This is a genomic window from Enterococcus sp. LJL128 (assembly GCF_056924295.1).
Window position 1 is genome coordinate 515,852 of record NZ_JBXPBP010000001.1, and the last position, 45,515, is coordinate 561,366.

49 protein-coding genes, 1 pseudogene and 1 other annotated feature (1 of these 51 cut by a window edge) are annotated in these 45,515 nt (G+C 39.2%); of the genes and pseudogenes, 9 read left to right on the forward strand and 41 right to left on the reverse strand.

Going from position 1 to position 45,515, the window contains the following annotated elements; all coding sequences use genetic code 11:
* Nucleotides 1–332, forward strand: partial view of an enhanced serine sensitivity protein SseB gene (locus AC1Z3K_RS02575; protein ID WP_461731751.1) — the 3' portion only. The gene continues 496 nt to the left of window position 1, outside the view; 332 of the gene's 828 nt are visible here — the last part of the coding sequence; the start codon falls outside the window, past its left edge; it ends in the stop codon at nucleotides 330–332.
* 311 nt (nucleotides 333–643) lie between these two features.
* Here the strand turns inward: AC1Z3K_RS02575 and AC1Z3K_RS02580 are convergent, their stop codons facing one another.
* The 14 genes and pseudogenes from AC1Z3K_RS02580 to AC1Z3K_RS02645 form a co-directional block, all read right to left on the reverse strand.
* A complete protein-coding gene (locus AC1Z3K_RS02580; RefSeq protein WP_461731752.1) occupies nucleotides 644–1,129 on the reverse strand; it encodes a hypothetical protein in 486 nt (161 codons plus the stop codon).
* Nucleotides 1,130–1,133: 4 nt separating this feature from the next.
* Nucleotides 1,134–1,385, reverse strand: a pseudogene (locus tag AC1Z3K_RS02585) (CdiA C-terminal domain-containing protein); the annotation flags it as partial.
* Between the two features lie 23 nt (nucleotides 1,386–1,408).
* On the reverse strand, nucleotides 1,409–1,600 hold the full coding sequence (locus AC1Z3K_RS02590; RefSeq protein WP_461731753.1) for a hypothetical protein: 192 nt from the start codon (nucleotides 1,598–1,600) through the stop codon (nucleotides 1,409–1,411).
* Between the two features lie 412 nt (nucleotides 1,601–2,012).
* Nucleotides 2,013–3,311: a phosphopyruvate hydratase gene (eno, locus tag AC1Z3K_RS02595; RefSeq protein WP_461731754.1), complete on the reverse strand. Its 1,299-nt coding sequence runs from the start codon at nucleotides 3,309–3,311 to the stop codon at nucleotides 2,013–2,015.
* A gap of 148 nt (nucleotides 3,312–3,459) precedes the next feature.
* Nucleotides 3,460–4,215, reverse strand: a complete 756-nt coding sequence (gene tpiA / locus AC1Z3K_RS02600; protein ID WP_461731755.1) for a triose-phosphate isomerase — start codon at nucleotides 4,213–4,215, stop codon at nucleotides 3,460–3,462.
* 160 nt (nucleotides 4,216–4,375) lie between these two features.
* On the reverse strand, nucleotides 4,376–5,569 hold the full coding sequence (locus tag AC1Z3K_RS02605) for a phosphoglycerate kinase (RefSeq protein WP_426082265.1): 1,194 nt from the start codon (nucleotides 5,567–5,569) through the stop codon (nucleotides 4,376–4,378).
* 424 nt (nucleotides 5,570–5,993) lie between these two features.
* Nucleotides 5,994–6,995 carry a type I glyceraldehyde-3-phosphate dehydrogenase gene (gene gap / locus AC1Z3K_RS02610; protein WP_426082266.1) on the reverse strand — a complete coding sequence of 334 codons (1,002 nt, stop codon included), beginning with the start codon at nucleotides 6,993–6,995 and terminating at the stop codon, nucleotides 5,994–5,996.
* Between the two features lie 38 nt (nucleotides 6,996–7,033).
* Nucleotides 7,034–8,071 carry a sugar-binding transcriptional regulator gene (locus tag AC1Z3K_RS02615; RefSeq protein WP_426082267.1) on the reverse strand — a complete coding sequence of 346 codons (1,038 nt, stop codon included), beginning with the start codon at nucleotides 8,069–8,071 and terminating at the stop codon, nucleotides 7,034–7,036.
* Between the two features lie 377 nt (nucleotides 8,072–8,448).
* The gene (locus AC1Z3K_RS02620; RefSeq protein WP_426082268.1) at nucleotides 8,449–9,324 is read right to left on the reverse strand and encodes a YitT family protein; all 876 of its coding nucleotides are present in this window, start codon (nucleotides 9,322–9,324) and stop codon (nucleotides 8,449–8,451) included.
* A gap of 524 nt (nucleotides 9,325–9,848) precedes the next feature.
* Complete coding sequence (aspS, locus tag AC1Z3K_RS02625) at nucleotides 9,849–11,618, reverse strand: aspartate--tRNA ligase (RefSeq protein WP_426082269.1); 1,770 nt, start codon at nucleotides 11,616–11,618, stop codon at nucleotides 9,849–9,851.
* A 72-nt stretch (nucleotides 11,619–11,690) separates the two neighbouring features.
* Entirely contained in the window at nucleotides 11,691–12,989 is a 1,299-nt protein-coding gene (hisS, locus tag AC1Z3K_RS02630) for a histidine--tRNA ligase (RefSeq protein ID WP_426082270.1), read from the reverse strand.
* A 147-nt stretch (nucleotides 12,990–13,136) separates the two neighbouring features.
* Nucleotides 13,137–13,346, reverse strand: a binding site (T-box leader).
* Nucleotides 13,347–13,460: 114 nt separating this feature from the next.
* Nucleotides 13,461–14,771 carry a PTS sugar transporter subunit IIC gene (locus AC1Z3K_RS02635; RefSeq protein ID WP_426082271.1) on the reverse strand — a complete coding sequence of 437 codons (1,311 nt, stop codon included), beginning with the start codon at nucleotides 14,769–14,771 and terminating at the stop codon, nucleotides 13,461–13,463.
* Nucleotides 14,772–14,774: 3 nt separating this feature from the next.
* Nucleotides 14,775–17,162 (reverse strand): glycoside hydrolase family 9 protein, encoded by a 2,388-nt coding sequence (locus AC1Z3K_RS02640; RefSeq protein ID WP_461731756.1) that lies wholly within the window; start codon nucleotides 17,160–17,162, stop codon nucleotides 14,775–14,777.
* Nucleotides 17,155–18,123, reverse strand: a complete 969-nt coding sequence (locus AC1Z3K_RS02645; protein WP_461731757.1) for an ROK family protein — start codon at nucleotides 18,121–18,123, stop codon at nucleotides 17,155–17,157. Before AC1Z3K_RS02645 ends, AC1Z3K_RS02640 begins: the two co-directional genes overlap by 8 nt.
* A 186-nt stretch (nucleotides 18,124–18,309) precedes the next feature.
* Here AC1Z3K_RS02645 and AC1Z3K_RS02650 point away from each other — a divergent pair, with 186 nt between their 5' ends.
* From AC1Z3K_RS02650 to AC1Z3K_RS02660, 3 genes are all read left to right on the forward strand, one after another.
* Nucleotides 18,310–19,371 (forward strand): LacI family DNA-binding transcriptional regulator, encoded by a 1,062-nt coding sequence (locus AC1Z3K_RS02650; RefSeq protein ID WP_461731758.1) that lies wholly within the window; start codon nucleotides 18,310–18,312, stop codon nucleotides 19,369–19,371.
* Complete coding sequence (locus AC1Z3K_RS02655; protein ID WP_426082275.1) at nucleotides 19,371–20,177, forward strand: HAD family hydrolase; 807 nt, start codon at nucleotides 19,371–19,373, stop codon at nucleotides 20,175–20,177. The genes AC1Z3K_RS02650 and AC1Z3K_RS02655 overlap by 1 nt, the downstream gene beginning before the upstream one ends.
* A 66-nt stretch (nucleotides 20,178–20,243) precedes the next feature.
* Nucleotides 20,244–21,344 carry an SIS domain-containing protein gene (locus AC1Z3K_RS02660; RefSeq protein WP_426082277.1) on the forward strand — a complete coding sequence of 367 codons (1,101 nt, stop codon included), beginning with the start codon at nucleotides 20,244–20,246 and terminating at the stop codon, nucleotides 21,342–21,344.
* Between the two features lie 269 nt (nucleotides 21,345–21,613).
* Here the strand turns inward: AC1Z3K_RS02660 and AC1Z3K_RS02665 are convergent, their stop codons facing one another.
* The 21 genes from AC1Z3K_RS02665 to AC1Z3K_RS02765 all read right to left on the reverse strand — a co-directional run bounded on the left by AC1Z3K_RS02665 (nucleotide 21,614) and on the right by AC1Z3K_RS02765 (nucleotide 36,001).
* Nucleotides 21,614–22,027, reverse strand: a complete 414-nt coding sequence (locus tag AC1Z3K_RS02665; protein ID WP_461731759.1) for a restriction endonuclease fold toxin — start codon at nucleotides 22,025–22,027, stop codon at nucleotides 21,614–21,616.
* A 300-nt stretch (nucleotides 22,028–22,327) separates the two neighbouring features.
* Entirely contained in the window at nucleotides 22,328–22,819 is a 492-nt protein-coding gene (locus tag AC1Z3K_RS02670) for a hypothetical protein (RefSeq protein WP_461731760.1), read from the reverse strand.
* 176 nt (nucleotides 22,820–22,995) lie between these two features.
* Complete coding sequence (locus AC1Z3K_RS02675; RefSeq protein WP_426082292.1) at nucleotides 22,996–23,316, reverse strand: hypothetical protein; 321 nt, start codon at nucleotides 23,314–23,316, stop codon at nucleotides 22,996–22,998.
* 162 nt (nucleotides 23,317–23,478) lie between these two features.
* Complete coding sequence (locus AC1Z3K_RS02680; protein ID WP_461731761.1) at nucleotides 23,479–23,826, reverse strand: hypothetical protein; 348 nt, start codon at nucleotides 23,824–23,826, stop codon at nucleotides 23,479–23,481.
* Nucleotides 23,827–23,899: 73 nt separating this feature from the next.
* Nucleotides 23,900–24,142, reverse strand: a complete 243-nt coding sequence (locus AC1Z3K_RS02685; RefSeq protein ID WP_461731762.1) for a hypothetical protein — start codon at nucleotides 24,140–24,142, stop codon at nucleotides 23,900–23,902.
* Nucleotides 24,126–24,674 (reverse strand): hypothetical protein, encoded by a 549-nt coding sequence (locus AC1Z3K_RS02690; protein ID WP_461731763.1) that lies wholly within the window; start codon nucleotides 24,672–24,674, stop codon nucleotides 24,126–24,128. The genes AC1Z3K_RS02685 and AC1Z3K_RS02690 overlap by 17 nt, the downstream gene beginning before the upstream one ends.
* A gap of 309 nt (nucleotides 24,675–24,983) precedes the next feature.
* The gene (locus AC1Z3K_RS02695; RefSeq protein WP_461731764.1) at nucleotides 24,984–25,367 is read right to left on the reverse strand and encodes a hypothetical protein; all 384 of its coding nucleotides are present in this window, start codon (nucleotides 25,365–25,367) and stop codon (nucleotides 24,984–24,986) included.
* A 395-nt stretch (nucleotides 25,368–25,762) separates the two neighbouring features.
* Entirely contained in the window at nucleotides 25,763–26,086 is a 324-nt protein-coding gene (locus AC1Z3K_RS02700; protein WP_461731765.1) for a hypothetical protein, read from the reverse strand.
* A 163-nt stretch (nucleotides 26,087–26,249) separates the two neighbouring features.
* Nucleotides 26,250–26,501, reverse strand: a complete 252-nt coding sequence (locus tag AC1Z3K_RS02705; RefSeq protein WP_461731766.1) for a hypothetical protein — start codon at nucleotides 26,499–26,501, stop codon at nucleotides 26,250–26,252.
* A gap of 31 nt (nucleotides 26,502–26,532) precedes the next feature.
* Nucleotides 26,533–26,796, reverse strand: coding sequence for a hypothetical protein (locus AC1Z3K_RS02710; RefSeq protein WP_461731767.1), 264 nt, complete (start codon nucleotides 26,794–26,796; stop codon nucleotides 26,533–26,535).
* Between the two features lie 18 nt (nucleotides 26,797–26,814).
* Nucleotides 26,815–27,114, reverse strand: a complete 300-nt coding sequence (locus AC1Z3K_RS02715) for a hypothetical protein (protein ID WP_461731768.1) — start codon at nucleotides 27,112–27,114, stop codon at nucleotides 26,815–26,817.
* A gap of 337 nt (nucleotides 27,115–27,451) precedes the next feature.
* Nucleotides 27,452–27,793, reverse strand: a complete 342-nt coding sequence (locus tag AC1Z3K_RS02720) for a hypothetical protein (RefSeq protein ID WP_461731769.1) — start codon at nucleotides 27,791–27,793, stop codon at nucleotides 27,452–27,454.
* A gap of 15 nt (nucleotides 27,794–27,808) precedes the next feature.
* Complete coding sequence (locus AC1Z3K_RS02725) at nucleotides 27,809–29,569, reverse strand: polymorphic toxin-type HINT domain-containing protein (RefSeq protein ID WP_461731770.1); 1,761 nt, start codon at nucleotides 29,567–29,569, stop codon at nucleotides 27,809–27,811.
* Complete coding sequence (locus tag AC1Z3K_RS02730) at nucleotides 29,566–29,931, reverse strand: DUF3958 family protein (protein ID WP_426084320.1); 366 nt, start codon at nucleotides 29,929–29,931, stop codon at nucleotides 29,566–29,568. The genes AC1Z3K_RS02725 and AC1Z3K_RS02730 overlap by 4 nt, the downstream gene beginning before the upstream one ends.
* Nucleotides 29,932–29,942: 11 nt before the next feature.
* A complete protein-coding gene (locus tag AC1Z3K_RS02735) occupies nucleotides 29,943–30,218 on the reverse strand; it encodes a TIGR04197 family type VII secretion effector (protein ID WP_461731771.1) in 276 nt (91 codons plus the stop codon).
* Nucleotides 30,219–30,504: 286 nt separating this feature from the next.
* Nucleotides 30,505–31,836: a PTS sugar transporter subunit IIC gene (locus tag AC1Z3K_RS02740; protein ID WP_426084322.1), complete on the reverse strand. Its 1,332-nt coding sequence runs from the start codon at nucleotides 31,834–31,836 to the stop codon at nucleotides 30,505–30,507.
* Between the two features lie 13 nt (nucleotides 31,837–31,849).
* Nucleotides 31,850–33,265 carry a glycoside hydrolase family 1 protein gene (locus tag AC1Z3K_RS02745; RefSeq protein WP_461731772.1) on the reverse strand — a complete coding sequence of 472 codons (1,416 nt, stop codon included), beginning with the start codon at nucleotides 33,263–33,265 and terminating at the stop codon, nucleotides 31,850–31,852.
* 176 nt (nucleotides 33,266–33,441) lie between these two features.
* Nucleotides 33,442–33,981: a UTRA domain-containing protein gene (locus AC1Z3K_RS02750; protein WP_461731773.1), complete on the reverse strand. Its 540-nt coding sequence runs from the start codon at nucleotides 33,979–33,981 to the stop codon at nucleotides 33,442–33,444.
* Nucleotides 33,974–34,177, reverse strand: coding sequence for a GntR family transcriptional regulator (locus tag AC1Z3K_RS02755; protein ID WP_461731774.1), 204 nt, complete (start codon nucleotides 34,175–34,177; stop codon nucleotides 33,974–33,976). Before AC1Z3K_RS02755 ends, AC1Z3K_RS02750 begins: the two co-directional genes overlap by 8 nt.
* A gap of 440 nt (nucleotides 34,178–34,617) precedes the next feature.
* Entirely contained in the window at nucleotides 34,618–34,998 is a 381-nt protein-coding gene (locus tag AC1Z3K_RS02760; RefSeq protein WP_426084325.1) for a VOC family protein, read from the reverse strand.
* A 55-nt stretch (nucleotides 34,999–35,053) separates the two neighbouring features.
* The gene (locus AC1Z3K_RS02765; protein ID WP_461731775.1) at nucleotides 35,054–36,001 is read right to left on the reverse strand and encodes a LacI family DNA-binding transcriptional regulator; all 948 of its coding nucleotides are present in this window, start codon (nucleotides 35,999–36,001) and stop codon (nucleotides 35,054–35,056) included.
* A gap of 577 nt (nucleotides 36,002–36,578) precedes the next feature.
* Between AC1Z3K_RS02765 and AC1Z3K_RS02770 the strand changes: the two genes are divergently transcribed.
* Nucleotides 36,579–37,409: a CPBP family intramembrane glutamic endopeptidase gene (locus AC1Z3K_RS02770; RefSeq protein WP_461731776.1), complete on the forward strand. Its 831-nt coding sequence runs from the start codon at nucleotides 36,579–36,581 to the stop codon at nucleotides 37,407–37,409.
* Between the two features lie 65 nt (nucleotides 37,410–37,474).
* On the opposite strand, the gene AC1Z3K_RS02775 is transcribed toward AC1Z3K_RS02770, so the two are convergent.
* From AC1Z3K_RS02775 to AC1Z3K_RS02795, 5 genes are read right to left on the reverse strand one after another with little or no spacing between them, the layout of a single operon-like run.
* Nucleotides 37,475–38,548 (reverse strand): ABC transporter substrate-binding protein, encoded by a 1,074-nt coding sequence (locus tag AC1Z3K_RS02775; protein WP_461731777.1) that lies wholly within the window; start codon nucleotides 38,546–38,548, stop codon nucleotides 37,475–37,477.
* On the reverse strand, nucleotides 38,545–39,381 hold the full coding sequence (locus AC1Z3K_RS02780) for an ABC transporter permease (RefSeq protein WP_426084329.1): 837 nt from the start codon (nucleotides 39,379–39,381) through the stop codon (nucleotides 38,545–38,547). Before AC1Z3K_RS02780 ends, AC1Z3K_RS02775 begins: the two co-directional genes overlap by 4 nt.
* Nucleotides 39,378–40,187, reverse strand: coding sequence for an ABC transporter permease (locus AC1Z3K_RS02785; RefSeq protein ID WP_426084330.1), 810 nt, complete (start codon nucleotides 40,185–40,187; stop codon nucleotides 39,378–39,380). The genes AC1Z3K_RS02780 and AC1Z3K_RS02785 overlap by 4 nt, the downstream gene beginning before the upstream one ends.
* Nucleotides 40,188–40,198: 11 nt before the next feature.
* On the reverse strand, nucleotides 40,199–41,287 hold the full coding sequence (locus tag AC1Z3K_RS02790; protein ID WP_461731778.1) for an ABC transporter ATP-binding protein: 1,089 nt from the start codon (nucleotides 41,285–41,287) through the stop codon (nucleotides 40,199–40,201).
* A gap of 17 nt (nucleotides 41,288–41,304) precedes the next feature.
* Entirely contained in the window at nucleotides 41,305–41,847 is a 543-nt protein-coding gene (locus AC1Z3K_RS02795; RefSeq protein ID WP_426084332.1) for a helix-turn-helix domain-containing protein, read from the reverse strand.
* A gap of 245 nt (nucleotides 41,848–42,092) precedes the next feature.
* Between AC1Z3K_RS02795 and AC1Z3K_RS02800 the strand changes: the two genes are divergently transcribed.
* The 4 genes from AC1Z3K_RS02800 to AC1Z3K_RS02815 are packed head-to-tail and all read left to right on the forward strand — an operon-like array spanning nucleotide 42,093 to nucleotide 45,059.
* Nucleotides 42,093–43,085: a YhdH/YhfP family quinone oxidoreductase gene (locus AC1Z3K_RS02800; protein WP_461731779.1), complete on the forward strand. Its 993-nt coding sequence runs from the start codon at nucleotides 42,093–42,095 to the stop codon at nucleotides 43,083–43,085.
* A 13-nt stretch (nucleotides 43,086–43,098) separates the two neighbouring features.
* Nucleotides 43,099–43,869 carry a phosphopantothenate--cysteine ligase gene (gene coaB / locus AC1Z3K_RS02805; protein ID WP_426084334.1) on the forward strand — a complete coding sequence of 257 codons (771 nt, stop codon included), beginning with the start codon at nucleotides 43,099–43,101 and terminating at the stop codon, nucleotides 43,867–43,869.
* Complete coding sequence (gene coaC / locus AC1Z3K_RS02810; RefSeq protein ID WP_461731780.1) at nucleotides 43,866–44,414, forward strand: phosphopantothenoylcysteine decarboxylase; 549 nt, start codon at nucleotides 43,866–43,868, stop codon at nucleotides 44,412–44,414. Before coaB ends, coaC begins: the two co-directional genes overlap by 4 nt.
* Nucleotides 44,415–44,426: 12 nt before the next feature.
* Nucleotides 44,427–45,059 (forward strand): ECF transporter S component, encoded by a 633-nt coding sequence (locus AC1Z3K_RS02815; protein ID WP_426084336.1) that lies wholly within the window; start codon nucleotides 44,427–44,429, stop codon nucleotides 45,057–45,059.
* Here the strand turns inward: AC1Z3K_RS02815 and AC1Z3K_RS02820 are convergent.
* Nucleotides 45,054–45,515 (reverse strand): transposase (locus tag AC1Z3K_RS02820; RefSeq protein WP_461731781.1); only part of this gene is annotated, 462 nt, incomplete at its 5' end. The two genes, AC1Z3K_RS02815 and AC1Z3K_RS02820, sit on opposite strands and share 6 nt — an antisense overlap.

Consider the following 45,515-nt stretch of genomic DNA (forward strand, 5'->3'; position numbering starts at 1 on the left):
CGGAAATAAAAGTAACCGAAGATACTGCCGTTCAGTTGGGGCAGCCGGAGCCTTATCCAACTGAATTAGTCCGTCAATTAGACAACTTCTTTAACAAGCAGACAACGGTGAACCGTGCTTGGATTCAATTAATGAAGAAAGAAGCTGAAACCAGCTATCTATTAATTGTTGACTTCGAAGGAGATAAAAACAAGCTATTTCCTGTCATTGCAGAAATCGCAACGCCTTATCTTAATGGCTTGTATATCGATATGATTCCCTATACTTCTGAGGAAGGCTTTGTAAAAAATGCCACTCTGAATCTGGCTCCTTTCTATTCACGAAATAACTAGTCTGCAATTTTATCGAAAATCAAAGAAGCCTTCGGAAAACTAAGAATATTTCCAAAGGCTTCTTCAATTAAAACATCTGACTTTTTTAGCTTATTAGGAATTTGATTAATGATTTCTCACTTATTAGTCAAACCTCTAATATTTCACTTCAATACAATGAAAAATATCTGTCCTGTTTATTATTTTATACTCCGCTTTCAACTTCATTTCAATTTAAAATAATTAATATTTTCTTTATCTTAATCAAATTACTATTTGAGAATCTGTGGATTTAACAATTAAATAAAGTCTTTTTAACATTCAAAAAGTATTTACTCACCTTTAGAATTGTCACTCAGGTTCTTTTTAGTATAAGGAATATCTAGCTTTGAGAATAAATCATCTGTGTAGTAATTCACCTGATACTCATCATACATGTTGTTAATGATTACTTTATCTTGTTTTTTCCGAAATACTTGATACTCACCATTTTCAATAAACAACATATTTCTTCCAATTCTCTTAGCAATTTTTCCAAAAATTTCAATCAAAAACGCTAGTCCTTCATAAAACGTTTTATGAAATAGTTGAATAGAGATACGATTATCTAACATAAGCCCATATTCATCTTCATAAAATTCAATATTGGATTGATCATCTTTCTTTATCACCATTGAAAAGTAACTACAGGATAAGTAAATACCATCTTCATCTTCTGAGCTTTTTACACTTTGCATTTGCTCTTTAAAAATTTTTTTCAGTTCATCAGTTAATTTATAAACATCTAAGTAAGCTAATAAATACAATTCGCTATCCATTTTTTCACCTCACAAAAACTTTTTTAGTACTTCCATTTCTCACAATAATTAATTCTTTCAATCTTCTTAAATCTCCCTCGTTCTTGCTAATAACTGTTTTTACAACTTCATCAAATTTATCCTCAGAAAAACCATCCAAATTTACGACAATTCTTTCTGCCTGCTGTTTTGTTTTATCTGCTATAGTTTTCACTATATTCTTTACAGGAGACGAATTTTTAGGAGCATAACAATCAAACACATTATTTTCTATTAAAAAATCTGGATTTGAGGAACTTTTTACTCCATAACCATTTCCCCATCGACTTCATCCAGCATTCTTATATCATAACCGTTATCAGCAAGTAAATCAGCAGTTTCATTTTGTTTAATTAATCCATGTGAATCATTTTTCGCATAATTTCCTTTAGGTTTGCTTCCTTTTTTAAGCGAAGGAACTGTCCCATTTTTTCCCTCCCCATACTCCTTCAAATACTTTGCTGTATAATATGCTCCAGCGACATCGGAGGCACTACCGGCGGTTGCTTGCCCAAGGATACTGCAGGCGCTCTGCCTGTGTCAACGGCAAGCCAGTATGAGGATGCGTATGGATTTCGCAGCTTTACAACTTCAAACTGCGAATCATGATTCGCAACGGCAACACTTTGCTTGTAAACTAAAAAAGTTCAAGAGAATTATTTCCTCTTGATCTCCAATAGTTCTAAGACTTCTCTTCACCAACATTAGTTGACAAAGAGCCGATTACTATTCTTCTAACAATTCACTTAACAGCACAAAAAAACACTACCTCTCCTCTAAAGTTTATAGAGAAAAGATAGTGTTTTATGTTTGTAATTCATTTAATTAAACCAAACTACAAACATCCCTTTTATATCAAGGATTCTTATTTGTTTTTAAGGTTGTAGAAAGATTTCAACCCTTTGTATTCAGCTACATCGCCTAATTGGTCTTCGATACGTAATAATTGGTTGTATTTTGCAATACGGTCAGTACGTGAAAGAGAACCAGTTTTGATTTGTCCAGCGTTTGTTGCAACTGCGATATCAGAGATTGTAGAATCTTCAGTTTCACCTGAACGGTGAGATACAACAGCAGTATAGCCAGCTTCTTTAGCCATTTCGATTGCTTCAAATGTTTCTGTTAAAGTACCGATTTGGTTAACTTTGATTAGGATTGAGTTAGCAATACCTTTTTCGATACCTTCAGCCAATTTAGTAGTGTTTGTTACGAATAAATCGTCACCAACTAATTGAACTTTATCACCAAGTACTTCAGTCAATTTCTTGAAGCCATCCCAGTCATTTTCATCCAAACCATCTTCGATAGAGATAATTGGGTATTTCGCGCATAATTCTTCATAGAATTTAACCATTTCTTCAGTTGTTTTTTCGCCTTCGCCTGAATCAGCTAAAACGTAAACACCTTTTTCTTTATCATAGAATTCTGAAGAAGCAGCATCCATAGCAAGAACGATATCTTTACCAGGTACATAGCCAGCTTTTTCAATTGCTTCAATGATTACTTCAAAGCCTTCTTCGTTAGAACCTAAGTTAGGAGCGAAGCCACCTTCGTCACCTACAGAAGTAGCTAAACCACGAGCTTTTAAGATTCCAGCCAATGCGTGGAATACTTCAGCACCATAGCGCAATGCTTCTTTAAATGTAGGAGCTCCTACAGGCATAATCATGAATTCTTGGAAGTCGATACTGTTGTCAGCATGCGAACCGCCATTGATGATGTTCATCATTGGAGTTGGCAATACTTTAGTATTGAATCCGCCCAAGTAGTGATATAAAGGAATTTCCAGGTAATCAGCAGCAGCACGAGCTACAGCGATTGAAACACCAAGAATAGCGTTAGCGCCCAATTTACCTTTATTAGGAGTTCCATCTAATTCGATCATTGCTTTATCGATAGCCATTTGGTCACGTACATCGTAGCCAATAATTGCTTCAGCGATGATGTTATTAACGTTGTCAACTGCTTTAACAACCCCTTTACCTAAGTAACGAGATTTGTCGCCATCACGTAATTCAACTGCTTCGTATTCACCAGTTGAAGCTCCAGATGGAACCATTCCACGACCAAAAGCTCCGCTTTCAGTGTATACTTCTACTTCGATTGTTGGGTTACCACGTGAGTCTAAGACTTCGCGTGCATAAACATCAGTAATAATTGACATGTTTTGTCTCTCCTTTGAGTTGTTTTTTATACTAAGGGGATTCCCTTAATTACGATTGTAGTTAATTTTTGCCAAAGACGCAATGATATCTTTTTCATTTTAGAAATAAATATCGATTACTTCACAGTTTCAGCAAATTTAGACACTTTTATTTCACAGCATCCAATAAAGCTAAGAATGAATCAGCTTCAAGGCTAGCTCCGCCGACTAATGCTCCATCAACGTTTTCTTTTGCCATATATTCAGCAATATTTTCAGGTTTTACTGAACCGCCGTATTGGATACGTACGCTTTCAGAAACTTCTTTACCGTAAAGTTTTTCTACAGTTTTACGAACAACGCCACAGATTTCATCAGCAATTTGTGCATCCGCAGATTTACCAGTACCGATTGCCCAAATTGGTTCATAAGCAATAACTAAATTACTAACTTGTCCATCTGTTAAGCCTTCCAAGCCAGCAGTGATTTGACCTTCAATCCACTCAGCAGTTTTTCCTGCTTCATAGGTTTCCAGAGATTCGCCGCAACAGAAAATTGGAATCATGCCGTTAACAAAGATTGCTTTGGCTTTTTTATTGATTTCTGCATCAGTTTCATGGAAATACTCACGACGTTCTGAATGGCCGATAATTACATAGTCAACACCTAAATCAGCCAATGCCGCAGGAGAAGTTTCTCCTGTGAAAGCACCTGATGTTTCCCAGTAGCAGTTTTGAGCTGAAATTTTCAAATCAGTTCCTTTTGCCGCTTCAACTAACTCTTGTAAAAATAATGCAGGAGATCCAATGACAGAATCTACTTTATCATTTGCAGGAATCTTCGTTTTTACTGCTTCAGCAAAGTCTTTTGCTTCTTTAGCGTTCTTATTCATTTTCCAGTTACCAGCGATAATTGGTTTACGCATCTAAAGACACTTCCTTTTCTTTTAATATCCAGCTTTTATTATTATCCAGCTTCTCGATTCAACCGCCTCGGCAAATAGATAAAATTAAACTAAACACTTACTTTGACTTTAGTTAATTTTCCTAATTTGCTCTGAGTTTAAACGAATCTTTCAGCTTTTATTATTTATCGTTAATAGCTGCAAGTCCTGGTAAAGTTTTACCTTCAAGCAATTCCAAGCTTGCGCCGCCGCCAGTTGAAATATGTGTGAATTTATCAGCAAAGCCTAATTGGATTGCAGCCGCCGCTGAATCGCCGCCGCCGATGATTGTTGTTGCATCTTCAAGATTAGCGATTGCTTCACAAACACCAATTGTTCCTTTAGCAAAGTTGCTCATTTCAAATACGCCCATAGGTCCGTTCCAGACAACTGTTTTCGCACCAGCTAATTCTTTTGTGAACAGCTCGATTGATTTAGGTCCGATATCTAAGCCCATGTAGCCCTCTGGAACAGCTTCTCCATCAGTTACAACAGTTTCAACATCATTGCTGAATTCATTTGCGCATACAGAATCGATTGGCAATACTAGTTTGTCGCCAGCTTTTTCAATCAATTCTTTAGCCAAAGTCACTTTATCTTCTTCTACTAGTGAGTTTCCGATTTCAATGCCTTTTGCTTTGTAGAATGTATACGTCATTCCACCGCCGATAAGGATTTTATCTGCTTTAGAAATTAGATTTTCGATTACGCCGATTTTATCCGATACTTTCGCACCGCCTAGGATAGCTATGAATGGACGTTTTGGTGCTTCTACTGCTTCACCGATGAATTTGATTTCTTTCTCCATCAGGAAACCAGCTACAGTTGGAATACCAGTTGATGCAATTCCAACATTTGAAGCATGTGCACGGTGAGCCGTACCAAATGCATCGTTGACAAATACATCGCCTAATGAAGCCCAGTATTTACCTAATTCAGCATCATTTCCGCTTTCTTTCTTACCATCAATATCTTCAAAACGAGTGTTTTCAAATACTAAAACATCGCCGTCTTTCATGTTATTTACTGCAGCTTCCAGTTCAGCTCCGCGTGTTTCAGGAACAAATGTTACTGGTTTGCCTAATAACTCACCTAAACGTTCAGCAACTGGTTTTAATGATTTACCAGCTTTATCTTCTTCCGTTTTCACACGACCTAAATGAGAGAAAAGAATTGCTTTTCCGCCGTTTTCAATCACATATTTAATTGTCGGCAGTGCTGCTACAATACGGTTGTCATTCGTAATCACACCATCTTTCAATGGTACATTGAAGTCCACACGAACTAATACTTTTTTGTCCTTTAAATCTACATCTTTGATTGTCTTTTTAGCCATTCGTAAATTTCCCTCCTGTTTGTATATAAACCCTATTACAGAAGCAAGCAATATATGTGTACCTGCAATCTACTACCGCAGAAAAGGCTGCTCTTCATACATAGTAGCTTCTAAAGAATTTATATAGTTAGTATGTTTACGGCAGAAAACGCCCAAAGGTTTTCTCTGTCGCCGTCTATTTTACCACTATTTATGATTTTCATAAAAAGAAAAGCGGAACGTATAGAGCTAGACTACATGGCTAGCTCATTTTTCAGAAATCATTTTTCTGTAAAAACGATTTAAAAATGAGTCCTACTCTCGTACGCATATTATTCTACTAGAAGCTCCTGCACCAGTAGAACTAACAAAAAGCGGAGAAGCGCGTTGCTTCCCCGCTTAATATTCTCTGCATTTCTGTTAAGACAAATGTCGAAACCAGAAATTATAAGTTAGCGAAGTACTCTAAAGTACGAACTAATTGTGCAGTGTAAGACATTTCGTTATCGTACCAAGCAACAGTTTTCACTAATTGTTGGTCGCCAACTGTCATTACTTTTGTTTGAGTAGCATCGAATAATGAACCGAAAGTCATACCTACGATATCAGAAGATACGATTTGGTCTTCGTTATATCCGTAAGATTCGTTAGCAGCTTTAGCCATTACTTCGTTTACTTCTTCAACAGTAACTTTTTTGTCAAGAATAGAAACTAATTCAGTTAATGAACCAGTAGCTACAGGAACACGTTGAGCAGCTCCATCTAATTTACCGTTCAATTCTGGAATAACCAAACCGATTGCTTTAGCAGCACCAGTTGTATTAGGAACGATGTTTTCAGCAGCGGCACGCGCACGACGGAAGTCTCCGCCTGGGTGTGGTCCGTCAAGAGTCATTTGGTCACCAGTGTAAGCGTGAATTGTAGTCATTAGACCTTCAACAACACCAAAGTTATCTTGTAAAGCTTTAGCCATAGGAGCTAAACAGTTAGTAGTACATGAAGCACCTGAAATAACTGTTTCTTTACCAGTTAAGATATCATGGTTAGTGTTGTAAACGATTGTTGGTACGTCATTTCCACCAGGAGCAGAGATAACAACACGTTTAGCACCAGCTTTTAAGTGCAATTCAGCTTTTTCTTTTGAAGTGAAGAATCCAGTACATTCAAGAACGATGTCTACACCTAATTCGCCCCATGGTAATTCTTCTGGGTTACGGTTAGCAAGAACTTTAACTTCTTTACCGTTAACGTTGAAAGATCCATCATGAACTTCAACAGTTCCGTTGAAACGTCCTTGAGTTGTGTCATATTTTAACAAGTGAGCCAACATTTTAGCATCTGTTAAATCATTGATTGCTACTACTTCGATTCCTGCTACATCTTGGATACGACGGAATGCTAAGCGTCCGATACGTCCAAATCCATTAATACCTACTTTAACTGTCATTAAAGATTTCCTCCTTATGAAAATCAAAAATTTTTATTTTAAAGGGTTGCCCCTTTTAAAATCTCATTTGCTGCGGCTTCATCTGTGATAAGCCACGTTTGTTCTGGCGCATTTTTCATATATGCCCGAATGGCCTTTGCCTTCAATTTTCCTCCGGCAATTGCTACAACATAAGGAATACTTTGTACATCCTTCAGCTGCAGACCAATTCTTGGAATCTTATACACTACTTCTCCTTCTTCGTTAAAGAAATAGCCAAAGGATTCTGCTACAGCATTTTTTTGTTTCAGCATAATCATTTCTTCATCGGACATTTTTCTCCGGGCTGCCATATGCAGCGCCCTTCCAATACCGTGAACAACTCCATTGGAGCGGCTGATTAGCTCTAAAACTTCTTGAATAGAAGGTTCCTGAAGCAAAGAATCATACGTCTCTTTACTCAGCTGCTCGGGGATATACAACGCCCGATGCTGACCCCCAGTGTTATGAGCCATTACTGCACTCACTGAGTTGGCTTGAACGGTCAGTGCTTCTCCGATGCCTCCTCTTGCAGGAACAAACAGATTGTGTCTTGTCTCAGTTTCAAGAAGACCCATGTGCTCAGCGGCCTGAGCCATTGTTGTTCCGCCCATGACGGCAATCACGTTGTTGCCCTCAGGTAAAAGCATGTCTAGCGAATGCGTCAGTACTTCGCCAAATTCATCTAATACCTTGCGCTGATTATCACTGTTTCCGGCAATTACGATACAGCGCTGAATACCAAAAAGCTGAGCAATTTCGATTTCAATCTGTTGAATACCGAATAGGAGATTCATCATCTTTTCAAGTCCCTGATAAACGTCCATCCCTTTTTCAGTCAAGGTCATACCGCTTTTAGATGACTGAATTAATTGGAGCTGCTTTAGCATATCCGTTTCTGTACGTAAAACACGTTCAGTCAATCCCATACTTTCAGAAAGACTTTTTCTGCCGATTGGCTGCATCCAGTAAATGTTTCGCAGAATATGGTATCTTTCCTGCATTACATCAAGCATATCTGGAGCAACTGCCTCAATCATTTTCAATTCTTCCAGCATGATGGATTCCTCCGTTGGTCAAAAAATGTCCAAGTAAGACTAAAAACGACCTATGAACATTAAAAAAATAATCTAGCTACTCAACTTCTTTCAGTTAAATAGACTTTTTTTAACCTCACAAAGTAATTCTAGCAGTTTTCATAGTTCTTTTCAAGGAAAAGAACTCACTTTTTTTTGCTTTCATACATTTTCTTTCAGAGTGAAATTTTTCTGAATATTTTTACATTTTCAACGCATTCTTAATAATAGATAAAAGCAGATAAAACGGAGATAGCCGCCACTGCTATTATGTTTCAAACCTCCAAATTTAAGCCGGCTCATTTCATTCTATTTCTCTGAGCCGGGTCCTTTAATCCCACGTTCACTCCAAAACGCTGTTATAACTCTTCCTCATAAAACCGTCCTAAAATTTTGACGTTATCTGAAATACTAACGAAGGCTGAAGGATCTGCCTTTTTCATCGCTGATTCTAATGCCGGTAGTTCAAAGCGTGTCACAACTGTTAATAAAACCGTCTGTTTGTCGTGCTTATAAGCACCCTCTGCCTCGTGGATGATTGTAATTCCACGACGCATTTTCCCTTGAATTTCATTAATTACCGCATCTGGATTTTTAGTGATGACCATTACCTGCATTTTCTTTTGCTTAGTATACACAGCATCAGTTACTTTACCACTGACAAAAATGGATAATGCGCTGTAAAACATATACTGCCAGCCAAATAGATAACCGGCTACAAAGACAATCAATGCATTAAAGTAAATTGAAATTGAGCCGACAGAACGACCTGTTTTTTTACGAATTGTAATACTGAAAATATCTAATCCGCCAGACGATAGACCATTTTTCAATGCAAACCCGATTCCTGCTCCCATCACACCGCCGCCAAAAATAGCGCAGATGATTGGATCCGTAGACAGCACGGTCTGGGGAACAATTTGCATGAAAATTGACGTCAGAGCTACAGTGATAAACGTAAAAATAGTAAATTTCTTGCCTATTTTCAGCCATGCCAGAAAGAACAGCGGCAGATTTAAAGCAAATAATGTAACAGAAACCGGTACATTAAATCCAATCAGCTTGGTTGAAAGTGTGGTCAGAATTTGTGCTAATCCGGTAATCCCGCTGGAATAAATATTTCCCGGCTGATAAAAAAAGTTCATAGCTACAGAAGCTAAAATTGCATACACAATCGATACAGACAGCTTTGTTGTGTAGTCGTTAACTGGTATATCAGCAATTGTTTTTTTCATAATATTATCTGCCTCTCATCTTATTGTATTTTCTCCAAAGAAAATAGGACATAGTCTTCTCCCCTGAGAAATAAGGCGAGTACAACGAAATTGTCACGAAAGACTAGGTGGGAATCGAGGAGCTGTTGATTGATACCTGTCTAAAGCGTTCTTTCATTTTCAGTATGATTCGACTTATTTTTTTTGAGGAAGTAGCCCCTGAAACGCTGTTTATTCGATTTTAGGTAATGGGAGTATGGTACTGTCTCCCCCTAATCTTGGTCCATTAAAAATCATTTGTCTCCAAAAATCAGATATTTGTGTAATTTCCACACACGCTCTAAATAGGATTATATATATTATACGAAATTTTCTTAATAATGAAAGAAGATTATCTGCGTCTATAAAAAACTTAAAGAGTAGTCCAGTAACTGTTTCGATTAATACCCGTTGCCTCCTTTTTTACATTCATCCCTGCGGCAGTTAGCTTATTTATATAAAAAACAAGAGACATCCCGCGAACGGCGTGATGTCTCTTGGTCTATTTACTCATCCACTGCTGTTACGTCAAGATTCAGTTCGAATAACTGAAGCGGAGATACTGTACTTGGCGCGTTATTCATTGGATCAGCCGCTTTACCATTTTTAGGGAAGGCAATCACTTCACGGATATTTTCCTCACCAGCAAGCAACATGACCAAACGATCCAATCCTAAAGCAATTCCCCCATGAGGCGGGAAACCGTAGGAAAGTGCATCCAGCAAGTAGCCAAATTGCTCTTGGACAACTTCAGGCTCAAGTCCTAGCGTTTCAAACATTTTCTCCTGCAGCTCACGCTGATAGATACGAAGAGAACCTCCGCCCAGCTCATAACCGTTCAATACAACGTCGTACGCTTGTGCGTAAACCTTCTCCGGTGCTGTAGCAAGCAACTCAATATGCTCCTCACGCGGCAACGTAAATGGATGGTGCGCAGAGACATAGCGTTCCGCATCTTCATCATATTCAAATAGCGGCCAGTCGACAACCCACAGGAAGTTGAATTTAGATTCATCAATCAAATTCAGCTCTTTCCCCATACGTGTACGGATAGCTCCTAAAGAGGCGGCAACGATTCCCGGAGTATCTGCCGCGAACATCAGCAAATCACCCACCTCAGCGTTAGTCACTTTAATCAGCTCATCAGTAATTTCTGTTAAGAATTTGGCAATTGGCCCTTTCAGACCGTCTTCTTCTACCTTCAGCCAAGCCAAGCCTTTAGCGCCAAACTGACTCACATACTGCCCTAAATTATCCATATCTTTACGAGAGTATTTGTCTGCAGCTCCTTTAGCATTCAGTGCTTTTACCTGTCCGCCGCTTTGCAGCGCCATTTGGAACACTTTAAACTCAACATCCTTAACAACTGGCGCAATATCAATCAGCTCCATATCAAAGCGGGTATCCGGCTTGTCACTACCGTAGCGTGCCATCGCTTCATCATAGCTAATACGAGGAAACGGCAGCGGCAGCTCTACACCTTTAGCTTCTTTCATTACCTTAGCCAGCATCTCTTCTGTCATTGTCTGAATTTCTTCAGCAGTCAGAAAGGTTGTCTCAATATCCACCTGGGTAAATTCCGGCTGACGGTCACCACGCAAGTCCTCATCACGGAAACAACGAACGATTTGATAATAACGGTCGAAGCCAGCACCCATTAATAACTGTTTAAAGATTTGCGGCGACTGCGGCAATGCATAAAAATGCCCTGCATGTACTCTTGAAGGAACTAAGTAGTCCCGTGCCCCTTCAGGAGATGATTTGCCTAGATAAGGTGTTTCTATATCCATAAAAGAACTGTCATCTAAATAATGACGAATTGATTTAGTCACTTGATGGCGAAGCTTGAAGTTCTCAGTCATCGCCGGACGGCGTAGATCAAGGTAGCGGTACTTCATCCGCAGCTCGTCGTTGACATTATTGTCATCTTCAATCAGAAACGGCGGTGTTTTTGCCTTATTAAGAATGGTAATAGCTGTTGCCATAACTTCAAACTCACCTGTCGGCATTTTAGGGTTAATCGCATCTGCATCCCGATAGCGGACTTTCCCGGTAATTTCGATAACGTACTCACTGCGGCATTTGTCTGCAATTTCCCATGCTTCTTTTGAATGTTCAGGGTTAAATACAATCTGAACAATCCCTTCTCTATCTCTAAGGTCGATAAAAATGACGCCGCCAAGATCCCGGCGTTTCTGAACCCAGCCCTTCAATACGACTTCTTTATCAACTAATTCCTTCGTTACATTTCCACAATATACTGTTCGTTGTACCATCATCATTCTCCTTTTCATTTGAGTTGAACCTGCACAAATGGTTTTCAAACCTGTGCTTTCAAAAATATCAGTTTAATCAAACATCACAGTTGTCATCTCATCATAAACTTCACCGAAATTTTCATAGATATCAGTCAGCTTGAACGGCTTTTCTTCCCGGCTTGCCATTCCTTTAACATTCACGATTCCTTCTGCAAGCTCGCTTTCACCGATTGTCAGAACCAGTTTGGCATTTAGCTTCGCTGCCGACTTAAATTGAGCCTTTGGTTTACGATTCATAAAGTCACGGTCAGCTGAAAATCCGAAATTCCTCACAGCCTGAACCAGTTTTAATGAAGCAATATTGGTTTCTGCTCCAATGCCCACAACATAGACATCTAATTCATCAATTTCCGGTAGTAGGATTTCCTCAGCTTTCAAGGTTAATAAAATCCGTTCAATTCCCATCGCAAAACCAAAACCAGGTGTTTCCGGTCCGCCCAGCTCTTCCACCAGACCATCATAACGTCCGCCCGCACAGACAGTTGACTGTGCACCCATACCAGGGGCTTCACTCATAATTTCAAAAATTGTCTGTGTATAGTAGTCCAGACCGCGAACCATATTTTTATCAATTGTATAAGAAATTCCCAACTCATCAAGCATATCTGTCACTGTTTCAAAATGTGTCTTTGATTTCTCATTCAGATAGTCCAATATTGAGGGTGCATCTTTAACGATTGCTTTATCTTTTCTATCTTTACTATCCAGCACTCTTAGTGGGTTTTCATGAAGGCGGCGCTTAGAATCTTCACTCAATTCATCTGCTTTCGGCTCAAGATAATCGATTAATGCCTGACGGTAAGCTGCACGGCTTTCTTTATCTCCTAAAGAATTGATAACCAATTTGATTTGATTGACACCAAGCTGTTTGAAGAAATCCATAGCCATAGCCATTGTTTCCACATCAACTGCAGGATTTTCACTGCCAAAGGCTTCTACCCCAATCTGGTGAAACTGACGCATACGTCCAGCCTGAGGCTGTTCATAACGAAACATTGGTCCGATATAATATGCCTTATACGGCTTCGCATATTCAGGTCCAAATAGCTTGTTTTCAACAAATGCCCGAACAATTGGCGCGGTCCCCTCCGGCCGTAAGGTAATGTGGCGGTCCCCTTTATCATAAAAATCATACATCTCTTTTGAGACAATATCTGTTGTATCACCTACACTGCGTGAAATCACTTCATAATGTTCAAAAATTGGTGTGCGAATTTCCTGATATTGGTAATCCCGGAAAAGGAGACGGGCTGTCTCTTCAATAAATTGCCATTGCTCTGTTGTTCCCGGCAATAAATCACTTGTGCCCTTCGGCTTTTGATAGTTCATTGATTGTTCCTCCATTCATTCTTTTCCTCATTAAATCTAACTATCGGTTTTATCATTTATCAGCATATTAGGATTTATTCAGTGCTGACTTCTTCTGATGCAGCTGAAAGCTGTCTTACAGAATAAAAAAATCCGTCCTTGTATCACTACAAGGACGGATGAATAATCATACGTGGTACCACCTAATTTTGAAAGATTGCTCTTTCATCTCAACGATTAACGCTCGCAACGGAATGGCTTTTCCTCCATTCATCTCCGGAATGTCTTTCAATCGTCTCCTTGAAGCTGCTTTCAGCCAGCGGCAGCCTTCTCTTGTACATAGGATTCAAGATTTACTCGTTCCTTCTTTGACTTTCAATATTATATATAAACTACTAGAGATTTTCATGAAAGTCAAGAAGAAATTCTCTGAATTTTATGAACCGAATACTCGCTACTTCATCAGTATACTATCTGATTCTTCCAGCTGGATTATGCCTTTTCTTCCATTTTATTGGAAAACATAACAAACGGCATGTAAATGAATGTACCTGCGACAATGATTACAATCTGTAAAATAGCTGCCCGGAAATCTCCTGCTGTTGCTAGATATCCGGATAAAACTGGAGGTGTAACCCAAGGAATAAGAATATAGGTCGGATTTACCAGCTGCAGACTTGTTGCAATATAAGCTAGTAAGGTAGATACCATTGGTACGATACAAAATGGAATTGCATAAACTGGATTAAACACGATTGGCAGACCAAACATCATGGGTTCGCTGATATTAAATAGACTAGATACACCGCCCAGCTTAGCAATCATCCGTTGATCTTCTCTTTTAGAAAACAACAGCACCGCGATAACCAGACAAATCATAGTTCCACCGCCGCCCATATAAACATACGCATCAAGGAATGGTTGTGTAACAATATTCGGTGCTGCCGAACCAGCATTGATTGCTTCCACATTCTGCTGTAGTGATGTCAGTAGGATTGGACCAGAAATAGCACCAAAAACAAAAGCACCATGAATACCAAAAATGAATACAAAGGTTGAAAGAAATACATATAATAAAATTCCTGGAAGCGTCTGGAAGCCGCCTACTAGTGGTGCCTGTAAAATATTGACAATGATTTCCGGTATAGTCAGACCAGTCACCGTGCGCAGTACAACCTCACCGATAGCAAAAACACTTATTGTCAGAACAGCTGGGATTAAGCTGTTAAAGGATTTTGCGATTGCTGGCGGTACGCTTTCAGGCATCTTTATTTTCAAACGGTTATTTGCCGATAATTTTGTGACCATTGGCACACTGATTAAGGCAGCCAGAATACCTAGCAACATCGCAGAAGCACTTGTAAAGGTTTGCGTTAATGCGCCGGATGTCTGAATCTCTGTTCCATCAAAGCCAGTAATATTAATTACGTTTGGCACAAGTGAAACATAGCATGCTAAGGCGATGATTCCTTCTAACGCACCATCTGAATGATAAGAACGAGCTAAACGAACACCAATTAGAAACGTTACCATTAAGCCTAAAATTCCAAGTGTGCCATTGTACGCTTGCAGACAAATTTCTGAAATTATTTCTCTGCCGGGAATCCCGCGCAGAAGTCCTGTATTCTCTGTCAAGAGTACATTATTCACCAGAAGGAAAAATGCTGCTGTAATAGTAATTGGAATCGTTGTAGCAAAGGCATCACGAATAGCTCCGATAAAACGATTGCTTGCGACTTTATTTGCATATAAAGCAATTTTTTCCCCTAAAGCTTCTTTGTTAAAAGCGCCGTCTTTCATCATGTGTTATTCCCCTTTTCTATTTTCAAATTTGATTAACTCTGCTGTCAATGATAGCCATTTCCCCGCTATACCAACCCAGACTTCCTTATAGGTGGCATTGTTAAACTGGGGCCAGTACGGCTGGTCCTCATCGCCAAAGGTCTGCATCCCAACCGGCATCTCTCCTGTCAATTCTCCTGAAGAAACAGAATACTGCTGTGGATAGTTATAACCTTCACCATATATCATCGATTGCCCAAATGGATTCTTACCTACCATCCATTGAAGCTGCTGATGCCCCATATCTACCAATTGCTGCTTTTCCAAAAGACGTCCCATCACTGCTGCACTTTTTCCCATTGAGAGCAGAATGCCATTGTTGCCGCGGAAGGAGAACCAGACAGGAAAGCGTTTTACATATAACCCTTCACCAATTTTTATTCCCTGCTGCAGCTGCTTTTGATAGCTGTCTTCTGCTTCTACGTCCACAAGTAAATGCTGTTTGTAAAAGCTTTCTTTTTCCTGCCACTCGTTCTCTTTATAGACACCGCTGGCATACATTGGATACGGATCAGTAAACTGACCAAGATATGCTAAATATCCTGCATACTCTTCTGCCCGCTCCCGCCATTCAGCAGAGTGTTGGTTGCCTACGACAGCTAGTACCTCTTCAAACGCCTGAGCATAGAGGTGCTCTCTCGCCTGATGATTGAAATGCTGAAAAACCTGATGACGTTCATCTCGATAAAACATTCCTTTCAAAATAGTGCCGTCATCTAACTGGATTCCCTCATGCTCCTGACATTCCAGAAGCTCTTCAAACCAGCCCGTCATTTGTTTGTAATAACTGCTGTCCGCTGTCAACTGATACATCAGCGCTGCAGTCCAAGACATCGTTGCTAAAAATCCGCTTTTAGACGTGCTGTAGGTATGCTCCCAAAAGACAGGTTCATGCTTAAAGCCTGTTTGTTCAAATCCAGACAGTGCATGAAGATAATCTTCCTTCACCACCTGAAGCAGCTTTTCCCTCAATACATATTCTACCGGCAGTGTTTTAATTATTTTTGCCAGTAATCCTGTAATCAGGAAATTATCATAGGGGCTATTGTGAATTCGAGGTAGAGCATCATCCATCGTGCCAATGCGATTGTCTGTCCAACGAGTAATTCCTGCACTGGTAATCCGATCCCCACTGTCTAAACGTGTTTTCAGGATAAAATCAATGCCCCACTCGCCTTCCTCCAGCAGCCGCAGATACAAGGATTCATTTTCCTGCACTGCTTCTGCGGCTTCGAAAAGACTTGCCGTTACTTCCGCAGTCTGGACCAATTGCTGTGACAAATCGCCAGCATCATGCCAGCCGCCGCTGAAATTGACTAACGCTCCTTTATACTCCACTGTCAAATCCTCATGACAAGTTCCATGAATACCATGTATAGGACAGCCGCAGCGCTCACAGAAAATAAAGTTTAAGGATTTCCAGATAGACGCTTCTTTCAGCGCAGCTACCTGACCAATTTGAAACGGCTGAGTCCTTACCTCACCAATTTGAAGATAGTATTCACCTTCATTTTGAACCTCTGAAAAGTCTAGCAAGCCAAATCGACCATTTTCTGTTTCAGCTGTTTGGATGTCCCCTTGGAAGACGATAGCTCCGGTTTTTGAATCGTTTAATATAAAACCCATTTCAGAAAAATCATCCCGATTAATAATAGCTGTTTTCGTAAATTGAGGATGATAGCCGATATGAGAAAATACAATTTCCCTATTAGGAGCCTGCCAGCCCTTGGCAGAAGTACTATGTTGATTTTTCTCCAAACGTACATTGCTGATGGTATAGCTTAGCTGCCCCGGAAGATTCATATAGGAACCATTTGCTCCGGAAAAAATTCGAATACCGATAACCGCTTCCCTCGGTAAATTGCTGATATCAAGCACATAGGTACTAACCGACTGGCCTTCTAAATTGATAACGTGGGTTCCTTCCCGATTGTAGATATCTGGAATCTTAATTTCACCGTCATTTTCCAGCGTAATCGTTACATAGGGATTGACGACATTCACACAAGCAGCTGAAATATCCAGTTTTATTTGGGTAAAATCCGTCCAATCTTCTCTGGTAATAGGAAGATAAGCTTCGACTTCACCAAAGTTCACATAGTCGCCATCCTCAGGCGCTCCTTCCGCCCAAGAATCATAGCGCGTACTGCTAAACAAAGAAACTGAGTCGGAAGCGGTTTCAATCTCACCTCGCCCTCGATGCTGCCAACTGCGGTAATCATTAACTAATGCCCGCTGTGCCAGAATGACCTCTTTGTCCAGCTGCTGTTTTTCAAAGGACCAGGTTCTCTCCAAAGGAAGCGGCCGATGGATATAGCCGGAAGCTCTCAGTTCTTTTTCTAAATTATGCATCCTTTCTTTCTCCTTTCTGTTTTATAAAAACCAATGCTGCTGCTCCTTTCAAAGCCACGGCATTAGGATCAAGGGCTGTTACAGAAAAACCTTTTGTAACAAAACGGATTGTTTTCTCATTTAGAAACGTTACCAAATGATTCAAAAACCACCCGCTGTTCATCACACCACCGCCGAATACAACCGCTTCAGGATCGCTGACGCGAACCAGATTCATCGTCAATGATGCCGCTGCCTGCAACGCTTGATTAATTACCTTCTGTGCCAGCAAATCTTCTGCCTCATATGCTTGAATTAACGCTTGAAATGAGATTCGCTTGTTCTCCTCCTTCGCTGAAATCAGCGAACTCTCAGGATAATCAGCTGCCAGCTTCATCGTCTGATTATGCATGCCTAAACCTGAAGCAAACAGCTCTACACAGCCAGTCCGTCCGCAGGCACACTGCTCTTCACTGTTCATATCAACAACCATGTGACCAACCTCACCGGCATTGAAGTGTCCTCCTGTGATTAACCTGCCGTTTGTAATAATCCGTCCGGCAATTCCTGTACCAATATTGATGTAGACAAAATTTTTAACTTTTTTTCCCACTCCAAGCACATTTTCAGCCATGGCTGCGCCAGAGACATCGTTCGTTACCCAGCACGGCAAATGGAACAGCCCGCTTATCTCATCAGCAACAAAAATCTTTTCTGAAAGACCAGGGTGGATTTCCAGCCATTCGCCCTGTTCAGTATCAACACGACCAACTACACAAATCCCAATACCCACAAGCTTTCCGTGAAGAACGTGGTTATGTAAATAGTCTTTTATGGCCTCTTTTATTTTATCTACAGCAACCCGCTGGTTTTCTACATTCGAAGGATATTTTTCACTGGACAGAATCTCACCATTTTCGGTGACCTCCCCTACCAATATCTTTGTTCCTCCTAAATCAACAGCCAAAACAGTCTGCATCATTTTTACTCACCTCAGCAATCTGATAACGTTACCAAATAATTATATATTGATTTCGCTTACACGCTTATAATAACCTCACTAAAATGCGTCTGTCAATACTTTTTAAAACATTTTAGAAACGTTACCAAAAATTCTTGATTTTTTTTCATACCTAACATACACTAAGAAGTGAGGAGGACCTTTCACATGAAAAAGAATATAACGATTAAAGAAATAGCAAAAAAAAGCGGTGTTTCTGTTTCAACAGTTTCCCGTGTTTTAAATAATCATCCATCTGTTTCTCCTGCTAAAAGAGCTAAGGTTCAGGCAATCATCAAGGAAGAAGGCTTTCAACCCAGTATGCTCGCCCGAGGCATGGTTTCAAATAAAACACGAACATTGGCAGTCGTTGTTTCAGATATTACTAACCCGTACTTCACTTCTCTTGTTTCAGAAATTGAACTTGCCAGTCAGGACCAAAACTATTCCCTGCTGCTTTTCAATACAATGACTGCAGGACACCAAAAAAAGGCAGACAGCAGCTTTACTGAGCGGGATACCTTCAACACCATTCTTGAAAAGAAAGTAGACGGGGTTCTGATTCTCGGAGGCGAAATCGACTTAGATGAACCCAATCCGGAATATCTACTGGCTTTGGAGCACTTGAATCAACAGGTGCCTGTGCTGATTGTCGGTCAAAAGCAAAAAGACTGTTCCTGCTCCTTTCTTGAACGTGATTTAGAAAAAGGTGTTTTTTTAGCCATGCAGCATTTATTAGCACTCGGCTATCGAAGGATTGGTTTTATTGGCGGAGAACCTGGCGTTAAAATTACCACTCAGAGGGTTCAGGCATTCGAAAAGGCACTTTCACTATACAGCACTTTTGATTCCTCTCTGCTTTACTTAAGCGATTTCTATACTGAGGATGGGTATCAAACCATGACAGAAATCATCCAACAAAAAGAAATGCCTGATGCGGTTCTAGCTATCAATGATCGAGTGGCTGTGGGTGCTTTTCGGGCATTGGCAGATCACGGACTTTCCTGTCCAGATGATATCGCCATTGCCAGCTGCGACAGCTTTCCAGATGGAGAGTATCAGATTCCCCGCATCACAACAATCAATCAACATAACCAAATATTAGGACAGCTAGCCGTTAAACGACTGCTGAAGCTAATCAATGAGGAGCCGCTTGGTTCTATTGAGCTGCATTCGCCAGATTTGATTATTCGCGAATCCTGCGGCATTAGAAAGGGTAGAACAACGTAATGGAAAAACACTTAATCTTTATGGATATCGATGGCACACTAGTTGACCGGGAACAAAATATCTCTCAGAAAACCAGAACCGTCATTACTGAGCTGCAAACCGAAGGTCATCAGTTTTATGTTGCCACTGGGCGCAAATATTCTTCGGCGCTCCAAGTCGCTCAGCGGCTAACCCTGCAAACTCAGGTTGTAGCATCAAACGGCAGTATTTACTCAGTAAATGAAACACTGCATAAAAAGCAGCTATCAAAAGAAGCACTGGCGCTAGTTTATGAAACAGTAACTGCTTGTCAGCTGCCGATGTTTTTCTTTGGAGAACATACCGTTTTTTACACAGAACAGCTGCCGGAATACTTGCAGAGAAATGATCAGTCCCGCATAGCTAATGGAGAAGAGGATTTTCTGTTCGTTGATTCTCTAGACACTTTAATGTCTGTCAGCACACGGATCGTTAACGGCATTGTCATCGCTGACGAACGGGAATCAGAACTCGATGCTATTCGGGAAATACTCTTAAAAAGTAATTTACTTTCTGTTTCCTCCTCCCATCCAAACAATATCGAGCTGATTCCCAAAGGAGTAAATAAGGCCACCGCCATCCAACAAATTCAAAAAAGCCTAGCGGTTCCTCAAAAACGGATTATCAGCTTTGGCGATGGTCTGAACGATTTGGAAATGCTGCAGGCCTCCGGCGTCAGTGTGGCGATGGGAAATGCTGTTGATCAGCTAAAAAGCCAGGCGAAATATGTAACTGGTACAAATACAGAAGATGGCATTGCCAACTTCCTAATCAACTATTTTAATTAGGACTTGCCTAAAATGATTGAGAAATGACCATTTCAGACAGTCCCTAGTACAAAGGAGTCCATGAACATGACAAAACCCACAATGCTTTCTTATATTTTAGAAGAACAGGACAAGCTGACAAACGCAATTAAAAGCTATCCTAAAAATATTGATCAGGCGATCCAAGGTCTGAGCTTAACTGCTGATAACTGGCTGGTTCTGGGAACTGGTTCCAGTATCAATGCAGCCAAAAGCGCCAAGTATTATATCGAGGCTGTTGCCGGGGTGAAGCTGGCGATTGAAGAGCCCTACAACTTTACTCATTATGAAAAAATTGATCCTGAGCTGCAGGTCGTTTTAGGTATTTCCCAGAGCGGACAAAGCACTTCAACCATTGAAGCTATGGCTAAGGTAACCGCCCATCATTCCGTTCATACAATGGCAGTTACCAGTATTCCAGACAGTGAAATCACAAAAGTTACTACGACTACCTTAGATATTCTATCTGGTCGTGAACGAGTAGGCTATGTGACCTTGGGCTTTTCGGCAACTGTACTGGCACTGATGCTTTTAGGTCTTAGAATCGGTGTTAAGAAAGGCTTAATTTCCGAAGAACAAGAGCTTGCTGAATTGGATGAGTTCCTTGAATTGACCAGCCGCTTTAATCAGTCAATTGAGCGTGCGACAGCTTTCTTTGAGCAGCACCGTCAGGACTTTCAACAAGCACCGCGCTTTACCTCTATTGCCTATGGTCCTGCTGTCGGTACAGCAAAGGAAATGGAGACAAAATTTTCAGAAACCATTCGGGTTCCTTCTCAAGGGGTTGAACTTGAAGCCTTTATGCATGGACCTTATCTAGAAATCAATCCGGAGCACCGCTTATTTTTCCTTGATACGCCGGCAAGGCCTGAAATTATTGAAAAAGCAGGACTTTTAAAAGCCTACGAGCAAAAACATACTTCTCATGTCTTTACAATTTCATTACGCTCTGAGGCTGCAGCAGACAAACATACTTTAGCCCTAGGAAACTGCAAAGATGAACGCAAGGCTCCTTATCTGGCGATTATTCCTTTTCAAGTGTTCTGCTGGTATATTTCCAGAGAAAAAGGAATCGATATTACTCAGCGCATCTTTACTGACTTCTCACAAGCAGTAAAAAGCAAGACAACCGTTCAGGATTATGTATAAGTCCAATCTATAAAAATAGAATAAACTCCGTTCAAAGCAAAAATACCTTTACAATCGTTCGTCAAGGATCAGCTGTTGTAAAGGCGTTTTTGTGCTCCAAGCAAAGAAAAGCTAAGCCATCCGCAGGATAATTTTTATGTATTAAAAGGTATTAGTTTTTGATTCGCTAATACCTCCTCAATAACATTAGAAATTTGTTACTTGTTCAAAATCTACAGGATACTTTTCAATATTTTCTTGACTCTCAATCAGTTTTTTCTTGATTTCTTCTAAATCCTGTTCATCACATTCAATCCTTTTGATTCAATATACTTTCGAACCTCTGGGTGACAACCATACTTAAACCAGTATTCTCCTTGTCTGCCAGTTTCACTAGCTATTCTAGCTGTTTCTTTAATTTGTTTTCGAGTGCTTTTGCTTAAAAAGTTTTTTGGCTTCTCTAGAGCAGTACATGATCTCTTAGCCTGTATTAATAAATTATCTGTCACAGCATCAATTTCTCTCCCTTGAAGAATTTGGCTACTTCCACCTGTCTGCCTTCTTATCAAATCCTCATAGTGGAAATCCAAAGCTTCGCAGTATTTCTCAGCCTCCATTAGTTCTCTTACATAATCAGATAGTTCAATCCCTTTTTCAACCCCGCTAGCTTTTTTATCCTTTAACACCACATCATCTACAGTCAACGGATGTCCGGCATATCTCTCATTTCTTCCTGAGGATACTGTTTCTTTCTTTTACAAAGATTTCATATAATTTTCTGGCTAATTTTTTACATATCAAAAGGTATTAGCTTTTGATTCACTAATACCTTTTCATTATACTAAAATTTTATCAAAAACTGATTACTTCAATAGAGAAACTCTAAATCTCTGTACAATACGTATAAATATCTTTTTATCATTTCTTATCAGCTTAATTAGTTCATTAATACATATTTAGTAAAATTATAATTACTTCATTGTCAACCTTGTAATCAAATTTTTTTATTTAACACTTTTAGTTATTAAAACACCTCCTAAAGTAGTTTTCCAATCCAACCTATCACAAATTGCATTTACCATTTCTTTTTCATTATCAACACTGATATGTTTATCAATTTCATCTCCATTTTTTAAAAAAAAGACGATGAAGTCAGGTAATGCATAAACTTTTCTAAAAAAATTAAGCAGTTTATTGTCAACTAATTCCGACTTTTCTTTATTAACAGCCCATTCCAAGTCTTTAATTAGCTCATGCTCACCTAATAATCTAAATCCAATATAGTTATCAGTTATCTCAGCATTGTTCATAAATAGGGCATATGATTTTTTAAAAAAATTTATATCCTCTTTTTTCTTGAAAATTAATTCTTCATCAAATGAAAATTGCTGTGGATCTTGTGAAAACCATTCATTCCCCCAATGAACAAGTATTTCAGTTAATCCCAAAGCAATAATATATTCCTCTTTGATAAATAAATCCACCGAATATTCCATAACACACCACCTCTTTTTTTATTTTGGAAAATGGAATGTTTCCACTCCTCCACGTATCCAACGTTTTTTAACCCAATCGTAAGTAAAAACATGTTGATGAACATCAGGATGATCTTGGGGTTGTCCATGATTTCCCCAATGCACTTCACTTAAGGGTACATCATACCCATCCACTTTTAGCCATGATCCATTAAATTCAGCTGTCTGTATACTTCACCAGTTTTAGAACTAGCTTTCCCGCCCAAAATAGTGTGAGGACGACCTTCTGCTAGAGGATCTGGTAAAGGTATTTCATTTCCCACCTCACCATGCTTATTAAGAGGAATAGGATTTCCGTCTATATCTTTTGGATAATCATATGGAGAATCGTCCACTGTCCCACTGACTTTCTCATATGATATATTCTCTTTTATTACCTGATCACCAGTTTTCTTATCCTTCAACACCACATCGTCCACAGTCAATGGATGTCCTGCATAATACGCTGCGATACTCACCTGAGCAATACTGCTCAATACGATGGACCAACTCTGGATTTTTTCTTATCTATATTTTAAAAAGGCTAAAGCACTGCCAAAAGACAGTGCTTGGATACAACTATAAACTATAAAAAACAGCATATCAACAAGTAGCTAATTCTACATAACTTAAGTAACAACTTAATAACCCAATGATTCAAGTAATTCTTTTCCTATTTCTCGACATTTTTTCCACTCTATAGAATTTTTCACAGCAGCATCACTCCATAAATTTTTCTCTAAACTCATCTGCTCTAATATGGATTTAATTTTTTTCATTAAATCCATTTGCGTTTCTGTTATCCATTCATTTTCACATAATATTTCTGCTCTCACAAAATCCGTGTGCAAAAAATCGGAGGCTAATTCATCAGAAAGAACTGCATGTTTTAAATTTTGGCTCTGCTTATTAAAATCACTGGAAAAAAATTTCATTCCATTGATAAAAAGTTCATATATCTTCGATAATTCCTCTATATCATACCTCATAATTTTATCACCTTTCAATATGGTAAGTCTTAACTCCTAATTTTTTGAAATCCAGTTCATATCTGCCATTAGATTAAATTCTTACAACTGGTTCATTTGGAGCAGAAACCTTATAATATGGAAACTCACCATGATGACCTTTCCCCGGATGATATTGAAAATAGCGTGAACTTCCACTAGTTCCAACTGGCGGATTCATACTATATCCTCCCCCTTCATCAAAAGAGATTCCGGCATATCTTCCATCTTTTAGCGGAGTAACTGTCCACCCCTGATTTTTTAATAAATCGACAATATCCTTAGGATTTTTTTCCAAGTAAAAAGCTTGGTGTATCAAAAATTTCATCAATAGTAACTGGATTTTTCCATCTAACATTATCAATTCCATACTGTTCTTTAAAATAATTATTCCAATCGTTCCCAGATACTGGATTTTCTGCACCAAAATCTGTTTTAGTGTTAACAGTTCCCTTATCCTTCAACACCACATCATCCGCAGTCAACGGATGTCCTGCATAATACGCTGCGATACTTACTTGAGCAATACTGCTCAATACGATGGACCAGCGCTGGGCTTTTTCTACATCAGTTAGAGGACGTCCGGTGTCGTAATCCACCCCTTCACGCAGCTCGATGGCTAGGCGGCTCATTTGATCTATATCGTTGCCCCGCTTAATTTCACGCCCATACAAATCAAATTCTTTTTCCGCCCATTCCCTATAAGCTTCGTTTACCTTATAATCATCCGCTGAAATATACGGCGGATTTTCCAGCCACATCCAGCTTTTCATTCCATATAAATCCACCTGAACATATCTTCTGGTTTTCAACTTCTCGTCAAGGTTCATGCCTTCTTCTTTTAGTTTGCGCTTGCGCTAGTCGGCTGCCTTTAGAGCATTCACTTCTGTAAATAGCATGAAAGGTCAATCGCTTCTGATTCTAGTGACCAGCACTGAGTTTATTAGGCGAGCAATATAAATACCGTTTTACATAACAAAAGGTATTAGCTTTTGATTCGCTAATACCTCCTCAATAACATTAGAAATTTGTTAAATACTAATTCTATTAATAGAAAAACACTACACTTTTGTAAAATAAATACAGCTAACATTTTTGTTATCCATTGATAACTTAAGGACATCTAATAGTAAAAAGAATTATTTACCTAATAAAAAATCTAACTCTTCGTTTGTCCATTTTTGATGTATCAATTTCTTGATTTCATCAGACAATTGCAAAACTTCTTTCCACTCTGATGCTGTTTTTACTGCTTTTACATTCCATAAAACTTCTCCTCTTTCGAGTTCTAAAAGCTTTGTTTGTAGCTGTTTACTTAGAAGAGAAATATTTCTATCAATTATATCATTTTCTTCTAATACTTCCCGTGTATATTGACTAAAAGAAGCTGGATAATCAATCGCTAATTCTTCAAATATTTGATGTTTCATTTCTTTATCTTCTAAATTAATTATTTTCATACCTAATCTATTTAAAGAAGAAAGGTAGTATTTAAAAGACTGTTCTATTGTTAGTTTTTTCATTCATCTCATCTCACTTATCTCTTAGTATGATAGTTGCTTTGTCATCATGTGTACGTATATACGTATCATCAACTAGCTTGACTCTTCCCGTAGAGCCTTTTATCCAACTGAGCAAAATCAAATTAACTCCCTTATCTACTAACAGTTAAAATAGACAAAGCGCACTTACCTCAACTGGTAGAAACAACTTTGCTTATAAAATATTTATACAGATGACGAAGTTCAATATATACCTTTCCTATTTCACCCTCAGAATCTATTAAACTGGTAAGCGAGACCTAAATTTTTCATCATAAACTAGCTTGTGTTTGACAACTAATCAAATACCAATTGTTCTAAAATAGTTTCGATAAACTTTCATCGTTTTCAAAGCTAAAAGCTCATTAAAATCTTTATTATGAAAAAGCACCTAGCACTATGTTCTTTTCTTCATCATTCAACAAATCAAAATACTCTGTAGTTCCTAATTCTCTTAGTGTTGCTATCGCAACAAACTTGATAGTTACTCCAGGCAATCCCTTAGTTAAAGCTATATCTTTTCCAGTTGCTATTTTTGTTATTTTTTCAATAAGCAATGTATCTTGAATTTTGTTTTCTGCAATTACCGAAAGGGTATTATACAGTACACCATCATTATCATGTGATAAATAATTAAATAAATCTTCAGTAGAGTGTTCACCACTTTTTAGTTTCTTATCAATTTTATACCACGGTTCCATAAAGTATCTTCCTTTCAAGTTTTTAATATCCTAAAATGGCTTTTCTTTCTATGTAAATAAAGGTATTAGTTTTTAAATTACTAATACCTTTATTTACACTAATAGTCAAGACTTTATCAATTGATTACCCGTCTCGTGATAAAATACCTCTTTATTTCTACATTTATCTTTCTACAGAAGTTCTATCTGGAAATTTCCCGTCTTCTCGATAAAGTATCTGTCCTATTCTTTGAGTTGCCCATTGTACATACATTTTATCCGGAATTTTTTCATCATCAACTTTTTGCAAAAGAAATGTTTTCTTTTCAATTTTATTATATTCAATTTTTCCTAATGTATTTTCATTAGGACCAATACTATATACAACTCTTTTTTCATCTTCAAAATCCTTAACCATTAACATATAAATTGCCATATCTTCTTATTCCTCCCAAGGTATCCATATTCTACCTGATTCCACCAGTTTCATGAACAGCCCCACTAGTTCCCTTATCCTTCAACACCACATCATCCACAGTCAACGGATGTCCGGCATAATACGCTGCGATACTCACTTGAGCAATACTGCTCAATACGATGGACCAGCGCTGGGCTTTTTCTACATCAGTTAGAGGACGTCCGGTGTCGTAATCCACCCCTTCACGCAGCTCGATGGCTAGGCGGCTCATTTGATCTATATCGTTGCCCCGCTTAATTTCACGCCCATACAAATCAAATTCTTTTTCCGCTCATTCCCTATAGGCTTCGTTTACCTTATAATCATCCGCTGAAATATACGGCGGATTTTCCAGCCACATCCAGCTTTTCATTCCATATAAATCAACCTGAACATATCTTCTGGTTTTCAGCTTCTCGTCAAGGTCCATGCCTTCTTCTTTTAGTTTGCGCTTGCGCCAGTCGGCTGCCTTTTCCGCAATCGTTGTCGCCCAATCCATATTCATACGGGACATATCAAAAACACCGTATTCCGCATTGTAGGCACTGCCGCTTTTGATTTGCGCCAAACCAGTATTCATCGCTGCTTTCAAGCATTCACTTCTGTAAACAGCATAGAAGAAAACGCATGGAAGGTCAACAGTTTCTGTTTCCAGTGACAAGCACTGAGTTTATTAAGAGAGCAATATAAACGACTTGTTTTTTTACATAACAAAAGGTATTAGCTTTTGATTCACTAATACCTCCTCAATAACACTAAAAATTTACTAATTGCTACTTGCATTAACAGAAAAACACTACATTTTTGTACAATAAGTACAGCTAGCTTTTGTTAGCTGTGGATAACTTTATTAGTAAGGATTGGCTTATTAGTCAAAGCTTTACTAACTGACACTAATCAGATAGTAAAGTTCTTTTTTCTCTGTATTGCTAGAAATCTGATGGTTCTGTATATTCAATATGATCATCTGATAAGCCTTCTGGAAACTGTTCTTCTGGATATTCTCTTTCTAAAAGCTCGTTAAAGTTTTTTATTGTTTCACTCAATGCTTCCTGTTGAGTTTTACCAAAACCAACAGCAGACTCTGGGTAATTATCATCAGACCTCAACTTTATATTAATATCTGTATAACCAGAGAAAGTACCTGAAATATCTTCATAAATTTTCACTTTCATTTTACCAAATGGAAGAATTCCTATCATCCAAATATTATATTCACCGACACATCGCTCAATTTTTGAAACATTCTTTAAAGATAAATTTTTCCACATAACTTTATTCTCCTTTTATTGTTTTCCAAATGATATTATTTTTCCTGTTGGTTTATGAATATCAATATATTTACCATTTTTGTAATACCTTACTACGTTAGGAGTAGGATAGTCTATTTTTTTTGATCTTGCTCCTTTTAGTTTACGGCTAAAATCTTCCGCTTTATTAAAATATTGCTCAAGCGAATTAGCCTTAACTTCTGCTCCATGCTTTTCAAAATGCTTTATCAAAGAAGCTTCCGAATCATCAAAGGTCCCCTTATGCCATTTATTAAGAGCGTCATCACATATATTATGAACTAATATATTCAAATTAGAAACAAAATAAGTATGAGCATTTTCTACTTCAAAATTGTATACTTTAACAGGTCTATTTAAACTTATACTTTGAATATTAGTGATTGACAAAGTATTTTCAAAACTATCAATCAAATTATCATTATAGGTTAATTCTTTAGCCTTTATCCAGCCTTTACTTGGTAAATAAAACGGATGCTCTTCAGTTGTTTCAATCACTTCATTACCAACTGTAATTCTAATAATCTTGTTAGTTTCACTAACAAATAATTGAACAACTTTTTCATAGGTCTGAACATTAGAATTTTCATGTCTCGCTAAAACTTTTTCACCGATTTGAATGCATTCAATTGGTTTGTGTCCATGCTCTGTTAGAATTAGTGTTCCAGAAACAAAACACTTAGGTCCACTAACTTGCTTTTCCATCAACGCTGCTTCTTCCACAGTCAACGGATGTCCGGCATAATACGCTGCGATACTCACTTGAGCAATACTGCTCAATACGATGGACCAGCGCTGGGCTTTTTCTACATCAGTTAGAGGACGTCCGGTGTCGTAATCCACCCCTTCACGCAGCTCTATGGCTAAGCGGCTCATTTCATCTATATCGTTGCCCCGCTTAATTTCACGCCCATATAAATCAAATTCTTTTTCCGCCCATTCCCTATAGGCTTCGTTTACCTTATAATCATCCGCTGAAATATACGGCGGATTTTCCAGCCACATCCAGCTTTTCATTCCATATAAATCAACCTGAACGTATCTTCTGGTTTTCAGCTTCTCATCAAGGTCCATGCCTTCTTCTTTTAGTTTGCGCTTGCGCCAGTCGGCTGCCTTTTCTGCAATCGTTGTCGCCCAGTCCATATTCATACGGGACATATCAAAGACACCGTATTCTGCATTGTAGGCACTGCCGCTTTTGATTTGCGCCAAACCAGTATTCACCGCTGCCTTTAGAGCATTCACTTCTGTAAATAGCATAGAAGAAAACGCATGGAAGGTCAACAGCTTTTGTAGTTTCTTTTCCAGCATACGCTTTATTTCCTGATAGCTGGTAATGACATTATTTATCTCATTGATATGCTGGACGCGTTCACTAGATACCGGCAGCACCCGCTTAACTTCAACAATTTGATGTTCCATTGCCTGAATTTGCTGTTCCCATTTCTCAATTTCTTCTTCTAGCTCGGAAGATTTCAAGTCAACCTGCGCTACATCAGCACGGTACTGTTCAGGTATTTTACTCACTGCTTCAGCAGTCGCCTCTGAAACAAGGATTGCTCCCTGAATCAGCGGCACATAGACCGCTTCAAAATAGCTCTTTGCTGTACGATAGGTTTTTCCACTTAGCACCTGATCCCCAACAAAGTCTTTGATTCCTGACTGGAGAGTTTCTAATCCCTGCTGGGCTTCATGGCACATTGTTTTTGTACTGTCTGCCTGTGTCTGCGAGGCCCCTAGATACATATCGATACTCAACGGCTCTCCTCCTCTTTTTCCGTCATCCACCTTTTTTTCTGATAAAATAACTCGTCTTCTTTTTCATTTAATGAATAGTGTTCTTTTGCTATATTCTCCTGCTCTTCCTCCATCATTTCTGATAGATTCCGTTGCTTTCGTTGAATTTGCTCTGCGCATTCTTCAACTAAATACTGGTCCTCTTTTTCTCCAGCAATCAAGTCATACGCACTTTGAAAAAGAGCTGCTGTTTGAAAAAAATGCTCTTGATAGGCTTCATCTAAACGGTCAATTGACCGTTTCTTGTCCTCCAGCTCTTCCTTTTCATAAACGAGCTGTCGTTCAGCTCTTGCTAGTTCTTCCCACTGTTCCTTCTCAGCCATTCAATTTCTCCTTATGGGGCAATAATTCTTGTTTGGCCAAGCTTAACATCCTTCGCCGCAAACTCTGCTGCTGTATTCTTGATGTTATTTGCGTCAGTCAGTACTGCACTACGGATAGCTGCCATCATACTCTCCATCTCATCAATCGCACCCTGGGCAGCTTGATTACCGGAAACCGTACTTTGCGTATCTCTTGTCACAGCTCGTGAAGTCCCCAGCTCCTGAACACCCTGCATAATACCTGTTGCCAGTTGACCGGCGACAGACGTATTGTTAGAAACACCCATTTAAAATCCTCCTTTTTCACTTCCAAATGTCAAAAAACTGTTTATAAGAAAAGTATACCAAAATTTTGCTTTATACCGAACACTTTTTTTACATAAAAGCAATCGGTTCATACATTTATTAACCGTTACCGAAAAAAGACCCTATCCAGTTTTGGATAGAGTCCATTCTTTATCAAACCTGCTTGGAGCAATTGATGCTTTTATATCAGTCTGCTTTTGTCAGCGAGTGTGTTTTGACTAAATTCCGGCAATACTCTTCCCGCCGACAAAGCTTCACTCAGCAGCCTCAGCGTTCTTTCACCGAATCATCGGCAGAATCTACATATGCTGGAGCTAATCTATTTGAAGCCAGCACAAATGGTGTGTAAATAAGAAAGGCTAGAACTAAAATAACCAGTTGAACCAGGATAGCTGAAATAGTTTGATAGCCAACAAAGGCATTGACGAACAAAGGCAGACCGAAAGGAACCTCTACTGTTGCAGCCGGAATAATATGGGTCACTGTAGCAAAGTACGCAACCGCTGTCGCCATTAGCTGAGACAGAATAAATGGAATTGCATAAATCGGATTCATGACAATTGGCAGCCCGTACACTAATGGCTCGTTGATACCGAAAATTCCCGGGATAAGCGCAAGCTTAGAAATCATTTTTTGATCTTCCCGCTTTGAAAAAATCAGCTGGGCAAGGACTAACGCAATCGTTATCCCTGCTCCGCCCATTACAACATAGACTCTAAAAAAGGTCATTGTCAACGGATTAGTAGCTACATCTCCTGCTTGTGTCTGAGCAATATTGTCTGCTAAACCTGCTAACGCCAAAGGACTGAGTATCGGCATAATAACCATATTTCCATGAAGACCGAATATCCAGAAAATCGCCGATGCAAAAGCTAGCAGGATGATTCCGACTGGACCGCCCTGCATAACGCCTTGAAGAGGAGCCTGTAGTGTATTGTAGATAATATCACTCAAATAATCGCCAGAAATATTATAAATGATTGTGCTGATTACTGAAAAAATCAGTAATACCAATAAAATTGGAATCAGTGAATTAAATGATCGGGCAATTCCCGATGGTACCGCCTCCGGCATGCGGATTTTTAAACGGTCAATCTGCATCAGCTTTGAAAATAGTTCAACAGATAAAATCGAAATCAGCATTGCCACAAACAGACCTTGGGCATTAATACTAGAGGTTGCAATACCGCTCGTCACAATATCCTCCAGCCCCTCAACCACCGTTACAATCGACTGAGGAACAATCGTGATGAAAGAAATCAGCGCAACTAATGCTGTATAATTTCCGTCCATCTCGTTTCTCTGTCCAATCAGTTTACCAATTAAGAATGCCAGCGCCAGACTCATCGTAGACATCGTTGCATAGTTAATTGCTGTGAACGCCGGGCTTAACGAGCTAAGAAAGCTAAGCTGTTCAACTTGTGCTAAGCCCACCTGTTCTGAGCAGAGAATCGTATTAAACAATGTGGCAAAAGAACCCACAATAATAAATGGCATGTAAATAGTAAATGCTGTTTTGATACTATATAGATATTTGTTTTGATTCACAACCTCGGCAAATTTACCGACCTTCATTGCAAAGCTGTCTAATTTTGACATAACTCTTTCCCCCTTATAGTTCCTTTAGCTTTTCTCCGTTGTCTGCAATAATTTTTTGATAATAATAAAAGCTTTCCTTCCGCTCCCTTTTCAAGGTTCCCCTTCCCTGATTGTCGCAGTCTACATAAATCATGCCATACCGCTTCTCCATTTCTCCTGTTCCTGCACTGACAATATCCAAGATGCCCCACCAGGTATAGGCAATTATTTCACAGCCGTCCTGCACTGCTTCTGACAAAGCCAGCAGATGTTCCTTCAAATAGTTTTGCCGCTCAACATCATTAAAACGCCCATCCTCACTTTTACTATCCCTCGCACCTAATCCATTTTCGGCAACCATCAGTGGTATCTGATAACGGTCATATAGCTCATTACACACATAACGCAAGCCCAGCGGGTCAATCTGCCAGCCCCACTGTGAGCTTTCCAAGTATGGATTTTTCTTGCCCTGAGGTCCTCCTGTTCCTGTCATCATCACCAATTCATCTGAATAGACCGTTGTAAGATAATAGCTAAAAGCCAAATAATCACTGGTATGTTTCTTGATGAGCGCCAAATCCTCTTCACCAATGTCTAATGTGACATTTAACTCTTCAAAAAGCCGTTTTGAATAGCTTGGATATGTGCCTCGAATCATCACATCGGAAAAGAAAAGAGAATTGCGGCGAAATTGATAACTGCCGAAAATATCCTCAGGCTTTGGTGTCTCTGGGTAAACCCCGCTTAATGACAACATACAACCCATCAAAGCTTGGGTATTGTATTCTTTTAATGTTTTTACAGCTAGTGCATGAGCGACAAACATGTGATGAGCAGCCTGATACTGCTGCTGTGCAGGGTTTTCCACTCCCGAAAGGTCCATTGCCCCAGCAAACCACGGAATTTTAATGATGTTATTAATCTCATTGAAGGACATCCAGTAAGTCACTTTTTTACCAAATCTTTCAAAAAGAACTGTACAATACCGCATAAAATGATCAATCATCTCCCGATGATTCCAGCCGCCGTATTTTTCAACCAGATATAATGGCGTTTCATAGTGAGAAATTGTCACAATCGGTTCAATCTCAGCCTCCAATAATAAGTCAATCAGTTCTTCATAAAAGGCTAAACCTTCTTGATTTGGTTGCTGTTCATCTCCCTTTGGAAAGATTCTCGGCCAGTTAATCGAAAAACGAAAACACCGCAGCCCCATTTCCTTTAGTAAAGCAACATCTTCCTTAAAGTGATGGTAAAAATCAATCCCTTGATGAGATGGATAATATAAAGCCGGATCAAGCTCTTTTGCTATATGCAGCAGCCGTTCTTTGCCAGCCGGCAATACATCGCAGATACCTAAGCCCTTTCCTGCTTCTAAATATCCACCTTCTGCCTGATTGGCTGCTATTGCTCCGCCAAAAAGAAAATTGTCTGGAAACAGCTTTTTCATAAATTCCAGCCTCCCTCGTTTGATAGCAGAAATATAGCATCTTTTTAGTGAATTGTGAAAAGTCATAAAAAGGCTTTCAAACGCTTATATATCAATATTTATCCACAAAAACAACAAGAAACTGGTACCTTTTTCTACAGTTTTTTCCGTAAAAATAAGTACCAGTTTTTGGTCATTTATAAAAAATCATTCAATCCATCTTCTTGATGGCGGTAGTTAAAACTGTCTTTGCTGAAAGGCAGCCTGAAAGTTCCTATGTAATCAATCACCAGACGCTTCGTATATTCTACAACTAAACCGTCTCTGGAAATGGTTCGGCTCGTAATGCTCATTCCGGCGTGATTTTTGCGCTCATGAAATAAGCGGGCTTCCTGTTCTGAAAGGTTCACTGCCTCAAAGCTTGCCAGACTATGTGAAATAGACAGTCCAGTGTCTAAAATCAGCTTTTGCAGCGAGCCTTGCCCCATTTCTTGATCAAAGTAGGGAAAGATTTTTTTGGGAAAAATTGATTCTTGAAGTTCCATCACCTTTTGGTCAACAATTCGCACTCTTTTTAACTCCCAAACCGCCCCTCTATGGCTGCTGTCAAAGATTCGCTTTTCTTCTTCCGTCATTGGACGTTTTGTTAGCGAAAGAACCTTGGAAACAATTTGACTGGACTTCTTTTCAGTAATTGAGCTGTAGATCAAACTAGGATTGGCAGCTGTTTTATTCACGATTGTTCCCTTTGCCAGGGATTGATACTAGAAGCCCCGCATCCTTAAGCTTCTCAATCGCTTTTCTAACTGTATTTCGTGAGACCTGATATTCCGCCATTAATTTTCGTTCAGAAGGAATTGCTGTTTTCGGCAGATACTTTTTTTGATAAATCTTACTCAACAAGTCCTCAGCAACAAACTCTTTTTTCTTCATCAGATACCCTCCTTTTTGAAATCATCCATTTTTCTTCTACTAATCTTCGCTTTATTTATCTTATACAATAAGCCCAGCAAATAGCAAGCGCTATTTCCCTCCTTATCTCTGTCTGTCAGACTCTGCTTCGTCATTCGTCCTACCAGCAGCACTTTTTATCTATCATCTATCAAAAAATATCAAACAGATTAGAGTTGACTAATTCCCACCTGGTGCTTTACAAAGTTTTTCTGAATTTCGGCTGATTGTTGAAGAAATACTCCTGCGGTTAAGTGCTAATATGTGTGATTATCCCATTGCTTATTCAGATTTTGACATACTAAAAGTCTGGGAATTTATCTATCTCCCAGACTCAACTCAGCTTATTTCTAAAGAGAACTTGTTCGTGAGCCCCCTATGTTTACAACCATAACTATTTTTAGACTCGTTACCCAATGTTACTAATCTGTCGTCAGCTCAATCAGATTGCCTTCCGGATCCTGAATTACGGCTTCATAATAACCATCCCCTGTAGTTCTAGGACCATTCAACAATGGAAACCCATCTGCCACAAATTTTTCAGTATAGCGGTCAACGTCCTCTTTGCTGCCAACTGAAATAGCCATATGTGTATAGCCTAAGCTCTCAGCAACTCTATTTGAAAGATGCTGCTTGGTTGTCAGTTCTAATCTGCTGCCGGAATCAAAGCTTAGAAAATACGATTTAAAACCGGTCTTTTTATTATGATAGAGCTCCGTACTGCTTACGTTAAAATATTTTTCATAAAATTCCTTCATCTTTTCTAAATCCTTCGTCCAAATCGCCACATGTTCGATATGCATCGTTATTCTTCCCTTTCTTGTTACTTCTTTATTTTCTCAGCTATTGATTAATCGTTTATCGCTTAATAAGCTGGGGTTCTTTAGCCCTTTGCACCAATTCTTGGTCAGATGTAATGTATTCTATGACCTCTGAACCAATTTCTGTTGGCCGAAAATCAATCGTGGAAAAGCCTAAGGCCTGACTATAGGGCAAGTTTCCTTCTCCTATAATCTGGTAATCTTTTTTATGAATAAATCCAGCTTCCTTTAGTCCCACAATAATTCCTGCTGCGGTATCATCTGCATTAGCATAGATGATTTCAGGAACTGCTACTTTTTTAAACGTTTCCTTTGCCCATTCAACCCCGCTTTGATATCCTTCAATTCCTGTAAAAAAATTTGCTCCTTCGAACGCATCGCCAAAGTATTCTTGATAGCAATCTAATTTATCCTTTGCGCTCACACTTTGAGAAGGTCCTCTTTTAGCTGTAAAAATAATTTTGGAATATCCCTGCTTTGATAAATCATTAAATAATGTATGATAGACTTTTTTTCTGTCTGGATAAATCATCGCTATCTCTTTACTATCAATTTTTTCTGTTGATACGATGCGTCCCCGGCTGCTGAGCTTTTCCCAGTCAGCTAAACGACTGGCTCTGGATGTCAGAACAAGCCCGTCAATCATCCGCCGTTCCAGTAAAGAATAATACTCGTTTTCTGCATGCTGATCATAATACGTCGGCAAAAGTAATACCTGATACCCTTTTTCTTTCGCATGAAACAAAATACTATTGACCAACGTATCATAACAGGCACTATTGTAGGGAACTGTGACACCTAAAATATAGTTTTTACCGTTACTCAGCTTCACTGCGTTGCCGTTTGCCACATATCCGGTCTCATCAATTGCCTGCTGGACTTTTTTTCTGATTTCATCGGATACATATTTTTGATTATTGATTACCCTCGATACTGTGGATTTTGAGACACCAGTCATTTCAGCAATATCTCTAATATTAATCAACTGCTTCACCTCCATTCGTTAAACAGCTGCGTAAGACTGATTGCAAAAACATACTGATTCCATAACCAGTACCTAATATGATTTATGTAAAGTATAATCTCTGGGACGCGTCCCAGGTCAAGCTTTTTTTGCTGCTAATTCTATATACAAAAGAAAAAATCTGCTATATATGTTCCTCGAAATAACTGTTTATTCACTGCACCAAATCTGGAATAACCAGTCTGCAGACATTAATCATTAGCCATTCAAACTGTTGATAAAATTAGCTCCACTTCATTTTAATCTATTCATTCAAATAAAAGATAGTAAATTGATGCTTTTTTGACTATCTTTCATTTTTACTTTTTCTATCAAAACATACTTAGTCAAATCAGTCAGTGACATTTCATATTCTAATCTAACAAAAACTACGTTTACTATCTACTGAAACCAGCATCAGCTACTAGGATACTTATCCTACCGCTTATCTGAAAAATATTGTTTCAACTATTTCTGTCTGTTATGCTTAACATGTATTCTTCAACAATCAAAGAAATCTAAATACAAAAACTATTGTAAATAATTGTGAGGAAATAAAATGAATATAACAAGTAAAATCGTAATACAATTCACCTTATTGACTTTTTTTATTGCTTATTTGATAGCGGTTATGCTGATTTTTGGAGGTAATTTTGGTTATTCTGTCCATAACTGGGTGGATAATATACAACAATTTTTTATGAACATCCCTTTTTCTATCTACATTCTATCTCCAGCAATTGCCTGTTACATTATTTTAAGAAAGAATAATGTGATACTTCGTCCACAGGACTGGATAAAGACTGTCTTTTATCTAAAAAATAATCCACTTCTTTATCTATATGTTTTTTTCATCTTGATTCTCTACTTTGGTCTTCACGTCCTTATTAGCGGTAATTTCATATTAAGCATGCCTTTTTATACTATCTTATTATCTTTGCCAGGAGCATTAATTATTGGCGGTTTGGAAGAAGCTGGGTGGATGTATGTATTACAGCCGTTCTTATACAAAAAATATGGATTTCTTCGTTCTTCCCTACAAGTTGGTTTTATATGGTTTCTTTGGCACATTCCATTATTTTTTATACCAGGTACAAATCATGGTGATGGTCATATCAATTTTTGGATGTTTACTATCCAGTTATTTTCATTTCGTTTTGTACATGGTGCGCTTTACACTATTTCAGGGAAAGGCTACATCTTTATGAGTGTGTTGTTTCATACGTTGTTTAATGCCTCATCCCCAGTATTTGGAACCACAACAATGAATTGGACTGGAACAATCATCGTCAACACTCTTCTTATACTTATTTCCATAGTAACTGTATATTGGTATCAAAAAACAAAAAAAAGCGACAAAACTGCCGCTTTTACTCAGAAACACTCCTAGCTAAACTATAGATTTATTTCCGTTTTTTGTTGTTTTCTCAAAGCTACTTTAACTGAGTTTTCACCTTATTTACGATACATCTTAAACTCTAAGAACAGATCATTATAAATCCCCAGATACTCTGAGCCTAGATCCTCGTATACCTCCAGATGGGCGATTGTTTCATCATTTGGATAGAATTGTTCGTCCTCAGAAATTTCCTTTGGCAACAGTTTTTTTGCTTCCTTATTTGGTGTCGAATAGCCGATATACTCTGCATTCTGCGCCGCATTTTCCGGACGCAGCATATAATTGATGAAGGCATATGCTCCTTCGACATTTTTTGCAGTTTTCGGAATAACAATATTATCGAACCATAGATTAGAGCCTTTAGAAGGAATCACATAGTGAAGATGCTCATTGCCGTCCAGCATTTCTGCGGCTTCTCCTGAAAAGGATACAGCGGCTGCACTTTCTTCATTAATCATATACATTTTGATTTCATCAGCTACAATTGCCTTAACGTTGCTAGTTAATGTGTTTAGCTTAGCAGATGCAGCCTTTAGCTCCTGATCCTCTTTGCTATTCAGAGAATAGCCCAAGCTGTTCAGCGACAAACCGATTACCTCCCGAGCACCATCAATCAGCATCAAGTTGTCCTTTAGCTCCGGACGCCACAAGTCATCCCATTCCTGCATGCTTTCCTCATCAATAAACTTGTCATTATAGATAATTCCCAAGGTTCCCCAGAAATAGGGAATAGAATATTGATTTGCTGGATCAAAATCCAAATTTAAAAATCGCTCATCGATATTATTCAAACCCTTCAGCTTTGAATGATCAATCGGCAGCAGCATGTTTTCCTTCATCATTTTCTGAATCATATACTCTGATGGGATTGTGATATCATACGCAGTTCCACCCTGCTGGATTTTGGTAAACATCGCTTCATTTGAATCAAAGGTCTCATAGTTCACCTTATAACCGGTTTCCTTTTCAAAGGCCTTAATCAATGCCGGATCGATATAATCTCCCCAGTTATAGATTGTCAAAACATCCGCACCAGCCATACCGCTGGCACGTTCAAGCTGTCCGGCTCCTAGAAACAAAATGATAATAATGACGATAATTCCCGCAAATAAAGAGTTTAACTTTTTCATGACAGCTTCGCCACCTCTCTTTGTTCACGACGGAGCTTCTTCAGCCGCTTAGACGTATTGTCCTGACTGATGAAGTAATAGCCAATAACTAAAATCATGGAAAATAGAAAGACTAATGCACTCAGCGCGTTGATTTCCAAGCTGATTCCTTGTCTGGCACGAGAATAGATTTCTACAGAAAGTGTAGAAAAGCCATTGCCTGTAACAAAGAAGGTAACCGCAAAATCATCCAGTGAATACGTAAACGCCATAAAATACCCTGCAATAATTCCCGGCGACAAATACGGCAGTACAATATTCTTAATAACCTGTAGATTATTCGCACCCAAATCTCTTGCTGCATCAACCATCGAATCGTTCATTTCCTGCAGCTTCGGCAGCACCATCAACACCACAATCGGAATACTAAAAGCAATATGAGACAGCAAAACACTGGTAAAGCCCAAACTAATAAAACCAACTGCCGTGAAAAAAATCAGAAAGCTGGCGCCAATAATAACATCCGGCGACACGAGTAGAATATTATTAAAGCTCAACAGGGCTGTCCGGCTTCGGCGGCTTTTCGTATAATAGATAGCCATTGCTCCGAACGTTCCAATAATTGTTGCGATTAATGCAGATAGAAAAGCCAGTAAAAATGTATTTAGTACAATAATCAATAACCGGGTATCCTCAAAAACCGCAAAATAGTTATCCAAAGTGAAGCCAGTAAACTCATTCATCGTGCCGCCGCTGTTAAAAGAATAAAAAATCAAATAAAAAATCGGTGCATATAGAAGCAGAAAAACCAGCAGCAGATAAAGGTTTGACCATTTAAATTTCTTTCTAATCATTTCGCCCGACCTCCTTTTCTCTTTTCACCTGTTAGAAACATCACAGCAACCATAGCCACAATCAGCACAACACCAATCGTTGAGCCCATGCCCCAATTCTGAGTAACTAAAAAATGCTGCTCTATCGCTGTCCCTAAGGTGATTACCCGATTTCCCCCAATCAGACGCGTCAGCATGAACAAGGACAGGGACGGAATAAAGACGGCCTGGACACCGCTTTTCACTCCGTTTAAAGACAAGGGAAAAATTACCCGGCGAAAAGTCTCTGCACTATTAGCACCCAAATCACGGCTGGCGCTAATCAGGGAAGGATTCATTTCCTCCAAAGCATTAAAAATCGGCATAATCATAAAGGGCAGCTCAATATAGGCAGCTACAAACAGAAAGCTAAAATCGGTAAACAAAATCTGCTGGGAGCCGATACCCATAAAATTCAGAAAATGATTGACTGTTCCATGGACACTGAAAATTCCAATAAATGCATAAGCTTTCAGCAGTAAATTTACCCAAGTGGGTAAAATAACCAGCATCAGCCACAGCTGCTTATGCTTAAGCTTTGTTAAAAAAAAGGCAGTAGGATAGCTTATCAACAAGGTAACCAGTGTAATCAAAAAAGCATACCAAACTGAGTTAAAGGTCATTGCCAGATACGTTCCCGAGGTGAAATAGGTCTGATAATTTTCCAGACTAAACTGACCGTTCATATCAAAGAACGACTGATAAATAATCATCAATACAGGTGCGATTACAAAAAGAAGCAACCACAATGTATAAGGAATCGAATAAATTCGACGTACTGCTTTCATTCTTTTGCCTCCTATTCCTCGTAGCTTTCCAGACGGGCATCAAAGTCCTCTTCCGACTCATTAAAGCGCATCACGTGGATATCCTCCGGCTCAAAAAATAATCCTACTTGAGAACCTTCCACTGCTTTTCTAGTTGAATGGACCATCCATTCATTTTTTTGCTCGTCAACACAGATGATTTCATAATGAACGCCGCGAAACAGCTGTGTGTCTACTGTCGCTGTCAGCTTACCCTTTTCAGGCGTCGTAATGGTTAAATCTTCTGGACGAAGAACAACCTCCACCGGTTCATTCGGACGCATTCCGCCGTCTACGCATTCAAAGCGCTCGCCCACAAATTCTACCAGATTATCTTCAAGCATCGTTCCATCAACGATATTGCTTTCTCCAACAAAATCAGCTACGAAATGATTAATCGGTTCGTCGTAAATATCAACAGGACTGCCGCTTTGAACAATTTTTCCTTTGTTCATCACAAAAATTTCATCGCTCATTGCCAAGGCTTCTTCCTGATCATGGGTTACGAAAATAAACGTGATGCCTAAGCGCTGCTGCAGATCCCGCAGCTCATACTGCATATCTGTCCGCAGTTTCAAGTCTAATGCTGATAATGGCTCGTCCAAAAGTAAAACCTTTGGCTCATTAACAATCGCCCGGGCGATTGCTACCCGCTGGCGCTGACCACCGGACATCTCGCTGATTTCTCTATTTTCATAGCCGGGCAGCTGAACCATTTTCAGGGCACCTTTTACCTTCTTTTCAATCTCCTGCTTTGGCATCTTCTTAATCTTTAATCCGAAAGCCACATTGTCAAATACATTCATATGAGGAAACAGCGCATAGTCTTGGAAAACCGTATTTACCGGCCGCTTATTCGCTGGCACGTCATTGATTCGCGTTCCTTCAAAATAGACATCCCCTTCACTCACATCTGTAAAACCTGCTAAAATACGTAAAATGGTTGTTTTACCGCAGCCGGAAGGACCCAGCAAGGTATAGAATTTCCCTTCCTCGATTTCAAAGCTGACTTTCTTCAATACTGTTTCGTCATCGTCAAACCGTTTGACAACATTTTCAAAAGAAATAATTGTTTTCCCCACTCGTTCATCCCTCCGAATTATAGATAAGAGTCCGTTACTACTACCAGTACTCTGCTTCTGCCTTTAGATTTATTCTTTAATTGGTGCGGCTCGGCGGCCTCATAGTAAATGGCCTCGCCCTTTTTTGCTGTATAGGTGCTTTCTCCAAGCATCAAGGAGACTGTGCCTTCCAGTACATAGATAAAGGTTTCTGATAAAGATGGTTCAAAGGTCTTATATTCTCCATCCTTATCGAAGGTTAAAAGAACTGGCTCCATATCATTCTCATTTGACTCGGGAATCAGCCATTTCAATGTATAGCCGTTTTCCTCATCCGCATAATAGGTCGCATCTTGTTCATCATAAACAATTTTCTGCTCAGCAGCCTCTTCACTGAAAAATTCCTCCGGCGTCACGCCTAAAACCTCAAGAATATTGAAAAAAGTCTCCATAGACGGAGAACTGAGGTCTCTTTCCAGCTGAGAAATATAGCCCTTTGTTAAATCCGTTCGTTCACCAAGCTCTTCCTGTGTTAGATTTTTTTGAATCCGCAGGTTTTTCAGCTTCTCACCGATGTCCATCTTATCACCTCACCCAAAATATATAAAAACATAGCACTTAAGTTTACTTATACTAAACCAAGAGTTTAATTTCATCTTTTTTCAGTATACGAATTTTTCAAGAAATAGCAACTATTTTTTAGATTTTTTCGGGATTTTAACAGATAAAATTTTAATGAGAAGAATAAGCAGAAATCCGCCATCAAAAAAAGAATAATATGATATGATAGTAGTAATAAAAACAGGAAATTTATGGAGGGATTATTATGGAAAAATTTTCAGCACTATTGCTTCAAGAAACTGATGAAAACGTTACACATAGTATTCAGGAAATCACAACGGATCAGTTATCCGAAGGCGACGTGTTAATCAAAACCAGCTACTCTTCTATCAATTACAAAGACTCTCTTGCCGTTCAAAAAAAAGGCGGCGTCATCCGCAGCTACCCAATGATTCCCGGAATTGATGTGAGTGGTACCGTTGTTTCTTCCAGCAATGACAGCTTCAAACCAGGAGACAGTGTACTTGTTACCGGCTATGGTCTTGGTGTTAGCCATACAGGCGGTTTTTCCGAGTATGTTCGTGTGCCTTCTGAATGGGTGGTCCCTTTACCCGCTGAACTAACTGAAAAAGCTGCAATGGTTTTAGGAACTGCTGGGTTTACTGCAGCCTTATGTATTGATGGACTTGAGCAGCATGGCTTGTCAGAAAATAAAAATGCCAGAATCTTAGTTACCGGCGCTTCCGGCGGTGTTGCTAGTCTGAGCATTGGCATGCTTAAAAAAGCAGGATATACAAACATTACAGCTTTGACTAGAAAAAAAGAATCTGAAGCAGCTCTAAAACAACTAGGAGCTTCTGAAGTTTTGCTTTTAGAAGACTTTATGCCGGAAAAAATCAGACCCTTAGGAAAACAAGATTTTGATTTTGTTTTAGACACTGTAGGCGGTGAAGTTTTAGCAGCCGCACTACCTTTAATCAGTTATGGCGGAAGTGCGGCAATTTGCGGCAATGCGGGCGGCATCGGTTTAAACACAACGGTTCTTCCATTTATTTTGAGAGGTGTTAACCTTTTAGGAATTGACTCTGTTAATGTAGAAATGACAAAAAGAAAAGCTATCTGGAAACGAATGGCAGCGGAATGGGCAATCGCAGACACTGCACTGGTCAATGAGATTACGCTGCAAGAAGCACCACAAACCTTTGCTGCACTACAGCAGGGTGCCCATATCGGCAGAACAATTATCAAATTTTCCTGAGGAGCATAGATAAATGAATATTTTGATTACCGCAGGGGGAACTTCAGAAAGAATCGACAATGTCCGATCAATTACGAATCATTCCACCGGAAAGCTAGGACTGGAAATTGGCGAAGCCTTTCTGTCCCGCGGACATCAGGTGACCTATCTGACAACCGCCACTGCTCTGCGGCCTGTTGCCAATAGCAAGCTGACAGTCTTTGAAATTGAAACCACTGCTCAGCTCCAGCGGACAATGGCACAGCTTTTGGAGGAACAGACATTTTCAGCAGTGATTCATAGTATGGCTGTCAGTGATTTTTCAAGCGAGACCAGTCTGCCTGAAGAAGAGCTGATCGACAAAGTGACTGAACAGCTGCTGGCTATGCAAACCTACACAAGAGAGAGTATTGCAGAAACCATTCGTAAAGCCTTAGATGCCATTGGCAATCAAAAAACTGAAGCCAAGAAAATTTCTTCAAAGACAGAACGGCTCTTGCTTTTTCTAAAGAAAAACCCTAAAATAATTGCTATGATTCGAGAGAAACAGCCGCAGACCATACTAATCGGCTTTAAATTATTAGTTGGTGTTTCAGAAGATCAGCTGATTCAAGTAGGGATGGATACCTTAGAACAAAACCACTGTGACTTTGTTTTAGCCAATGATTTAGAAAAAATTCATGGACAGCAGCATCATGGCCTGCTGCTCCATGCTGACCGACAGATAGAAGCTGCGGATACAAAAAAAGAGATTGCTCAATTGATTGTAAAAAATGTTGAGGAAATGGAGCGGATGAATGAATGAAAACTATTTTATTAGGTGTTTCCGGTAGTATATCCGCTTATAAGTCAGCGGATATTACCAGCCGGATTACCAAAATGGGCTATGAAGTAGAAGTAATTATGACAAACAACAGTACTAAGTTCATTACACCGCTAACTCTACAGGCTCTTTCAAAAAATCCAGTTCATACAGATGTAATGGAGGAAATTTATCCTGAGCAGATTAATCACATTGAACTGGCAAAAAAAGCAGACCTTTTTCTGGTAGCTCCGGCTTCCGCAAATATCATTGGAAAACTGGCAAACGGAATTGCTGATGACATGCTTTCTACAGTAGCACTTGCTTTAAAAACAGAGGTGCCTAAGCTGATAGCCCCAGCAATGAACACGTATATGTATCAAAACCCAATCATGCAGCAAAATCTGAAGCTCTTAATAGAAGCAGGCTACGAAGAAATTGAACCTCGGGAAGCTTTACTTGCCTGTGGAGATTTCGGCAAAGGTGCACTAGCAGATGTAGATACCATTGTTGCCGAAGTGAACCGAGTATTATCCAGTCCCAAATAAAGGAGTTCATCTATGAAGAATACGAAAAATTTTACTTTGACTGCCATGTTTCTGGCTATCTTAATTTTACTAGCAGCAGTCCCTTTTTTGGGATTCATTCCAATCGGTCCAATTAATGCAACAACTATGCATATTCCTGTCATCATTGCTTCAATCGTTTTAGGACCAAAAATTGGCGGATTTTTAGGCGGCGTGTTCGGTGTTATCAGTATGATACGCAGTACAATAGTCATCACACCCTTGTCCTTTGTTTTCTCTCCGTTCATTCCAGTAATCGGAACGGATCAGGGAAGCTGGAAAGCTATACTGATTGCGGTGCTTCCAAGAATTTTGATTGGGATTGTTCCTTATTATGTATACAAGCTCTTCAAAAGTAAGACTGCTGTTCAACCAGTTGGACTGTTTGTAGCCGGCTTCTGCGGATCAGCGGTTAATACTATTTTAGTTATGGGCGGAATTTTTCTATTATTTAAAGACGCTTACGCCCAAGCAATGGATATCAGCATCAACGCAGTTTTCTCAGTAATCGCCGGAATCGTTTTTACCAGCGGAGCTGTAGAAGCTGTTGTGGCTGCCTTAGCTACTGCAGCAGTAGCCGCTGTCCTATTGCGCCTAACTAAAAGCAACGCCACCCAAAAACTATAAAAAAGATGAGACTGGGACATAATCCACTCTCAAAAAGAAAACAAGCTCGATTTTGATGATGAATGTCAAAATCGGGCTTGTTTTTTCTTCTTCCCTTCTCTTTCTCTCCATATATTTTCCTAATTTTCTTAGATTTAGTGCCATGAGAGCCAAACCAACATCAATCTTCGCTCCTTGTTTTCCACGTAAATGGAAACGATGGAACGCCAAATGAGCCTTTAGATGCCCAAACACTGGTTCTACATCGATTTTCCGTTGTCGATAAATCGAACCTGTTTTTTCATCTGAAAGCTTCTTCTTGCATTCTGCTTTGAAGTAACGCCATGAATTGTTCACTTGAATCTGTCGATTCCGATTGCTTTTGGCTTTCGTACATTGACTCCGCACAGGACATGCCCGACAATCCTCACATTCATAGATTTTGAAGTCTCGGACAAACCCGCCACGGTCTGTTCT

Excerpts from the sequence above, each read along its gene's own strand:
- AC1Z3K_RS02580 (WP_461731752.1), bottom strand. The coding sequence starts at position 1,129 with ATGGATAGCGAATTGTATTTATTAGCTTACTTAGATGTTTATAAATTA.
- eno (WP_461731754.1), bottom strand. The coding sequence starts at position 3,311 with ATGTCAATTATTACTGATGTTTATGCACGCGAAGTCTTAGACTCACGT.
- tpiA (WP_461731755.1), bottom strand. The coding sequence starts at position 4,215 with ATGCGTAAACCAATTATCGCTGGTAACTGGAAAATGAATAAGAACGCT.
- AC1Z3K_RS02605 (WP_426082265.1), bottom strand. The coding sequence starts at position 5,569 with ATGGCTAAAAAGACAATCAAAGATGTAGATTTAAAGGACAAAAAAGTA.
- gap (WP_426082266.1), bottom strand. The coding sequence starts at position 6,995 with ATGACAGTTAAAGTAGGTATTAATGGATTTGGACGTATCGGACGCTTA.
- AC1Z3K_RS02615 (WP_426082267.1), bottom strand. The coding sequence starts at position 8,071 with ATGCTGGAAGAATTGAAAATGATTGAGGCAGTTGCTCCAGATATGCTT.
- AC1Z3K_RS02620 (WP_426082268.1), bottom strand. The coding sequence starts at position 9,324 with ATGAAAAAAACAATTGCTGATATACCAGTTAACGACTACACAACAAAG.
- aspS (WP_426082269.1), bottom strand. The coding sequence starts at position 11,618 with ATGGTACAACGAACAGTATATTGTGGAAATGTAACGAAGGAATTAGTT.
- hisS (WP_426082270.1), bottom strand. The coding sequence starts at position 12,989 with ATGAACTATCAAAAGCCGAAGGGCACAAGTGATTTATTGCCGGGAACA.
- AC1Z3K_RS02635 (WP_426082271.1), bottom strand. The coding sequence starts at position 14,771 with ATGATGAAAGACGGCGCTTTTAACAAAGAAGCTTTAGGGGAAAAAATT.
- AC1Z3K_RS02640 (WP_461731756.1), bottom strand. The coding sequence starts at position 17,162 with ATGCATAATTTAGAAAAAGAACTGAGAGCTTCCGGCTATATCCATCGG.
- AC1Z3K_RS02645 (WP_461731757.1), bottom strand. The coding sequence starts at position 18,123 with ATGATGCAGACTGTTTTGGCTGTTGATTTAGGAGGAACAAAGATATTG.
- AC1Z3K_RS02650 (WP_461731758.1), top strand. The coding sequence starts at position 18,310 with ATGAAAAAGAATATAACGATTAAAGAAATAGCAAAAAAAAGCGGTGTT.
- AC1Z3K_RS02655 (WP_426082275.1), top strand. The coding sequence starts at position 19,371 with ATGGAAAAACACTTAATCTTTATGGATATCGATGGCACACTAGTTGAC.
- AC1Z3K_RS02660 (WP_426082277.1), top strand. The coding sequence starts at position 20,244 with ATGACAAAACCCACAATGCTTTCTTATATTTTAGAAGAACAGGACAAG.
- AC1Z3K_RS02670 (WP_461731760.1), bottom strand. The coding sequence starts at position 22,819 with ATGGAATATTCGGTGGATTTATTTATCAAAGAGGAATATATTATTGCT.
- AC1Z3K_RS02680 (WP_461731761.1), bottom strand. The coding sequence starts at position 23,826 with ATGAGGTATGATATAGAGGAATTATCGAAGATATATGAACTTTTTATC.
- AC1Z3K_RS02690 (WP_461731763.1), bottom strand. The coding sequence starts at position 24,674 with ATGAACCTTGACGAGAAGTTGAAAACCAGAAGATATGTTCAGGTGGAT.
- AC1Z3K_RS02695 (WP_461731764.1), bottom strand. The coding sequence starts at position 25,367 with ATGAAAAAACTAACAATAGAACAGTCTTTTAAATACTACCTTTCTTCT.
- AC1Z3K_RS02700 (WP_461731765.1), bottom strand. The coding sequence starts at position 26,086 with ATGGAACCGTGGTATAAAATTGATAAGAAACTAAAAAGTGGTGAACAC.
- AC1Z3K_RS02705 (WP_461731766.1), bottom strand. The coding sequence starts at position 26,501 with ATGGCAATTTATATGTTAATGGTTAAGGATTTTGAAGATGAAAAAAGA.
- AC1Z3K_RS02720 (WP_461731769.1), bottom strand. The coding sequence starts at position 27,793 with ATGTGGAAAAATTTATCTTTAAAGAATGTTTCAAAAATTGAGCGATGT.
- AC1Z3K_RS02730 (WP_426084320.1), bottom strand. The coding sequence starts at position 29,931 with ATGGCTGAGAAGGAACAGTGGGAAGAACTAGCAAGAGCTGAACGACAG.
- AC1Z3K_RS02735 (WP_461731771.1), bottom strand. The coding sequence starts at position 30,218 with ATGGGTGTTTCTAACAATACGTCTGTCGCCGGTCAACTGGCAACAGGT.
- AC1Z3K_RS02740 (WP_426084322.1), bottom strand. The coding sequence starts at position 31,836 with ATGTCAAAATTAGACAGCTTTGCAATGAAGGTCGGTAAATTTGCCGAG.
- AC1Z3K_RS02745 (WP_461731772.1), bottom strand. The coding sequence starts at position 33,265 with ATGAAAAAGCTGTTTCCAGACAATTTTCTTTTTGGCGGAGCAATAGCA.
- AC1Z3K_RS02755 (WP_461731774.1), bottom strand. The coding sequence starts at position 34,177 with ATGAAGAAAAAAGAGTTTGTTGCTGAGGACTTGTTGAGTAAGATTTAT.
- AC1Z3K_RS02760 (WP_426084325.1), bottom strand. The coding sequence starts at position 34,998 with ATGCATATCGAACATGTGGCGATTTGGACGAAGGATTTAGAAAAGATG.
- AC1Z3K_RS02770 (WP_461731776.1), top strand. The coding sequence starts at position 36,579 with ATGAATATAACAAGTAAAATCGTAATACAATTCACCTTATTGACTTTT.
- AC1Z3K_RS02775 (WP_461731777.1), bottom strand. The coding sequence starts at position 38,548 with ATGAAAAAGTTAAACTCTTTATTTGCGGGAATTATCGTCATTATTATC.
- AC1Z3K_RS02780 (WP_426084329.1), bottom strand. The coding sequence starts at position 39,381 with ATGATTAGAAAGAAATTTAAATGGTCAAACCTTTATCTGCTGCTGGTT.
- AC1Z3K_RS02785 (WP_426084330.1), bottom strand. The coding sequence starts at position 40,187 with ATGAAAGCAGTACGTCGAATTTATTCGATTCCTTATACATTGTGGTTG.
- AC1Z3K_RS02795 (WP_426084332.1), bottom strand. The coding sequence starts at position 41,847 with ATGGACATCGGTGAGAAGCTGAAAAACCTGCGGATTCAAAAAAATCTA.
- AC1Z3K_RS02800 (WP_461731779.1), top strand. The coding sequence starts at position 42,093 with ATGGAAAAATTTTCAGCACTATTGCTTCAAGAAACTGATGAAAACGTT.
- coaB (WP_426084334.1), top strand. The coding sequence starts at position 43,099 with ATGAATATTTTGATTACCGCAGGGGGAACTTCAGAAAGAATCGACAAT.
- coaC (WP_461731780.1), top strand. The coding sequence starts at position 43,866 with ATGAAAACTATTTTATTAGGTGTTTCCGGTAGTATATCCGCTTATAAG.
- AC1Z3K_RS02815 (WP_426084336.1), top strand. The coding sequence starts at position 44,427 with ATGAAGAATACGAAAAATTTTACTTTGACTGCCATGTTTCTGGCTATC.